The sequence below is a fragment of the Streptacidiphilus alkalitolerans genome (assembly GCF_042511045.1).
Classification (GTDB): Bacteria; Actinomycetota; Actinomycetes; order Streptomycetales; family Streptomycetaceae; genus Streptacidiphilus; species Streptacidiphilus alkalitolerans.
On record NZ_JBHEZX010000018.1, the window covers coordinates 115,343 to 164,142 of the forward strand.

Here is a 48,800-nt window from a genome sequence, read left to right on the forward strand (position 1 = left end):
ATCGCGGCCCGGGCCTGCAGCCCCGGGTCCAGCTCGCCCCACTCGTCCACCGGACGTCTGGGGCCGACCCAGCGGGCCAGCCGGATCGCCCGCTCGAACAGCGGCACCCGCAGCGCCGCCGCCGCCAGCTCCTCGCGCTCCAGCAGCCGCACCGGCGGGACCAGCGGCAGGTCGTCGGCCTCCTCGCCGTCCCCCTCGCCGAAGTCGCCGAGGGGGCCCGGGGGGAACCCGCTGTCGGCGGCCGATGCCCCGTAGAGCGTCCCCAGATCGACTTCGGAGGGGAGCGGCACCGCCGCCGCCTCCTGTCCCGCCGACGCCTTGTCACTCTTCCTACGGCTCGGACCCGCCATGATCGGTCGCTCACTCTCCACTGGACGGAGGCGCGGCGGACCGCCCGCCACTGCCGCCGCTGACACTATCCGCAGCGGGTCCGCGAGGGCGGAAATACGACCGCCGCGCGGTTCGAACCCCCGGAAGGGGTGAACCGCGCGGCAGTCTCATGACACAGCACGCAGAATGACGGAGCGCTCAGACGTTGAAGCCCAGCGCCCGGAGCTGGTCCCGGCCGTCAGGGGTGATCTTGTCCGGGCCCCACGGCGGCATCCAGACCCAGTTGATCTTCAGATCCTGGACCAGGCCGTCGGTGGCGGTCCGCGCCTGGTCCTCGATGACGTCGGTCAGCGGACAGGCCGCCGAGGTGAGCGTCATGTCGATGGTGCACACATCGGACTCGTCGATGTGGACGCCGTAGATCAGGCCCAGGTTGACCACGTCGATGCCCAGCTCCGGGTCGACCACGTCCAGCAGTGCCTCCAGCAGGTCGTCCACGGCGACGGTGCCCGCGGTCGTCCCGACGAAATGGCTCTCGGCGGGTTCCGCGGCCTCGGCCGCGGCGGTCCCGGTGGTGTCGGTCATGCGCTCTCCTTCACAGGGTCCTCGGCCAGCGCCTGGGCGGTGGCGTCCTTCCAGGCCATCCAGCTGAGCAGGGCGCACTTCACCCGCGCCGGGTACTTGGAGACACCGGCGAACGCGACCGCGTCCTCCAGCACCTCCTCGTCGCCCTCGGACTGCCCCTTGCTCTGCATCAGCTCCAGGAACGCCTCCTGGATCTGCTGCGCGTCCTTGAGCTGCTTGCCGACCAGCAGCTCGTTCAGCACCGACGCGCTCGCCTGGCTGATCGAGCAGCCCTGCGACTCGTACGAGATGTCGGCGACCGTGCCGCCGTCCAGCCGCACCCGCAGGGTGATCTCGTCACCGCAGGTGGGGTTGACGTGGTGCACCTCGGCGTCACCGTCCCGCAGGCCCTTGCCGTGGGGGTGCTTGTAGTGGTCCAGGATGATGTCCTGGTACAGCGAGTCCATCTTCATCGCGTCGCGCCTCCTCTCTCTCAGCCGAAGAAGTTCCTGACGTGGTGGAGCCCCTCGATCAGGGCGTCCACCTCCGCCTCGGTGGAGTACAGATAGAACGACGCCCTGGTGGTCGCCGGAATTCCGTAGCGCAGGCAGACCGGCCGCGCGCAGTGGTGCCCGACCCGGACCGCGATGCCCTGCTCGTCCAGCACCTGGCCCACGTCGTGCGGGTGGATGTCGCCGAGGGTGAAGGAGATCGCCGCGCCGCGGCCCTCGGCCGTGGGCGGGCCGATGATCTTCAGATCGGGCACCTCCCGCAGCCTGCGCACCGCGTACTCGACGATCTGCTGCTCGTGCGCGGCGATGTTCTCCATGCCGATCGCGTTGAGGTAGTCGATCGCCGCGCCCAGGCCGATGGCCTGGGAGATCGGCGGGGTGCCGGCCTCGAACTTGTGCGGCGCCGGAGCGTAGGTGGACGAGCTCATCGACACGGTCTCGATCATCTCGCCGCCGCCCAGGAACGGCGGCAGGTCCTCCAGCAGCTCCTGCCGGCCCCAGAGCACGCCGATGCCGGTCGGGGCCAGCATCTTGTGCCCGGTGAAGGCGACGAAGTCGGCTTCCAGGGCCTGCACGTCCAGCGGCATGTGCGGGGCCGCCTGCGAGGCGTCGACGACCACCAGCGCGCCGACGTCCTGGGCCCGGCGGACGATCGCCTCGGCCGGGTTGATCGTGCCCAGGATGTTGGACACCAGCACGAAGGAGACCACCTTGGTCTTCTCGGTGATGATCTCGTCGATGTTGGAGAAGTCGAGCCGGCCGTCGTCGGTCAGCCCGAACCACTTCAGCTTCGCGCCGGTCCGCTGCGAGAGCAGCTGCCACGGCACGATGTTGGAGTGGTGCTCCATCTCCGTGATCACGATCTCGGACTCTGCATCCACCCGGTACGGCTCGTCGGCCCAACCCAGCATGTTGGCAACCAGGTTGAGCGACTCCGAGGCGTTCTTGGTGAAGATCACCTCGTCCCGGCTGGGCGCGTTGATGAACGCCGCGACCTTGTCACGGGCGCCCTCGTACAGCGCCGTGGCCTCCTCGGCGAGCACATGCACGCCGCGGTGGACGTTGGCGTTGTGCTGCTCGTAGTACTCGTTCATCGCGTCGAGCACCTGGCGCGGCTTCTGCGAGGTCGCCGCGCTGTCCAGGTAGACCAGCGGCTTGCCGTCGTGGAGTTGCCGCTGCAGGATCGGGAAGTCCTTGCGGATCGCGTCGACGTCGAAGCCGTCGCCGTTGCCGGGGGTGTGGGTCACGCGGACGCGCCGCCCTTCGCGTACTTCTCGTAGCCCTCGTTCTCCAGCTCGTCGGCGAGCTCGGGGCCGCCCGACTTGACGATCTTGCCGGCCGCGAAGACATGCACGTAGTCGGGGGTGATGTAGCGCAGGATGCGGGTGTAGTGGGTGATCAGCAGGGTGCCGACCTCACCGGTCGCGCGCACCCGGTTGACGCCCTCGGAGACCACCCGGAGCGCGTCGACGTCCAGACCGGAGTCGGTCTCGTCGAGCACCGCGATCTTCGGCTTGAGCAGTTCCATCTGCAGGATCTCGTGGCGCTTCTTCTCGCCGCCGGAGAAGCCCTCGTTGACATTGCGCTCGGCGAAGGCCGGGTCCATCTGCAGCTCGGTCATGGCCGTCTTGACCTCCTTCACCCAGGTGCGCAGCTTGGGGGCCTCGCCGCGGATCGCGGTGGCGGAGGTGCGGAGGAAGTTGGAGACCGAGACCCCGGGGATCTCGACCGGGTACTGCATGGCCAGGAAGAGGCCGGCCCTGGCGCGCTCGTCCACGGTCATCGCGAGGACGTCCTCGCCGTCCAGGGTGACGGTGCCCTGGGTGACGGTGTACTTGGGGTGCCCGGCCAGCGAGTAGGCGAGGGTGGACTTGCCGGAGCCGTTGGGGCCCATGATGGCGTGGGTCTCGCCCTGCTTGATGGTCAGGTCAACGCCGCTGAGGATCTCGCGGGGACCGTTCTCCGTCTCGACGGTGACGTGCAGGTCGTTGATTTCAAGGGTTGCCATGGGGCTCAGGACTCCTGGGTGACGGAGACGAGCACATCGTCCCCTTCGATCTTTACGGGGTACACGGGGACCGGCCGGGTGGCGGGCAGTCCGGAGGGCTTGCCGGTGCGGAGGTCGAAGCTCGACCCGTGCAGCCAGCACTCGATGGAGCAGTCGTCGACCTCGCCCTCGGAGAGGGAGACATTGGCGTGCGAGCAGATGTCGTTGATCGCGAACACCTCGCCCCCGGTGCGCACCAGCGACACCGGCACGTCGTCCACCACCACGCGCTTGGGGGTGTCCGACTCGAGCTCGCCCAATGCGGCGACACGCACGAAGCTCATCCGACCGAAGCCTCCAGCTCGGCGTCGATCTTCTCGATCAGACGCTCCTGCAGGTCCGGCAGCCCGATCTGCTGGACCAGTTCGGCGAAGAAGCCGCGCACCACCAGGCGCCGCGCCTCGTCACCGGCGATACCGCGGGACTGCAGGTAGAACAGCTGCTCGTCGTCGAAGCGGCCGGTCGCCGAGGCGTGTCCGGCGCCGACGATCTCGCCGGTCTCGATCTCCAGGTTGGGGATCGAGTCGACCCGCGCGCCGTCGGTGAGCACCAGGTTGCGGTTGAGCTCGTAGGTGTCGGTGCCCTCGGCGGCGGCCCGGATCAGCACGTCGCCCACCCACACCACGCGCGCGTCCTTGCCCTGCAGCGCGCCCTTGTAGGCGACGTTGCTGCGGCAGTGCGGGGTGTCGTGGTCGATGAAGAGCCGGTGCTCCAGGTGCTGGCCCGCGTCCGCGAAGTACAGCCCGTACAGGTCGGCCTCGCCGCCGGGGGCGCCGTAGACCACCCGCGGGTGCAGCCGGACCAGGTCGCCGCCGAAGGTGACCACCACGGACTTGAACGAGGCGTCCCGGCCGACCAGCGCGGTGTGCTGGGCGACATGGACGGCGGTGTCGTCCCAGTCCTGGATGGAGACCACGGTGAGCTTGGCGCCGTCGCCGATCAGGTACTCGACGTTGGCGGCCACCACGGCGTCGCCGGTGTGCTCGATGACGACCAGCGCCTCGGCGAACGCGCCGAGCTCGATCACCTGGTGGCCGTAGCGGGTCCCGCCCTGGCCGTGCACCGAGATCCGGATCGGCTCGGTCAGCACGGTGTCGCGCGGCACCGAGACCAGTCCGGCCTTCTCGAAGGAGCTGAACGCCTGGGCGGCGACCCGGTCCACCGGCTTGCCGGCCCTGCCGACCCGGGGGTCGGTGCGGTCGACGACCTCGACAACGACCCCGGCCGGGGCCGAGACGTCGACCTTGACCGCGTCGGCATCGGCCTTGGCGCTGCCGTCGTGCAGGCCGCGCAGCCGGTTCAGCGGGGTGAACCGCCAGTTCTCCTCGCGCCCGGTCGGCACCGGGAAGTCCGCGACGTCGTAGGAGGCGACGGCGTCCTGGCGGGCGTCCACGGGCTGGGCGACGGTTTCGCGCCCGGTGCCGGGACCGGCCAGCTGGGAGCCCGCACCAGCCGTGCCGACCTCGATGGAACCCGCCGTGGTGGACCCACCGGCCGTGTTGGTGGCCTCAGCCATTACTCGTACTGCTCTCTCTCGTATGGGGAAGCGTCTCAGCGGTGGACGGGGCCGGTCAGCCGACCGAGCCCTCCATCTGCAGCTCGATCAGCCGGTTGAGCTCAAGCGCGTACTCCATCGGGAGCTCCTTGGCGATCGGCTCCACAAAGCCGCGGACGATCATCGCCATCGCCTCGAACTCGGTCATGCCCCGGCTCATCAGGTAGAAGAGCTGGTCCTCGCTGACCTTGGAGACGGTCGCCTCGTGGCCCATCGACACGTCGTCCTCGCGGACGTCCACATAGGGGTAGGTGTCCGAGCGGGAGATCGTGTCCACCAGCAGCGCGTCGCAGAGGACGTTGGACTTGGCGCCCTTGGAGCCCTCGCCGATCTCGATCAGACCGCGGTAGGAGGTTCGGCCGCCACCTCGCGCCACCGACTTGGAGACGATGTTGGACGAGGTGTTGGGCGCCATGTGGACCATCTTGGCCCCGGCGTCCTGGTGCTGGCCGGCGCCGGCGAAGGCGATCGACAGGGTCTCGCCCTTGGCGTGCTCGCCCATCAGGTAGACCGCCGGGTACTTCATGGTGACCTTGGAGCCGATGTTGCCGTCGACCCACTCCATGGTCGCGCCCTCGTAGGCCACGGCCCGCTTGGTCACCAGGTTGTAGACGTTGTTCGACCAGTTCTGGATCGTGGTGTAGCGGCAGCGGCCGCCCTTCTTCACGATGATCTCGACCACGGCGCTGTGCAGCGAGTCCGAGGAGTAGATCGGGGCGGTGCAGCCCTCGACGTAGTGGACGTAGGCGTCCTCGTCGACGATGATCAGCGTCCGCTCGAACTGGCCCATGTTCTCGGTGTTGATCCGGAAGTAGGCCTGCAGCGGGATCTCCACGTGCACGCCCTTCGGCACGTAGATGAACGAACCGCCGGACCACACCGCGGAGTTCAGCGAGGCGAACTTGTTGTCGCCGACCGGGATGACGGTGCCGAAGTACTCCTGGAACATCTCCGGGTGCTCCTTCAGCGCGGTGTCGGTGTCCATGAAGATGACACCCTGCGCCTCCAGCTCCTCGTTGATCTGGTGGTAGACCACCTCGGACTCGTACTGGGCGGCGACACCGGCGACCAGGCGCTGCTTCTCGGCCTCCGGGATGCCCAGCCGGTCATAGGTGTTCTTGATCTCGGCGGGCAGGTCCTCCCAGGACTCGGCCTGCTTCTCGGTCGACCGGACGAAGTACTTGATGTTGTCGAAGTCGATGCCGGTGAGGTCCGAGCCCCAGGTCGGCATGGGCTTCTTGCCGAACAGCTTCAGACCCTTCAACCGCAGGTTGAGCATCCACTCCGGCTCGGACTTCTTCGAGGAGATGTCGCGGACGACGGCCTCGGAGAGGCCGCGCTTGGCGGCAGCGCCGGCGGTGTCCGAGTCGGACCAGCCGAACTCGTAGGTGCCGAGGCCCTCGAGCTCCGGGTGAGCGGTGGTGGTCATACGGGGTTCCTCCCGGAGAGGTGCGGTTCGGAGTCGTGCAGGTCTGGGTCGTGCGGTTCGGCGGGCGCGGAGGGCACGAAGGTGGTGCAGACGCCGTCGCCGTGGGCGATGGTGGCCAGCCGCTGCACATGGGTGCCGAGCACCTGCGAGAAGACCTCGGTCTCGGCCTCGCAGAACTGCGGGAACTGCTCGGCGATGTGCGCGACCGGGCAGTGGTGCTGGCAGAGCTGCTCCCCCAGCGGGGCCCGCCGCACCGTGGCAGCGTACCCGTCCGTGGTCAGCGCGGCGGCGAGCAGCTCGGTCGGGGTGGCCTTGCCGTCGTCGCCCAGGGCGGTGCGGTACCGCTCGGCGTCCCGGGCCAGCCGGGCCCGGGCGAAGGCGGCCAGCGCCTCCTTGCCCGCGTCGCCGCCGCCGACCGAGTCGGCGAGGAAGCGCAGGGCGTCGGCGGCCAGCTGGTCGTAGGCCTGGTAGAAGGCGTCCCGGCCGGAGTCGGTGAGCAGGAAGACCTTGGCCGGACGGCCCCGGCCGCGATGGCCGTAGACCTTCTGGTCGCGGGCCGACACCAGGCCGGAGGCCAGCAGGGCGTCCAGGTGGCGGCGCACCGCGGCCTGGGTGAGGCCCAGGCGTTCGGCCAGGTCAGCGGCACTGCTGGGGCCGTGGTCAAGAATGGAGCGGGCCACCCGGTCGCGGGAGGAGACGGCGGCCACGACAGCATGGGCAGTCGTCGCCACGACTGCCTCCGGCCCCTCCTCGCACTCCCGCATGTTTTTCACAACTCCATTGTTGCGTAATTCATTCCGCCGGGACAACCCGCTTCGGGATCAATGGTTGTCTGATCAATCACTAAGGTTTGCCTAACCTGTTCCTGGAATTCCGCCGCTGAATAGACTCGGGCCCATGCAATCCGAAGCGGCCGCCGTCGCGGTCACCGGCCTGGTCAAGCGCTACGGCGGGAAGACCGCGGTGGACGGGCTCGACCTCACCGTCGCCCGCGGCAGCGTCACCGCCGTGCTCGGCCCCAACGGGGCGGGCAAGACCACGACCGTCGAAACCTGCGAGGGCTACCGGCGCGCCGACGCCGGAACCGTCAGGGTGCTCGGCCTGGATCCGGCTGTTCCGGCCGACGCCGCGAAGCTCCGGCCGCGGATCGGAGTGATGCTGCAGTCCGGGGGCGTGTACCCGGGCGCCCGCGCCCTGGAAATGCTGCGGCACACCGCACGCCTGCACGCCCGTCCGCTGGACGTGGACGCGCTCGCGGACCGGCTCGGCCTGGACTCCTGCGGCCGCACCCCCTACCGCCGGCTCTCCGGCGGCCAGCAGCAGCGGCTCGCGCTGGCCATGGCCGTGGTCGGCCGCCCCGAACTGGTCTTCCTGGACGAGCCCACCGCCGGGCTCGACCCGCACGCCCGCCGCGCCACCTGGGAGCTGGTCCGCGACCTGCGCGCCGACGGCGTGACCGTGGTCCTGACCACCCATCACATGGACGAGGCCGAGCAACTCGCCGACCAGGTCGCCATCGTGGACGGCGGCCGGGTGATCGCCGAGGGCAGCCCGGAGCAGCTCTGCCGCAGCGACGCCGGCAACACCGTGCGCTTCCGGGCCCGGCCCGGGCTCGACCTGGGCTCGCTGCTCAAGGCCCTCCCGGACGGCACCGCCGTGGCCGAGGCCACCCCCGGCAGCTACCTGGTCGAGGGCGCCGTGGACCCGCAGCTGCTGGCCACCCTGACCAGCTGGTGCGCCCAGTCCGGGGTGATGCCCGAGCAGCTCGCGGTGGGCCGGCGCACCCTCGAAGACGTCTTCCTCGAACTGACCGGACGGGACCTCCGCGGATGAGCGCCAGCACCAGTTACGCACCCCGGCCCGGCGCCGCCCCGGTGGGCCGGATGCTCAGGGCGCAGACCGCGCTGGAGACCTCGCTGCTGCTGCGCAACGGCGAGCAGCTGCTGCTCACCGTGATCATCCCCAGCGTGCTGCTGGTGCTGTTCAGCGCGGTGGACATCGTCGCCACCACCGGGCCCGGGGCCCGGGTGGACTTCCTCGCGCCGGGCCTGCTGGCGCTGGCGGTGATGTCCACCGCCTTCACCGGCCAGGCCATCGCCACCGGTTTCGAACGCCGCTACGGGGTGCTCAAGCGGCTCGGCGCGAGCCCGCTGCCGCGCTGGGCGCTGATGACCGCGAAGACCGGAAGCGTCCTGGTCACCGAGGTGCTGCAGGTGGTGCTGCTGTCCGCGATCGCCTTCGGCCTCGGCTGGCACCCGCACGGCAACCCGTTCGCCGTCCTGCTCCTGCTGCTGCTCGGCACCGCCGCCTTCTCCGGCCTCGGGCTGCTGATGGCAGGAACCCTGCGGGCCGAGGCCACCCTGGCCGCGGCCAACCTGGTGTTCATCCTGCTGCTGCTGGCCGGCGGGGTGATCGTGCCGCTGTCGAAGTTCCCCGGCGCGGTCCGCCCGGTGCTGGAGGCGCTGCCGATCAGCGCCCTCTCCGACGGCCTGCGCTCGGTGCTGCAGCAGGGCTCCGCGATGCCCTGGTCCGACCTGGGCATCCTGGCGGCCTGGGCGGTCGTCGCCCTGGCGGCGGCGGCGCGCTTCTTCCGCTGGGAGTAGCCGGGCGGGTGCCCGGGGGGCGGGCCGAAGATCGGGAAGAGGGCAATCTACGATGAATCCGTGCGTACCCCCTTCTCCCTTCTCGCCGAGCGCGTCACGGTCTCCGACCGGGTCGTCCGCTGGGCGGCCTTCGCCACTCTGGTGATGAGCGTGCTGGTGGTGGTGACCGGCGGCGCGGTCCGCCTCACCAGCTCCGGGCTCGGCTGCCCCACTTGGCCGACCTGCACCGGCAGCAGCATCGCCACCACGCCCGCGATGGGCATCCACGGCATCATCGAGTTCGGCAACCGGATGCTCACCGATGTGCTGTGCGGGGTGATCGGACTGGCCATCATCGCCGCGCGCTGCGCCGGGCCGTGGCGCCGCAGCCTCACCCGGCTGGGCTGGGCCCAGTTCTGGGTGACGGTGTCCCAGGCCGTGCTGGGCGGGATCACCGTGCTCACCCACCTCAACCCCTTTGTGGTGGCCTGCCACTTCCTGGCCTCGGCGGTGCTGATCCTGACCGCGCTGGCGATGTGGCAGCGCAGCCGCGAGGGCGACGGTGCGCCGGTCCGTACCGTGGGCCGGCCGGTGATCCAGCTGTCCCGGCTGACCATCGGGGTGACCGCCGCACTGATCGTGGTCGGCACCCTGGTGACCGGCACCGGGCCGCACTCGGGCGACGGCACCGAGGTGAAGCGGATGCCGTTCGACTGGGAGAAGATCACCCAGTTCCACGCCGACTTCGCCATGGTGACCATAGGGCTCGCCCTGGCGATGATGTTCATCCTGCTCGCCGTGGACGCCCCTGCGGCCCCGCGCCGCCGGGCCCGCGAGTTCTTCGTCGTCCTGATGTCCCAGGCCGTGATCGGCTTTGTGCAGTACTTCACACATCTGCCGGAACTGCTGGTGGGCGTGCACCTGTTGGGCGCGGCCCTGGTCTGGGTCGCGGTGCTCCGGCTGCACCTCGCGCTGCGCACCCGGCCGGAGGTGGACGCGCTGCCGCGGCCCGCGAACATCGAGGCGCTCGCGGCGGTCTGAGCACGGAACAGGAGGAAGGGGCCGGTCCGCGCTGCGGACCGGCCCCTTCCTGCGTTCGGGGTTCAGACCTGGGTGCCGCCGAGCTGCAGCCCGGCCATCCGCTTCCACTCGTAGGAGCTGGTGCGGACCTTCAGGCCCAGCTCGCCCTCGAAGGACTCGTGCACGGTGATCCCGGACAGCTCCACCGCCCGGTTCGCCACCGCGACGCTGGGGGCGACCTGGTCGCCCCACGCGCCGTCGGCGCCGACCAGGGCGATCCGGGTGGAGATCCCGCCGATGTACTCGACCACGCCGTCGGCGCTGCCGCCGTGGGCGGCGGCGAAGCTGCGGATGTGCTTGGCGATGCGCGCCGCGCGTCGCTCGTCGGTCTTTTCGCTCATGGTCAGATGCTACCCACGAGTAGCACTCCTGCCTACTTCAGGAAGGGGTCGATCGCGATCTCGACGAAGAGCAGCGTCAGATAGGTGATCGACCAGTGGAACAGCCGCATCTCCTTGAGCTTGGCGCCGACCACGCCGTTCCTGGCCCGGGCCAGCAGCCCGTGCGCCTCCTTGAGCCAGAACGCGCCCAGCAGCACCGCGGAGACCGGGTAGAGCAGGCTGGTGTGGGCCAGCGGCCACAGCGCCAGCGACACCGCGACCATCACCCAGCTGTAGGCGACGATCTGCTTGGCCACGGCCTCGTTGGTGGCGATCACCGGCAGCATCGGGATGCCCGCGTTGGCGTAGTCCTCCTTCACCTTCATCGACAGCGGCCAGTAGTGCGGCGGCGTCCAGAAGAAGATGACCAGGAACAGCACCACCGGGGCCCAGCTCAGCGAGTCGGTCACGGCGGCCCAGCCGATGAAGACCGGCATGCAGCCGGCGATCCCGCCCCAGACGATGTTCTGCGCGGTGCGGCGCTTCAGGCCGAGGGTGTAGACGAAGACGTAGAACAGCAGTGCGGCCAGTGCCAGCGCCGAGGACAGCGGGTTGACCAGCAGCGCCAGCCAGACCGTGGAGCCGACCGCCAGCGCGATGCCGAACACCAGGCACTCGACCGGCGACACCATCCCGGTGACCAGCGGACGGCGCTCGGTGCGGTGCATCAGCGCGTCGATGTCGCGGTCGATGTACATGTTGAGGGCGTTGGCGCCACCGGCCGACAGGTAGCCGCCGACCACGACGTACAGCACCAGCAGCAGGTCCGGGACACCGCGCTGCGCCAGGAACATCACCGGAACGGTGGTGATCAGCAGCAGCTCGATGATCCGCGGTTTGGTCAGTGCGACGAATGCCCCGACACGGGCCGGAAACGGCCGATGCCCGGGGTTCGCCTTGACCAGCCCGGCCGGGCGGGTTTCGACGGCGGTCACGAACACCCCTGGTTGAAGGAGAAGCCGCAGGACCGGGACGACAACCGTCCCGGCGGCCCTGCGCGTACCACGCCACCTTAGACGTTGCCTATACCTGCTTCGTCGCGGGGTCCTGCTTCAGGTAACCGTGTTGCGCCGTTCAGCGGGCGGTTCCCCGGACGATCCCTCAGGCTGGCATACAGGAATGGGCTGCTCGTACCAGGGAACGCGCCGGGAATGGGCCGTCGCGTCCGCCTGTTGGGCTGTCCCGGGAACGGGCGTACGCATCAGCGGTAGGCTCGCTCCGTACAGCGGGTCAACGCTCTGTGACCAGGTCCGCCACCGTCGACGGTCCCCCGGCACCGGGTCGAAGGACGATACGGAAGGAGCCCTGATACAGGGTGAGTACGACGCCGAGCAACACTTTTGAGTGGACCGAGCTCGACCAGCGCGCGGTGGACACCGTGCGCGTTCTGGCGGCGGACGCCGTGCAGAAGGTCGGCAACGGCCACCCGGGCACGGCTATGTCGCTGGCTCCGGCCGCCTACCTGATTTTCCAGCGCTTCCTGCAGCACGACCCGGCCGACCCGGACTGGACCGGACGCGACCGCTTCGTGCTGTCCCCCGGCCACACCAGCCTCACCCTCTACATCCAGCTCTTCCTGTCGGGCTACGGGCTCACCCTGGAGGACCTCAAGTCCTTCCGCGTGTGGGGCTCGCTGACTCCGGGTCACCCCGAGCACGGCCACACCACCGGCGTCGAGACCACCACGGGCCCGCTCGGCCAGGGTGTCGGCAACGCGGTCGGCATGGCGATGGCGGCCCGCTACGAGCGCGGCCTGTTCGACCCGGAGGCCGCCGAGGGCGCCTCCCCGTTCGACCACACCATCTGGGGCATCTGCTCGGACGGCGACCTGGAGGAGGGCGTCTCCGGCGAGGCCTCCTCGCTGGCCGGCCACCAGAAGCTGGGCAACCTGGTCTTCCTGTACGACGACAACCACATCTCGATCGAGGGCGACACCGAGACCGCCTTCTCCGAGGACGTCCTCAAGCGCTACGAGGCCTACGGCTGGCACATCCAGCGGGTCGCCCCGGCCGAGAGCGGCGACATCGACCCCAAGGCGCTGCACGACGCCATGGTCAAGGCCAAGGCCGAGACCGGGCGCCCCTCGATCATCGCCATGCGCACCGTGATCGCCTGGCCCGCCCCGAACGCCAAGGGCACCGAGGAGTCGCACGGCTCCGCCCTGGGCGCGGACGAGGTCGCCGCCACCAAGCGGGTCCTCGGCTTCGACCCGGAGAAGTCCTTCGACGTCAGCGACGAGGTGCTGGCCCACGCCCGCGCGGTCGGCGAGCGCGGCAACCAGGCGCACGCCCAGTGGACCAAGCGCTTCGAGGACTGGCGCGCGGCCAACCCCAAGCGCGCGGCCGAGTTCGACCGGATCGCCGCGGGCGAGCTGCCGGACGGCTGGGAGAAGGCCATCCCGTCCTTCCCGGCCGGCAAGGACGTGGCCACCCGCAAGGCCTCCGGCGAGGTGCTGAAGAGCCTGGGCAAGATCGTCCCGGAGCTGTGGGGCGGCTCGGCCGACCTGGCGGGGTCCAACCTCACCACGATCGACCCGGACTCCTCCTTCCTCCCGGAGGGCAACCCGCTGCCGTCCGCGAGCCCCTACGGCCGCACGATCCACTTCGGGATCCGCGAGCACGCCATGGGCTCGACCATGAACGGCATCGCGCTGCACGGCAACACCCGCGTGTACGGCGGCACCTTCCTGGTGTTCTCCGACTACATGCGCGGCGCCGTCCGCCTCGCCGCGCTGATGAAGCTGCCGGTCACCTACGTGTGGACGCACGACTCCATCGGCCTGGGCGAGGACGGCCCGACCCACCAGCCGATCGAGCACATGGCCGCGCTGCGGGCCATCCCCGGCCTCAACATGGTGCGCCCGGCCGACGCCAACGAGACCGCCATCGCCTGGCACGAGATCCTGCGCCGCCACGCGGACAAGCCGGCCCCGCACGGCCTGGCGCTCACCCGGCAGAACGTCCCCACCTACGAGGCCAACCCGGACGCGGCCAAGGGCGGCTACGTGCTGTTCGACGCCGAGGGCGGCCAGCCGCAGGTGATCCTGATCGGTACCGGCTCCGAGGTGCAGATCGCGGTGGCCGCGCGCGAGCGGCTGCAGGCCGAGGGCATCCCGACCCGGGTCGTCTCGATGCCCTGCGTCGAGTGGTTCGAGGAGCAGGACCGCGCCTACCGCGACAGCGTGCTGCTGCCGACCGTCAGGGCCCGGGTCTCGGTCGAGGCCGGCATCGCGCTGACCTGGTACCGCTACGTCGGCAACGCAGGACGCAGCGTCAGCCTGGAGCACTTCGGTGCCTCGGCCGACTACAAGGTCCTCTACAAGGAGTTCGGCCTCACCGACGACGCCGTGGTCACCGCCGCCCACGAGTCGCTGGACGATGTCGCCGCAGGTCGCTGAACCCGTCCACCCGCAGAGCACAAAAGGAAGAGTTGAGAATCATGACTGACGCTCTGAAGCGCCTCAGCGACGAAGGCGTGGCGATCTGGCTGGACGACCTCAGCCGCAAGCGCCTGACCTCCGGCAACCTGGCCGAACTGGTCCGTGACAAGCACGTGGTGGGGGTCACCACCAACCCGACGATCTTCCAGAAGGCCATCGGCGGCAGCGACGACTCCTACGACGAGCAGCTGCGCGACCTCGCGGTCCGCGGCGTCACCGTCGAGGAGGCCGTCCGGATGATGACCTCGGCGGACGTCCGCGAGGCCGCCGACGTGCTGCGCGGGGTCTACGACTCCAGCAACGGCCGGGACGGCCGGGTCTCCATCGAGGTCGACCCGCGGCTTGCCCACAACACCGAGGCGACCATCGCCGAGGCCAAGCAGCTGGCCTGGCTGGTGGACCGCCCGAACACCCTGATCAAGATCCCGGCGACGCTGGCCGGGCTGCCCGCGATCACCGCGGTGATCGCCCAGGGGATCAGCGTCAACGTCACCCTGATCTTCTCGCTGGAGCGCTACCGCGGCGTGATGGACGCCTTCCTGACCGGTCTCGAGCAGGCCAAGGCCAACGGCCACGACCTCTCCTCGATCGAGTCGGTCGCCTCCTTCTTCGTGTCCCGGGTGGACACCGAGATCGACAAGCGCCTCGACAAGCTGGCCACCCCGGAGGCCAAGGCCGCCAAGAGCAAGGCCGCCGTCGCCAACGCCCAGCTGGCGTACCAGGTCTACGAGGAGGTCTTCTCCTCGGACCGCTGGAAGGCGCTGGCCGCCGACGGCGCCAAGCCGCAGCGTCCGCTGTGGGCCTCGACCGGCGTCAAGGACCCGTCCCTGGACGACACCCTCTACGTGGTCGAGCTGGTCGCCCCCGGCACCGTCAACACCATGCCCGAGGCCACCCTGAACGCCGTCGCCGACCACGGCGTGGTCCGCGGCGACACCATCACCGGCTCCTACGCCGCGGCCCAGGCCGCGATCGACGGGCTGGCCGCGCTGGGCGTCTCCTACGACGACGTGGTCCAGGTGCTGGAGGACGAGGGCGTCGAGAAGTTCGAGGCGTCCTGGAAGGAACTCCTGGACACCGTCTCCGCTTCGCTGCAGGAATTCGCCCCGAAGGGGGGCTCAGCCAAGTGAGCGAGGACGCCTCAGAGGTACTCGAGGAGGAGACCGACCTCGTCGACGCCTGGATCAACCCGCTGCGCGACCCCGGCGACCGCCGGCTGCCGCGGATCGCGGGTCCCTCGGGCCTGGTCATCTTCGGTGTCACCGGTGACCTCTCCCGCAAGAAGCTGATGCCGGCCGTCTACGACCTGGCCAACCGCGGCCTGCTGCCGCCGGGCTTCTCCCTGGTCGGCTTCGCCCGACGCGACTGGGAGGACGAGGACTTCGCCCAGGTCGTCCACGACTCGGTCAAGGAGCACGCCCGCACCCCCTTCCGCGAGGAGGTCTGGCAGCAGCTCGCCAAGGGCATGCGCTTCGTGCAGGGCGAGTTCGTCGACGACGACGCCTTCGAGAAGCTCCGCGAGACCATCGAGGAGCTCGACAAGGCGCAGGGCACCGGCGGCAACTTCGCCTTCTACCTGTCGGTGCCGCCGAAGTTCTTCCCGCAGGTGGTGCAGCAGCTCAAGGAGCACGGCCTGGCGGACCCGCCCAAGGGCGCCTGGCGCCGCGCGGTGATCGAGAAGCCCTTCGGCCACGACCTGCAGAGCGCCAAGGAGCTCAACGCGGTCGTGCACTCGGTGTTCCCGCGTGACGAGGTCTTCCGGATCGACCACTACCTGGGCAAGGAGACGGTCCAGAACATCCTGGCGCTGCGTTTCGCCAATTCGATGTTCGAGCCGATCTGGAACCGCTCGTACGTGGACCACGTGCAGATCACCATGGCCGAGGACATCGGCATCGGCGGTCGCGCGGGGTACTACGACGGCATCGGCTCGGCCCGTGACGTGATCCAGAACCACCTGCTGCAACTGCTGGCGCTGACCGCCATCGAGGAGCCGGCCTCGTTCCACCCGAAGGCCCTGGTCGCCGAGAAGCTCAAGGTGCTCTCGGCCGTCCGGATCCCCAAGGACCTGGGGCGGCACACCGTGCGCGGCCAGTACACCCACGGCTGGCAGGGCGGCGAGGAGGTGCTCGGCTACCTGGAGGAGGAGGGGATCGACCCCAAGTCCACCACCGACACCTTCGCCGCGGTGAAGCTGGAGATCAACAACCGGCGCTGGGCGGGCGTTCCGTTCTACCTGCGCACCGGCAAGCGGCTCGGCCGACGGGTGACCGAGATCGCGGTGGTCTTCCAGCGCGCTCCGTACCTGCCGTTCGACTCCAGCGCCACCGAGGAGCTGGGGCAGAACGCCCTGGTCATCCGGGTGCAGCCGGACGAGGGCGTCACCATGCGGTTCGGCTCCAAGGTGCCGGGGACCTCGATGGAGGTCCGCGACGTCAGCATGGACTTCGCCTACGGCGAGTCCTTCACGGAGTCCAGCCCCGAGGCGTACGAGCGGCTGATCCTGGACGTGCTGCTCGGCGACGCCAACCTCTTCCCCCGCCACCAGGAGGTCGAGGAGTCCTGGAAGATCCTGGACCCGATCGAGGCGTACTGGGACAAGCACGGCAAGCCCGCCCCCTACGAGTCGGGCACCTGGGGCCCGGCCGAGGCGGACGAGATGCTCGCACGAGACGGTAGGAGCTGGCGCCGGCCATGAAGATCGATCTTACGGACACCACCTCCAGCAAGATCAACTCCGGTCTGGTCGAGGCCCGCAGGGCCATCGGCACCGGTGCGATCGGCATGGTGCTCACCCTCGTCATCGTCACCGACGAGGGCAGCGCCTACGACGCCCTCAAGGCCGCGGGCGACGCCTCGCGCGAGCACCCCTCGCGGATCCTGGCCGTCATCCGCCGCCCCGGGCGCTCGCCCCGGGCGCGGGCCGAGGCCCGCCTGGACGCCGAGATCCGGGTCGGCTCCGACGCCGGCACCGGCGAGACCGTGCTGCTCCGGCTGCACGGCGAACTCGCGGCCCAGGCCCAGTCGGTGGTCCTCCCGCTGCTGCTGCCGGACGCCCCCGTGGTGGTCTGGTGGCCGGAGAACGCCCCCGAGAACGCGGCCAAGGACCCGCTGGGCGCGCTCGCCCAGCGCCGGATCACCGACGCGGTCTCGGCGGAGTCCCCGGTCGAGCAGCTCGCCGCCCGGGCCGCCTCGTACACCCCCGGCGACACCGACCTGGCCTGGACCCGGATCACCCCGTGGCGCTCGATGCTCGCGGCGGCCCTGGACCAGCGGCGGGTCAAGGTCTCCGCGGCCGTGGTCGAGGGCGAGTCCTACAACCCCAGCGCGGAACTGCTGGCGCTGTGGCTCGCCGACCGGCTCAACATCAAGGTGGACCGGGTCGTCACCGACGGTCCCGGCCTGACCGCCGTCCGCCTGCACACCGCCGGCGGCGACGTCACCCTGGAGCGCACCGACGGCCTGCTGGCCACGCTCTCCATGCCCGACCAGCCGGACCGGATGGTGGCGCTCAAGCGCCGCGAGACGTCCGAGCTGATCGCCGAGGAGCTGCGCCGGCTCGACCCGGACGACATCTACGCCGCGGCCGTCCGCTACGGCGTGGAGAAGCTGCACGCCGACGGGCCGAAGCACGAGGTCGTCGACGCCAGGACGGCGGCCGGCCAGGCCGCGTCGGAGGCCTCGGAGGAGGGCGCCGCCGGCGCCACCGTCTCGGGTCCCTCCACCGCCAAGGGCAAGGCTCCGGCGGCCAAGAAGTCCGCGGCCTCGGCGAACCGGACCCAGAAGTGACGACGCCTCAACTCGTGGTCCACCGCGACAAGGACCTGATGGCCCTTGCCGCGGCGGCCCGGCTGATCACCCGGATCGTGGACGCGCAGTCCGCCCGCGGCACCGCCTCGGTGGTGCTGACCGGCGGCCGCAACGGCAACGCGCTGCTCGCGGCGCTCGCCGGGTCCCCGGCCCGGGACGCCGTGGACTGGTCCCGGCTCGACCTCTGGTGGGGCGACGAACGCTTCCTGCCCGAGGGCGACCCGGAGCGCAACGCCACCCAGGCCCGCGACGAACTGCTCGACGCGGTCCCGCTGGACCCGGCCCGGGTGCACTGGATGCCCGCGTCGGACGGCGTGGACGGCGGCAATGTGGAGGCGGCGGCCGAGCGGTACGCCGTCGAGCTGGCCAAGGCGGCCGGTCCCGAGGACCGCGTCGGCGTCCCGGCCTTCGACGTGCTGCTGCTCGGCGTCGGCCCGGACACCCATGTCGCCTCGCTGTTCCCCGAGCACCCCGGCGTGCGGGAGACCGCCCGTACTGTGGTGGGGGTGCGCGGCGCGCCCAAACCGCCGCCGGTGCGGGTCTCGCTGACCCTCCCGGCGATCCGGGCGGCCCGCGAGGTGTGGCTGCTCGCGGCGGGCGAGGACAAGGCCGAGGCGGTCGCCCTGGCCCTCAGCGGCCCGGGCGAGATCCAGGCGCCCGCGTCCGGTGCCTACGGCCGGCAGCGCACCCTGTGGCTGCTGGACCGCGCCGCGGCGGCGAAGATCCCGCCGGAGATGTACCCCCCGTCCTCCGCCTGAGGCTGAGTCCGGCCACGATGGCCCTGGTCCGCCCCGCGTCGCGGGGCGGACCAGGGCCATCGTGCGCTGTCAGCGCGCGCCGTACGGCGGCAGTGGGGGGTCGCTCTGGGCGAGCAGCTTGCGGGTGGCCCGGCCGGCCTCGGCCGGGGACCAGCGGGTGGCGCTGCGCGCGGTGGGTCCCGGGCGCCAGCCCTGCATCACGGTGATCCGCCCGCCCTCCGCCTCGAACACCTGCCCGGTGACCCCCTCACTGGCGTCGCTGCCGAGCCAGACCACCAGCGGGGAGACGTCCTCCGGCTCGGGCAGCGCCGCGGCGATCGCGCCCTCGGTCATCCGGGTCCTGGCCGCCGGGGCGATGGCGTTGACCTGGACCCCGTACCCGGCCAGCTCGGCGGCGGCGACAAAGGTCAGGCCGAGGATGCCGGCCTTCGCGGCCGAGTAGTTGCCCTGCCCGACGCTGCCCAGCAGCCCAGCCCCTGAGCTGGTGTTGACGATCCTGGCGGCGACCGGACGGCCCGCCTTGGCCTCGGCCCGCCAGTACCCCGCCGCGTGCCGCAGCGGCAGGAAGTGCCCCTTGAGGTGGACCCGCAGCACCGCGTCCCAGTCGTCGCCGTCCAGGTTGACCAGCATCCGGTCGCGCAGGAACCCGGCGTTGTTGACCAGGGTGTCCAACCGTCCGAAGGCGTCCAGCGCGGCGCTGACCAGCCCGGACGCCCCCGCCTCTGTGGCGATGTCACCGCCGTGGGCGACGGCGGCGCCGCCCCGGGCCAGGATCTCGGCGACCACGGCGGCGGCCGGGCCGCCCTCCGCGCCGGGCGCGCCGTCCAGGCCGACGCCGAGGTCGTTGACGACCACGTTCGCGCCCTCGGCGGCGAAGGCCAGGGCGTGTGCGCGGCCGAGGCCGCGCCCCGCTCCGGTGACGATCACGGTGCGGCCGTGGGCCAGTCCTGGCCCGGTTCCTGGTTCGGTCCCTGGCATGTTGGAGCCCCCTCAGTGATTGGCGGTGGCGGCGTCGAGGAAGGCCGGGCGCTCGCCGCCGCCGTGCAGCAGCAGTGAGGCGCCGCTGATGTACGCGGCGCGGGGCGAGGCGAGGAAGACGCAGGCGTCGCCGACCTCCTCCGGCCGGGCCAGCCGTCCCAGCGGGACGGTACGGGCGACGGCGGCGACGCCGTCCTCGTCGCCGTAGTGCAGTTGCGAGGCCTCGGTCCTGACCATGCCGAGGACCAGGGTGTTCACCCGTACCGCCGGCGCCCACTCCACCGCGAGGCTGCGGGCGAGGTGGTCCAGGCCGGCCTTGGCCGCGCCGTAGGCGGCGCTGCCGGGCGAGGGGCGCTGCCCGCTGACGCTGCCGATCATCACGATGCCCCCGCCCTCCGCCTGACGGTGCATCACTTGATAGGCCGCGCGCGAAAGCAGCAGCGGCGCAAGCAGGTTGAGTTCGAGCACCCGCAGATGCCGGGCCGCGCCACCTTCCGCCAGCGGCAGATAGGGCGTTCCGCCGGCGTTGTTGACCAGCAGGTCGAGCCGTCCGTGGTCCTCGGCGACCGCTGCCAGCAGGGCTGTCCCCGCCTCCGGGTCGCGTACGTCCAGGGCTCTGAACTCGGCCTTGCGGCCTGCCGATGCCAGGGGTGCGGCGGGTGGCCGGCGGGCTGCCGCGACCACCTCGGCCCCGGCCGCGAGCAGGGCCAGGACGATGCCGGCGCCGACGCCCCTGGTGCCGCCGGTGACCACCGCGACCCGTCCGGCCAGTTCATGATGGTCCGTCACTTCGGGCTCCCCTCTTCCTCGTTCCGCTGCTACCGTCGCACCTAACTAACGTTTGGTGGAAAGGTAGCCGAGAATCCCATGGGTGTCTCCACCTCGCTCGCCGAAGACGGGATCGCCGTCGTCACCGTCAGCTATCCCCCGGTCAACGCGCTGCCGGTGTCCGGCTGGTACGAGCTGGCCCGGGCCCTGCGCGAGGCCGGGCAGTCCCTGGACCACCGGGTCGTGGTGCTGGAGGCCCCCGGGCGCGGCTTCAACGCCGGGGTGGACATCAGGGAGATCCAGCGCGATCCGGGCCCGCAGGCCCTGATCGGCGCCAACCGGGGCTGCGCGGAGGCGTTCGCGGCCGTCTACGAGTGCCAACTGCCGGTGATCGCCGCGGTGCAGGGCTTCTGCCTGGGCGGCGGGATCGGCCTGGTCGGCAACGCGGACGCCATTGTCGCCAGCGAGGACGCCACCTTCGGCCTGCCCGAGCTGGACCGGGGGGCGCTGGGCGCGGCCACCCACCTGGCCCGGCTGGTCCCCCCGCACCTGATGCGCCCGCTGTACTACACCGGACGCACCGTCACCGCGCAGGAGCTGCACCGGCACGGGTCGGTCTGGCGGGTCGTCCCGAGAGACCGACTGCGGGACGCGGCACTGGAGTTGGCCCGCGAGATCGCCGCCAAGGACGGCTACCTGCTGCGGCTGGCCAAGGAGGCCATCAACGGCATCGATCCGGTCGACGTCCGCCGCAGCTACCGCTTCGAGCAGGGCTTCACCTTCGAGGCCAATCTCGCCGGGGCCTCCGACCGGCACCGCGCGGCCTTTCTCTCACCTGAGCTCGCCCCCGAGCTCTCCACCGAGGAGGTGTGATGGACAAGCAGATGAGCCCGGACCAGGTCGTCTCCCGGCTGCGCAGCGGAATGACCCTGGGCATCGGCGGCTGGGGCTCACGGCGCAAGCCGATGGCCCTGGTCCGGGCGGTCCTCCGGTCCGGACTGACCGATCTGACGGTGGTCAGCTGCGGCGGCCCCGATGTCGGCCTGCTGCTGGCGGCCGGACGGATCCGGCACCTGGTCACCGCGTTCGTCACGCTGGACTCGATCCCGCTGGAGCCGCACTTCCGCGCTGCGCGGGAGAGCGGCTCACCCGCCCGGCTGACCGAGTACGACGAGGGCATGCTGCTGCAGGGCCTCAGCGCCGCCGCCCAGCGGCTGCCGTTCCTGCCGATCCGGGCTGGCCTCGGCTCGGACGTGCTGCAGCTCAACCCCGAGCTGCGCACCGTCAGTTCACCGTACGGGGACAGCGAGGAGCTGGTGGCGGTGCCCGCGCTGCGGCTGGACGCCGCACTGGTCCACCTGAACCGGGCCGACCGGAGCGGCAACGGCCAGTACCTCGGCCCCGACCCCTACCTGGACGACCTCTTCGTCGCCGCGGCCGACACCGCCTACCTCAGCTGCGAGCGCCTGGTCGACACCGCCGACCTGGCCAAGGAGGGCGGCCCGGCCTCGCTGCTGGTCTCCCGGCACTCGGTCGGCGGGGTGGTGGAGACGCCGAACGGGGCGCACTTCACCTCCTGCGCCCCCGACTACGACCGGGACGAGCCGTTCCAGCGCGCCTACGCCCAGGCCGCCGCCGACCCGGCCGCCTGGGCGGCCTTCGCCGACCGCTTCCTCTCCGGGGACGAGGCGTCCTACCAGGCCGCCGTCACGGCCTTCCGATCGGAGCAGGACCGATGACCACGAGAGCCGAGTACTGCGTCATCGCCTGCGCCGAGGCCTGGCGCGGCGACGGCGAGGTGCTGGCCGCCGCGATGGGGACGGTGCCGACCATCGGCGCCCGGCTGGCCAAGCTGACCTTCGAGCCGGAACTGCTGGTCACCGATGGCGAGGCGATGATCGCCGCCGACGTCCCGGCGCTGGGCGCGGCCCCGGCGGCGGTGGAGGGCTGGCTGCCGTTCCGGCGGCACCTGGAGCTGGTGGCGCGGGGCCACCGGCATGTGATGATGGGCGCCAGCCAGCTCGACCGGCACGGCAACCAGAACATCTCCGCCATCGGCGACTGGGCCCGGCCCACCCGGCAGCTGCTGGGCATGCGCGGCGCCCCGGGGAACACCGCCAACAACCCCACCAGCTACTGGGTCCCCCGGCACAGCACCCGGGTCTTCGTGGAGCGGGTGGACGTGGTCTGCGGGGTCGGCCAGCACCGGCTGTCCGGCCCGGCCGGGCGCTTCCACGAGCTCCGACGCATCGTCAGCGACCGCGCGGTGCTGGACTTCGGCGGTCCCGACCACGCCGTGCGGCTGGTCTCGGTGCACCCCGGGGTGACGGTGGACCAGGTCACCGCGGCAACCGGCTTCCCGCTGGTGGTCGCCGCCGGCCTGGCCGAGACCCGCGAGCCCTCGGCCGAGGAACTGCGGCTGATCCGCGAGGTGCTGGACCCGCGCGGGGCCCGCGACCGCGAGGTGCGCGGATGACCGCGCGGCTGGAGACCCCGCTGACCCGGCTGGTCGGCGTCCGCCACCCGGTCGTGCAGACCGGTATGGGCTGGGTCGCCGGACCCCGCCTGGTCAGCGCCACCGCCCGGGCCGGCGGCCTGGGCATCCTCGGCTCCGCGACCATGACGCCACATCAACTGCTGGACGCCATAAGGGAAGTGAAGGAGCGTACGGACGCGCCCTTCGGGGTCAATCTGCGCGCCGACGCCGGCGACGCCGCCGAGCGCGCCGAGATCATCGTCAAGGAGGGCGTGCGGGTGGCCTCCTTCGCCCTGGCCCCCTCGCGGGAGCTGATCGCCCGGCTCAAGGACGCGGGCGTGGTGGTGATCCCCAGCGTCGGGGCCCGCCGCCACGCCGAGAAGGTCGCCGCCTGGGGCGCGGACGCGGTGCTGGTGCAGGGTGGCGAGGGCGGCGGCCACACCGGGCAGGTCGCCACCACCGTGCTGCTGCCGCAGGTGGTGGACGCCGTGGACATCCCGGTGATCGCCGCGGGCGGCTTCCGCGACGGCCGGGGCCTGGTCGCCGCCCTCGCCTACGGCGCGGCGGGCATCGCCATGGGCACCCGGTTCCTGCTCACCTCGGACAGCACCGTCCCGGACCGGGTCAAGGCCCGCTATCTGGCGGCCGGGGTGAACGACATCACCGTCACCAGTAAGGTCGACGGCCTGCCGCACCGGATGCTGCGCAGCGAGCTGGTCGACACCCTGGAACGCGCGGGCCGGGTCCGCGCGTTCTCCCGCGCCCTGCGCCATGCCGCCGCCTTCCGGGCCGACTCCGGCCTCAGCCGGCGCGGGCTGCTCCGGGACGGCCTGGCCATGCGCCGGGCCCACGAGCTGAGTTGGAGTCAACTGCTGCTGGCCGCCAACACCCCGATGCTGCTCAAGGCCGCCATGGTCGACGGCCGCACCGACCTCGGGGTGATGGCCTCCGGCCAGGTGGCCGGACTGATCGAGGACCTGCCCTCGGTCCAGGCCCTGCTCGACCGGATCATGGCCGAAGCGGGGGAGGTCCTGGACGCCCTCCCCCGCAGCGGGTCCCGCTAAAGCCGCTCGATGATGGTGACGTTGGCCTGGCCGCCGCCCTCGCACATGGTCTGCAGGCCGTAACGGCCGCCGGTGCGCTCCAGTTCGTGCAGCAGGGTGGTCATCAGCCGGACGCCGGTCGCGCCGAGCGGGTGGCCGAGGGCGATGGCGCCGCCGTTGACGTTGACCCGGGCCGGGTCGGCGCCGGTCTCCTTGAGCCAGGCCAGCACCACCGGGGCGAAGGCCTCGTTGATCTCCACCAGGTCCATGTCCTCGATGGTCATCCCGGCCTTCTTCAGCGCGTACGCGGTGGCCGGGATCGGCGCGGAGAGCATCCGGATCGGGTCCTCCCCGCGGACCGAGAGGTGGTGCACCCGGGCCCGCGGGGTGAGGCCGTACTCCGCCACCGCCCGCTCGGAGGCGATCAGCATCGCCGACGCGCCGTCGGAGACCTGCGAGGAGACGGCGGCGGTGAGCCGTCCGCCCTCGGTCAGCGGCTTCAGCCCGGCCATCTTCTCCAGGGTGGTGTCCCGGCGCGGCCCCTCGTCGTGGACGACCTCACCGTACGGGGCGATCTCGCGGGCGAAGCGCCCCTCGTCGATCGCCTGCGCCGCCCGCTGGTGCGACCGCAGCGCGAAGCGCTCCATGTCCTCGCGGGAGATCTCCCACTTCTGGGCGATCAGCTCGGCCCCGTAGAACTGGTTCACCGGCTGGTCGCCGTAGCGCTCGCGCCAGCCGATCGAACCGGCGTACGGACCCTCGGTCAGGCCCAGCGGCAGGGCGGCCTCGCGGGAGGAGTAGGCGATCGGGATCTGCGACATGCTCTGGGTGCCGCCCGCGACCACCAGGTCGCTGGTGCCCGACATCACCGCCTGCGCGGCGAAGTGCACCGCCTGCTGCGAGGAGCCGCACTGGCGGTCGATGGTGACCCCGGGCACCTCCTCCGGCAGCCCGGCGGCCAGCCAGCTGGTCCTGGCGATGTCCCCGGCCTGCGGGCCGACCGTGTCCAGGCAGCCGAAGACCACGTCCTCGACCAGCGCCGGGTCGATGCCGGACCGCTGGACCAGCGCCTTCAGCACATGCGCGCCCAGGTCGGCCGGGTGGGCGGAGGCGAGGCCGCCGCGACGGCGGCCCACCGGGGTGCGTACGGCTTCGATGATGTAGGCCTCGGGCATGACGTGTCTCTCCTCGGTGTCGGCGCCCTGGGTCGGCGCCTTGGGGTCAGCGGTGGTTGATGCCGTCGAGCAGCATGCTGAGGTACTGCCGGGCGATGGTCGCCGCGTCGTGCCGGCCGCCGGGCCGGTACCAGGACGCGGCCACCCACACGGTGTCGCGGACGAAGCGGTATGCCAGCCGCAGGTCCAGGTCGGAGCGGAACTCCCCCTCGGCCACCCCGCGCTCCAGCGTCCCCTGCCAGGCGGCCTCGAAGCGCTGCATGGAGTCGGTCAGATAGGCGAACCGGGGCTGGCCGGCCAGATGCCGCTCGCGCTGGTAGATGGCCACCGCGTCGCGGTGCCGGTCGATCTCCCGGAAGGACTCGACCACCAGCGCCTCCAACGTCTCCCGGGGCCCGAGGCCGCTCGCCAGCACGGCGTCGTATCCGGTCCAGAGCTCGGTCAGGAAGCCGGAGAGGATCTCGTCCAGCATCGACTCCTTGGAGTCGAAGTGGTAGTAGAGGCTGCCGGCCAGGATCCCGGCGGCGTCGGCGATCTCCCGGACCGTGGTGGCGTCGTAGCCCTGCCGGGCGAACACCTCCGCGGCGGTGGCCAGCAGCTCGCCGCGCCGGGAGGCCGCCGCGGTCCTCGCCTGGGGTGTCATCGGAGTGCTCCTGTTCAGGGGTGCTGGCTGCTGACGGAGACGATCTCACCCGTCATGTAGGACGAGTATCCGCTCGCCAGGAAGACGATCACATTCGCCACCTCCCACGGCTCGGCCCAGCGTCCGAACGCCTCCCCCGCGGTCAGCTGCTCCAGCAGCTGCGGCGTGGTGACCTTGGCCAGGTGCGGATGCATGGCCAGGCTCGGCGAGACCGCGTTGACCCGTACCCCGAACTCCGCCGCCTCGACCGCCGCGCAGCGGGTCAGCGCCATCACCCCGGCCTTGGCCGCGGCGTAGTGGGCCTGCCCGGCCTGGGCCCGCCAGCCCACCACCGAGGCATTGTTGACGATCACTCCGCCGGAGTCCGCGTCCCGGAACCGGCGCAGCGCCGCCCTGGTGCAGCGCATGGTCCCGGTCAGGGTGACGTCCAGCACCCGGTCCCACTGCTCGTCGGTCATCCCGACCAGCGGGGCGGTGCCGCCGAGCCCGGCGTTGTTGACCAGGATGTCGAGCCGTCCGTGCCGGGTGGCGGCGAGGTCGAGCAGCTCCGCGACCTGCTGCTCCCGGGTGACGTCGCAGGGCAGTCCGGCCACCCGTCCCTCACCGAACTCCTCGCCGAGCGCCGCCACGGTCTCCTTGAGCCGCCGGGCGTGCGCGTCGCCGAGCACCACGTCCGCGCCCTCCTCCAGGAAGCGGCGGGCGGTGGCGCCGCCGATCCCGGCGCCGGCGGCGGCGGTGATCACCGCGCCGCGCCCGGCGAGCAGCGCATGACCGGTGACATAGGCGGGTGCTGGGTGCATGGGCGGGTCACCTCTCTCGACGGCCGACTGCTCGCACGTTAACCTACCAAACACTTGTTAGGGAAGGAGAGCTCCTGTGCCCGAGGTCGTGCTCTACGAACGCCAGGGGCCGGTGGCCCTGGTCACCATGAACCGCCCGGACTACCGCAACGCCCAGAACTCCGCCATGACCTACGCCCTCGACCGCGCCTTCTACCGCGCCGCCGACGACCCGGAGGTCAAGGTGGTGGTGCTGCGCGGCGCGGGCCCGCACTTCTCCGCTGGGCACGACATCGGCACCCCGGAGCGCGACGCCCATCTGCCCTTCGACCGCACGGCCTCGCTCTGGTGGGACCACTCCGACCGGCAGGGCGCGGAGAGCCGCTACGCCCGGGAGTCCGAGGTCTACCTCGGCATGTGCCGGCGCTGGCGCGAACTGCCCAAGCCGGTGATCGCCTCGGTCCACGGGGCCTGCGTCGCGGGCGGGTTGATGTTGGCCTGGATCTGCGACCTGATCGTCGCCAGCGAGGACGCCTTCTTCGCCGACCCGGTGGTGCGGATGGGCATCCCCGGCGTCGAGTACTTCGCCCACCCCTGGGTGCTGCCGCCGCGGATCGCCAAGGAGTTCCTCTACACCGGCGACCGGATGACCGCCCGCCGCGCCTATGAGCTCGCGATGGTGAACCGGATCGTCCCCCGCGCCGAACTCCAGGACGCCACCCTGGAGTTGGCTGCCAGGATCGCCGAGATGCCGACCATGGGGCTGGCCCTGACCAAGCGCGCCGTCAACCAGGCGGAGGACCTGCAGGGCCTGCACAGCGGCCTGGACTCGGTCTTCGGCCTGCACCACCTGGCCCACGCCCACAACGCGGAGACCGCCAAGGACCCGCTCGGCGGCATGGACGCCGCCGCGATGAAGGCCGCCGCCCGCGAGGTCTCGAACTGATGGACCTTCAGTTCACGGACCAGGACCTCGAGTTCCGGGCCGAGGCCCGGGCCTGGCTGGCCGAGCACGTCCCGGAGAAGCGGCTGCCCTCGCTGGAGACCGAGGAGGGCTTCGCCGCCCACCGGCGCTGGGAGCAGGAGTTGCAGGCCGACCGCTGGGCCGTCGTCTCCTGGCCCGAGCAGTACGGCGGACGCGGCGCCAGCCTGGTCCAGTGGCTGCTGTTCGAGGAGGAGTACTACGCCGCCGGGGCGCCGGGGCGGGTCACCCAGAACGGCATCAACCTGCTCGCCCCCACCCTGTTCGAACACGGCAGTGAGGAGCAGCGGGCCCGGGTGCTGCCGCCGATGGCCGACGGCAGCACGGTCTGGGCCCAGGCCTGGTCCGAGCCCGGCGCGGGCAGCGACCTGGCCGCGCTGCGCTCCACCGCGCGCCGTACCGACGGCGGCTGGCTGCTGGACGGGGCGAAGACCTGGTCCTCCCGCGCGGCCTTCGCCGACCGCGCCTTCGGCCTGTTCCGCTCCACCCCGGTCGAGCAGTCCGGGGCCCCGCACCGGGGCCTCAGCTATCTGATGTTCCCGCTGGACGCACCGGGGGTGACGGTCCGTCCGATCGGCCGCCTGGACGGGAAGCCGGCCTTCGCCGAGATCTTCCTCGACGCGGTGTTCGTCCCGGACCGGGATGTGATCGGCGCGGCCGGGCAGGGCTGGCGGGCGGCGATGAGCACGGCCGGGAACGAGCGCGGGCTCACCCTGCGCAGCCCCGGCCGCTTCCTGGCCGCCGCCGACCGGCTGGTGGCGCTGTGGCGCAGGACCGCCGACCCGGCCGACACCGCGCTCGCCGAGCGGGTTGCCGATGTGGTGGTCCGGGCCCGGGCCTACCAGCTGTTCGCCTTCGCCGCGGCCTCCCGGATCACCGAGGGCGCGAGCCTGGGCGCGGAGTCCAGCCTGAACAAGATCTTCTGGTCCGAGCTGGACCTCGCCCTGCACGAGACCGCGCTCGACCTGCTCGGCCCGGACGGGGAACTGCTCGACGACGCCGACGACTGGTCAGAGGGCTATGTGTTCGCCCTGGCCGGACCGATCTACGGCGGCACCAACGAGATCCAGCGCGACATCGTCGCCGAGCGGCTGCTCGGCCTGCCCAGGGGACGGCGCGGATGAGGTTCCTGCCCAGCACCGAGCAGCGCGACTTCGCCGCGGGTCTTGACGCCCTGCTGGCGGCCTCCGACGTGCCCGCCGCGATCAGGGCCAGGGCCGGGGGCGATCCGGCCCCGGTACGGGCGCTGTGGCGGCGGCTGGCGGCCAGTGACGTGTTCGCCCTCGGCTGCCCCGAACGCTTCGGCGGGACCGGCCTGATGCCGGTCGAACTGGCGCTCGCCTGCGTCGAGTTGGGCCGCCACGCGGTCCCCGGGCCGCTGGCCGAGACCTTCGCCGGCAGCGTCCTGCTGGACGACACCGGCGCGGCCGACGAGTCCGGCCGCTGGCTGGCCCAGGTCGTCCACGGCGAGGCCGTACTCACCCTGGCCCTGCCGGTGAACGGGCCCTACGCCCCCGACGCCGACCTCGCCGACGGCCTGCTGCACGTCGACGGCGAGACCCTGTACGCGGCCGAACCGCCGGGGCAGGGGCTGCCCTCGCTGGACCCGGCCCGCCGGCTGTTCCGCCCGTCCGGCGGGACGCTGCTCGCGGCCGGGCCGCGGGTCACCGAGTCCGCCGCGCACGCCGCCGAGGTGGCCGTGCTCTGCACCGCCGCGCTCGCCCTCGGCACCGGCCGCCGCCTGCTGGCCGGCACCGTCGAGTACGTCGGCAGCAGGGTCCAGTTCGGCATCCCGATCGGCGGGTTCCAGGCGGTCAAGCACCGGCTGGCCGACGTGCTGCTGCAGTTGGAGTTCGCCGAGCCGCTGCTGTACGCCGCCGCCCTCGGGCTGCGCGACCGCTCCCCCGGGGCCGGCCGCGACCTGCCCGCCGCCAAGGCCGCCTGTGGCGAGGCCGGCTACGCCGCCGCCCGGGCCGCGCTGCAACTGCACGGCGCCATCGGCTACACCGACGAGTTCGACCTGTCGCTCTGGATCCGCCGGGCCCGGGTGCTGCGCTCGGCCTGGGGCACCCCGTCCGCCTGCCGCCGCGCGGTGCTCACCGGACACGTCACCGCGCAGAAAAGCACCACCGGGCCCCTGGTGAGGTAGGTGCCCGGTGGTGCCCAGGTGTCGTGCGGGTCTCGCTGCTCAGATCTCGCCGCGCAGCTTCGCCAGCGCCTCGGCGAGGATCGCCTCGCCGTCGGCGTCGCTGCGGCGCTCGCGGACGTACGCGAGGTGGGTCTTGTACGGCTCAGTGCGCGGCGGAGCCGGCGGGTTCTCCTCGTCCTGCCCGGCCGGGAAGCCGCAGCGCGGGCAGTCCCAGGTCTCCGGGATCTGCGCGTCGGACGCGAAGGACGGACGGGTCTCGTGTCCATTGGCACACCAGAAGGAGATGCGGAGACGAGGAGCGGACTCGCCGCGCTCGGCTTCCCCCATGGGGCCTGCCCCGACCCTGCTGCCACGGATGGCGTTGCCACTTGCCACGGTCTGACTCCCTGCGTGCTGGTGCGATGCGATAGTCACCTGGGATGATTCCGCGCCCCCGAGGCCCGGCCCCACAGTGTCCCGTCGCCCCCCTTCTCCGACGGAGTCGTCCCAGTGTACGGACCACATAAGTATCGTCCGACACCGCCACCGGTGACGACTGTCACTCATGATAGGCGGCCGGACGACACTCCGTCAGCAAAGCGCACGTGCCGGAGCACGTGCGGAGCGCGAGGCAGTGCTGCTGCCTGCTCAGCCGCCGTTCTTGGCCTTGAGCAGCAGCGACAGGATGATGATGCAGACGAACCAGGCGATACCCATGAAGATGGTGATGCGGTCCAGGTTGCGCTCTGCGACGGCGGAGCCACCGCCGGTGGAGGACATACCGCCGCCGAACATGTCGGAGAGGCCGCCACCCTTGCCCTTGTGGAGCAGGACGAGGGCAACCATCATCACGCTGAAGAAGATCAGCGCGATCGAGAAGCCGAGGATCACGGCGGGACCAATCTCTCGTAACCGAAGTCTGTGCCGATAAGTCACTGACAGTATGGACAGTATGGAGCAGGGCCGGGACGGCGGAAAGTGTCCTCCGCGTTCCCGGCCCCGCCCACTCTAGACCGGAGTCAGCCTACTGCCTGGTCCCGGTAGCGCACGATCTTCACGAACTCCTCGGCGTCGAGCGCCGCTCCGCCGATCAGAGCGCCGTCCACATCCGGCTTGGCCATGATCCCGGCCGCGTTCGAGGACTTCACCGAACCGCCGTAGAGCACCCGCACCGAGTCGGCCAGTTCCTGGTCGTAGAGCTCGGCCAGCCGGGCGCGGATCGCGCCGCACACCTCCTGGGCGTCCTCGGGGGTGGCGACCTCGCCGGTGCCGATGGCCCACACCGGCTCGTAGGCCACCACGATCCGCTCGGCGTCCTTGGCCTCGACGCCCGCCAGCGCGCCGTCCAGCTGGGCCAGGGTGTAGCCGACCTGCTCGCCGGCCTTGCGGATGTCCAGGCCCTCGCCGACGCAGAGGATCGGCAGCACGCCGTTCCGGAACGCGGCCTTGACCTTGGCGTTGACGATCTCCTCGGTCTCGCCGTGGTACTGGCGCCGCTCCGAGTGGCCGATCGCCACATAGGTGCACTTCAGCTTGGAGAGCATCGGGCCGGAGATCTCACCGGTGTAGGCGCCGGAGTCATGGGCGGAGATGTCCTGGGCGCCGTACTTGATCTTCATCTTGTCGCCGTCGACCAGGGTCTGCACCGAGCGCAGGTCCGTGAACGGCGGCAGGATCGCGACCTCGACGGACGCGTAGTCCTTGTCGGTCAGCGCGAAGGCGAGCTTCTGGGTGTGGGCGATGGCCTCGAGGTGGTTGAGGTTCATCTTCCAGTTGCCCGCCATCAGCGGCGTGCGAAGGACCGGGGTGCGTGCAGCAGTCATGTCGCTCAGTTCTCCAGTGCGGCCAGGCCGGGGAGGGTCTTGCCCTCCAGGTACTCGAGGCTGGCGCCGCCACCCGTCGAGATGTGTCCGAACTTCTTCTCGTCGAAGCCCAGGATGCGGACGGCCGCGGCGGAGTCGCCACCGCCGACCACCGAGAAGGCGTCGCCCTCGGCCAGCGCCTCGGCGACGGCACGGGTGCCGGCGGCGAAGTCGGGGTGCTCGAAGACGCCCATCGGGCCGTTCCAGAACACCGTGCTGGCGTCGGCCAGCTTGGCGGCGAACAGCTTGCCGGTCTCCGGGCCGAGGTCCAGGCCCAGCTTGCCGGCCGGGATCGCGTCGGCGGGCACGACCTCGAAGTCCGCGGCCGGGGCCTTGGTCTTCAGGTCGGGGAAGGAGCCGGAGACCGCGACGTCGACCGGGAGGACGAACTCCACCCCGTTCTTCTCGGCGCGCGCCAGGTACTCCAGCACCACCGGGATCTGGTCCTCCTGCAGCAGGCTGGCGCCGACGTCGTGGCCCTGCGCCTTGAGGAAGGTGAAGGCCATGCCGCCGCCGATGAGGATCCGGTCGGCCTTGCCCAGCAGGTTGTCGATCACACCGAGCTTGTCGGAGACCTTGGAGCCGCCGAGCACCACCACGTACGGGCGCTCGACCTGCTCGGTGAGCCGCTTGAGCACGCCGACCTCGGTGGCGATCAGCAGGCCGACCGCGTGCGGCAGCCGGGCCGGGAGGTCGAACACCGAGGCGTGCTTGCGGTGCACGGCGCCGAAGCCGTCGCCGACGTAGAGGTCGGCCAGGGCGGCGAGCTGGTCCGCGAAGGCGCCGCGCTCGGCGTCGTCCTTGCTGGTCTCACCGGCGTTGAAGCGCAGGTTCTCCAGCAGCGCGACCTGGCCGTCCTTGAGCGCGGCGGTCACGGCGGCGGCGCTGTCGCCGACCGTGTCGGTGGCGAAGGCCACCTCCTGGCCGAGGATCTCTCCGAGCCGCTTGGCGACCGGGGCCAGGCTGAACTGCGGGTCGGGCGCGCCCTTGGGACGGCCCAGGTGGGAGGCGACGATCACCTTGGCGCCGGCGGCGACCAGCTTGGCGATGGTCGGGGCGACGGCGCGGATCCGGCCGTCGTCGGTGATGTCGGTGCCGGACAGCGGCACATTGAGGTCGGCGCGGACGAATACCCGCTTGCCGGCGACGTCGAGGTCGTCGATGGTCTGCACGGTCAGGACTCTCCTGTCGGGGGATGTCAACGGACACGGAAGTCAGGGCCCGGACCATGTCGTCCGGACCCTGACTTCACGCTGCTACCGAACCGCTCGTCAGAGCTGGCCACCGACGAGGGTGGTCAGGTTGACGAGGCGGTTGGAGTAGCCCCACTCGTTGTCGTACCAGCCGAAGACCTTGACCTGGTTGCCCTGGACCATGGTCATCAGCGAGTCGAAGATGCAGGAGGACGGGTTGCCGACGATGTCCGAGGACACGATCGGGTCCTCGGTGTACTCGAGGATGCCCTTGAGCGCGCCGTTGGCGGCCTTCTGGTACGCGGCGTTGACCTCTTCGACGGTCACCTCGCGCTCCAGGGTGACGACCAGGTCGGTGATGGAGCCGGTCGGCACCGGGACGCGCAGCGAAGTGCCGTCCAGCTTGCCCTTGAGCTCCGGGATGACCAGGGCGGTGGCCTTGGCGGCACCGGTCGAGGTCGGGATGATGTTCAGCGACGCGGCCCGGGCCCGACGCAGGTCCTTGTGCGGGAAGTCCAGGGTGACCTGGTCGTTGGTGAACGCGTGGATCGTCGTCATGAAGCCCTTGACGATGCCGAAGTTCTCCAGCAGGACCTTCGCCAGCGGCGCCACGCAGTTGGTGGTGCAGGAGGCGTTGGAGATGACGTCCTGCTTGCTGACGTCGATCTTGTCGTCGTTGACGCCGATGACGACGGTGAGGTCCTCGTCGGTGGCCGGAGCCGAGATCAGGACCTTCTTCGCACCCGCCGCGATGTGCTTCTTCGCGTCCGCGGCCTTGGTGAAGAAGCCGGTCGACTCGATCACGATGTCGGCGCCGAGGGCCGCCCAGCCGAGGGCGGCGGGGTCGCGCTCGGCGGTGACCTTGAAGGTCTTGCCGTCCACGGTGATGCTGTCGGCGGTGTGGGACACCTCGGCCTGGAGCGTGCCCAGGATCGAGTCGTACTTGAGCAGGTGCGCCAGGGTCTTGGTGTCGGTGAGGTCGTTGACACCCACGATCTCGATGTCCGCGCCCTGGGACTTAACCGCACGGAAGAAGTTACGACCAATACGGCCGAACCCGTTGATGCCTACCCGGATCGTCACGAACCGATCTCCTCGCTGGTACGCCGACGCTTTACGTCGACGAGCTGGAATGGGATGTCCCCGACCGCTTAAAACCCTACCCCGCGGGGGTGGCGCAGGGCACATCCGGCCGTCCGTACGAGCAGATGCCGTCCCTGGTCAGAGCGACCGGGGACGGCATTCGTACAGATTTCGCCCGGATTTCACGGGCATTTCAACACAAGAACGGTCAGCCGACCGCCATCTCCTCGGCCGCGTAGGAGTCCGACTCGGACAGGTTGTGCTCGGTGCTGGGCAGTCCCAGCTCCGAGGCCCGCTTGTCGGCCATCGCCAGCAGCCGCCGGATCCGCCCGGCCACCGCGTCCTTGGTCAGCGGCGGGTCGGCCAGCGAGCCCAGCTCCTCCAGCGAGGCCTGCTTGTGCTCCATCCGCAGCCGTCCGGCCGCCGCCAGGTGCTCGGGGACCTCCTCGCCGAGGATCTCCAGCGCCCGCTGCACCCGGGCGCCGGCCGCGACCGCGGCCCGGGCCGAGCGGCGCAGGTTGGCGTCGTCGAAGTTGGCCAGCCGGTTGGCGGTGGCCCGGACCTCGCGGCGCATCCGCCGCTCCTCCCAGGCCAGCACCGACTCGTGCGCGCCGAGCCGGGTCAGCAGCGCGCCGATGGCGTCACCGTCGCGGATCACCACCCGGTCCACCCCGCGCACCTCGCGGGCCTTCGCCGGGATGCCGAGCCGCCGGGCCGCGCCGACCAGGGCCAGCGCCGCCTCCGAGCCGGGGCAGGTGATCTCCAGCGAGGAGGACCTGCCGGGCTCGGTGAGCGAGCCGTGCGCCAGGAAGGCGCCGCGCCAGGCCGCCTCCGCGTCGCAGGTCGCCCCGGACACCACCGCCGGGGGCAACCCCCGGATCGGGCGTCCTCGCCCGTCCACCAGGCCCGTCTGCCGGGCCAGCAGGTCTCCGTCCTTCACCACGCGCACCACGTACCGGCTTCCGCGTCGCAGACCGCCGGGGGCCATCACCACCAGCTCCGAGGAGTGTCCGAAGATCTCCAGGAGGTCCTTGCGCAGTCGCCTCGCCGCGACTCCGGTGTCCAGCTCCGCCTCGATCACGATGCGTCCGCTCACAATGTGCAGACCGCCCGCGAACCGCAGGATCGCCGACACCTCCGCCTTGCGGCAGCATGCCCGGGTGACGGGTAGCCGGCTGATTTCGTCCTTCACCGCTGCCGTCATCGCCATGGCGCGATCCTTCCATGCGTTCTGAAGATCCGGTCGTACGCTGCGGCCAGAAGCTCCGGGTCGTGTCGCGGACTTCCGTCCTCAGCTGCGACGTTGTCGAGCACCAGTTCGGCCCCGAGTCGTTTGGCGGCGCTGCGCAGCGCCTCCGGATCAGCCACCGTCGTCTCCTCGGCGAGGACGAAGTCCACGGAGAGCTCCGGGGCGTGGGCCCCGAGCACCTCCAAGTGCCGTTGCGGGGAGAAGCCCTCGGTCTCCCCCGGCTGTCCCACCAGGTTAAGCGCAAGCACCTTGCGGGCCCGGGTCTGCACCAGGGCCGCCCGCAGATCCGGCACCATCAGGTGCGGCAGCACGCTGGTGAACCAGGATCCGGGGCCGAGCACCACCCAGTCCGCCTCGCGCACCGCGGCCACCGCCTCGGGCACCGCGGGCGGGTCCTGCGGCAGCAGCCGCACCGACTCCACCTCGCCCCGGGTGACCGCCACTTCGGCCTGGCCGCGCACGGTGTCGCGGCGGTCCGGGTACGCCGGATCGAGGCCGCGCACCACCGCCTCGATGTCCAGCGGCACCGAGGACATCGGCAGCACCCGGCCGTGCGCGCCCAGCAGCCGGCCGACGTAGGCCAGCGCCTCCACCGGGTCGCCGAGCTTCTCCCACAGCGCCACGATCAGCAGGTTGCCGACCGCGTGGCCGTGCAGGTCGCCGTCGCTCTGGAAGCGGTGCTGGATCACCTCGGACCAGGTGCGGCCCCACTCGTCGTCGCCGCACAGCGCGGCCAGCGCCTTGCGCAGGTCGCCCGGCGGCAGCACGCCCAACTCGGCGCGCAGCCGCCCGCTGGAACCACCGTCGTCGGCGACGGTGACCACGGCGGTGAGCTCGCCGGTGAGTCTGCGCAGCGCGCTCAGCGAGGCGGACAGCCCGTGGCCGCCGCCGAGCGCGGTGATTCGCGGAGCCCCGCGACGGCGGCGGACCTGCCGTCCAGCAACGATGTGCGACGCCACCCGTGCCCCTTTTGCCCCTGGGCGGTAACTCGTCGGCCGGTTACTCGCGCCCCATGTCCCGATGCACCAGCACCGTCTCGAGTCCGTCGGCCATCAACCGCTTGGCCAGCCGCTCCGACATCGCAACGCTGCGGTGTTTGCCTCCGGTGCAGCCTACGGCAAGTGTCATGTAACGCTTGCCCTCCCGGCGGTAGCCGTCGGTGACGATGCGCAGGGTCTCGGCGTACTGGTCCAGGAACTCCTTGGCCCCGGGCTGGTCGAAGACATAGCGGGCCACCTCGTCGTCCGTGCCGGTGCGCGGGCGCAGTTCGGGGACCCAGTGCGGGTTCGGCAGGAAGCGGCAGTCCACCACCAGGTCGGCGTCCACCGGCAGGCCGTACTTGAAGCCGAAGGACATCACCGTCGCCCTGAGCTGCGGTTCCAGGTCGTCGGAGAACTGCGCGTCCAGCTTGGCCCGCAGTTCGTGGACATTGAGGCTGGAGGTGTCGATCACCAGGTCGGCCTCGCCGCGCAGGTCGCGCAGCAGGGTCCGCTCCTGGGCGATGCCGTCCACGATCCGCCCGTCGCCCTGCAGCGGGTGCGGACGGCGGACGCTCTCGAACCGGCGCACCAGGGCGTCGTCGGACGCCTCCAGATACACCACGCGCAACCGCACGCCGCGCTTCTCCAGGTCCTCCAGCGAGGAGAGGAGGTCGTCGAAGAAGCTGCGGCCGCGGACGTCGACCACCGCCCCTATCCGCGCCACCGCGCCCTGCGAGCGGGCGCCGAGGTCGACCATGGTCCGTATCAAGGCCGGCGGGAGGTTGTCCACGACGAACCAACCGAGGTCTTCCAAGCACTTCGCGGCCGTACTGCGGCCGGCTCCGGACATCCCGGAGATGATCACCAGTTCGGGTACGGTCTCACCGCCGGACATACTCACGTGCACTCCCCATGCTTGCTCATTCAGTACTGACAACGCCGGGCTGCGGCTGCGGCTTCCCTGAATCACTCGAACGAGTGGCTGGATCTCCGCCCTCCGCACTCTCCTCCAGGATCTCCCCGGTCGCGGTGTTCACCGCGGGAGCAGCGGATGTACGGGAGGCCAACGCCGCGAGGACGGCCTCCGCGGTGCGCCGGCCCACCCCGGGGACCTCGCAGATCTCCTCCACTGTGGCGGCCCGCAGCCGCTTCAGCGAGCCGAAGTGCTTCAGCAGCGCCACCCGCCGGGTCTCGCCGAGGCCCGGGACGGCGTCCAGCGAGCCCGCGGTGAGCCGCTTGGCGCGCTTCTGCCGCTGGTAGGTGATGGCGAAGCGGTGCGCCTCGTCCCGGATCCGCTGCAGCAGGTAGAGGCCCTCGCTGCTGCGCGGCAGCACCACCGGGTCGTCCTCGTCGGGCAGCCAGACCTCCTCGAGCCGCTTGGCCAGACCGCACAGGGCGACGTCGGTGACCCCCAGCTCGGTCAGCGCCCGCTGCGCGGCGGCCACCTGCGGCTCGCCGCCGTCCACCACGATCAGCTGCGGCGGGTAGGCGAAGCGGCGCGGCTTCCCGGTCTCCTCGTCCCGGTCGGCGGGCTTCTCGGTGTGCTTGAAGCGGCGGGTGATCACCTCGTGCATCGAGCGGACGTCGTCCTGGCCCTCGAAGGTCTTGATCGCGAAGCGGCGGTACTCGCTCTTGCGGGCGAGGCCGTCCTCGAACACCACCATGGAGGCGACCACGTCCTGGCCCTGCAGGTGCGAGATGTCGTAGCACTCGATCCGCAGCGGCGCGGTCTCCAGGTCCAGCGCGTCGGCGATCTCCTGCAGGGCGACACTGCGGGTGGTGAGGTCGGCGGCGCGCTTGGTCTTGTGCAGCGCCAGCGCCTGGGCGGCGTTGCGCTGCACGGTGACCATCAGCTCGCGCTTGTCGCCGCGCTGCGGGATCCGCAGGTCCACCGCGCTGCCCCGGCGCTCGCCGAGCCACTGCGCCACCGGCTCCGCCGGATCCGGCAGGGTCGGCACCAGCACCTCGCGCGGCACCGCCTCGCCGGTCTCCTCCCCGTAGAGCTGGAGCAGGGCGTGCTCGACCAGGCCGGCCGTGTCCACGTTCTCGACCTTGTCGGTGACCCAGCCGCGCTGGCCGCGGACCCGGCCGCCGCGGACGTGGAAGATCTGCACCGCGGCCTCCAACTCGTCCTCGGCGATGGCCAGCAGGTCGGCGTCGGTGCCGTCGGAGAGCACCACGGCGTTCTTCTCCATGGCGCGCTTCAGCGCCTCGATGTCGTCGCGCAGCCGGCCGGCCCGCTCGTACTCCATCTCGGCGGCGGCCTCCCTCATCTCCTGTTCCAGGCGCCGGAGGTAGGTGCCGGTGCGGCCGGCCATGAAGTCGCAGAAGTCCTCGGCGAGCTCCCGGTGCTGCTCCGGGGTGACCCGGCCGACGCAGGGCGCGGAGCACTTGCCGATGTAGCCGAGCAGGCAGGGCCGGCCGACCTGCTCGGCGCGCTTGAACACCCCGGCGGAGCAGGTCCGCACCGGAAACACCCGGAGCATCAGGTCGACCGTCTCCCGGATCGCCCAGGCGTGCCCGTAGGGGCCGAAGTAGCGCACCCCGCGCTTCTTCGGGCCGCGCATCACCTGCACCCGGGGGAACTGCTCGTTCAGGGTCACCGCGAGCGAGGGATAGCTCTTGTCGTCCCGGTACTTGACGTTGAAGCGCGGGTCGAACTCCTTGATCCAGCTGTACTCCAGCTGCAGCGCCTCGACCTCGGTCCCGACCACGGTCCACTCGACCGAGGCGGCGGTGGTGACCATCTGCCGGGTGCGCGGGTGCAGATTGGCCAGGTCCTGGAAGTACGAGGACAGCCGCGGGCGCAGGCTCTTCGCCTTGCCGACGTAGATCACCCGGGTGTCGGCGTCGCGGAACTTGTAGACGCCCGGGGAGGCAGGGATCTGCCCGGGCGACGGTCGGTAGGTGGACGGATCGGCCATCAGGCTCCCCCCACCGGGCGGGCTGCGGCCGCACAGCGCGCTCCAGGTCGTGACATGCGTGTACTCCCCTGCGATCGGAACAGCCGAGTCACTGAAAACACTAGTGCCCCGCACCGACAGAACGCCGGGATCCCGGTGAGCGGTTCAGACGGTGACCACCAGACTGCCGTCCTTGACCGTGACGGTGCGGGACGGCAGCGGCGAGGAGGCGGGGCCGTTGGCGACCGAACCGTCAGCGATCTTGAACCGGCTGCCGTGGCAGGGGCACTGGATGGTGCCGTCGGACACCCCGTCGACCAGGCAGCCGGCATGGGTGCAGACGGCGCTGAACGCCTTGAACTGCCCGGCGGTCGGCTGGGTCACCACGACCTTGTCGTCCTTGTAGACCTTGCCGCCGCCGACCGGGACGTCGCTGGTCGGCCCGACCGTGGTCGGCCCCGAGGCCGCCGCGGTACCGCCGCCGGCGGAGCAGGCGGCCAGCGCGACCCCGGCGGCGCCGACCGCGCCCACGGCCGCCGCCCCGCGCAGCACCCCGCGCCGGGAGAGGCCGCAGCAGGCGCCGGGCCCGGCGGTGTCGGCGGGGGTGCCGGCGGCGGGTGCGGGACTGTCGTCAAGGTGCGTCATGGGTCTCGGTGCTCCGTAGGCAGGCGTAGGGGACACCTGACACAACGCGGTGCACCCGGGACAGGTTGCGGTCCCGGGTGCACCCTATGCGGCCCTGCTGTGCCTACTTTGTACGGGTGGGGGCCTTCTTGGCGACCGTCTTGGCGGCTGTCTTCTTCGCCGCCGCCTTCTTGGCCGCGGCCTTCTTCGCTGCCGGCTTCCTCGCCGCCGCCGCGGCCTGCTCCTCCTCGAACACCCGGTCCCCCAGGATGTCGCGCAGGAACTTGCCGGTGTGGCTCTCGCCCACCGTGGCGATGTGCTCCGGGGTGCCCTCGGCGACCACCAGCCCGCCGCCGTTGCCGCCCTCGGGACCCATGTCGACGACCCAGTCGGCGGTCTTGATCACATCCAGGTTGTGCTCGATCACGATGACCGTGTTGCCCTTGTCCACCAGGCCGGTGAGCACCTTGATCAGCTTGCTGATGTCCTCGAAGTGCAGCCCGGTGGTCGGCTCGTCCAGGACGTAGACCGTGCGACCGGTGGAGCGCTTCTGCAGCTCGGAGGCGAGCTTCACCCGCTGCGCCTCACCGCCGGACAGCGTCGGCGCGGACTGCCCGAGCCGGACGTAGCCGAGCCCGACGTCGGTGAGCGTCCGCAGGTGGCGGGCGATCGGCGGGACGGCCTCGAAGAACTCCAGCCCCTCCTCGATCGGCATGTCCAGCACCTCGGCGATGGACTTGCCCTTGAAGTGGACGTCCAGCGTCTCCCGGTTGTAGCGGGCCCCGTGGCACACCTCGCAGGGGACGTAGACGTCCGGCAGGAAGTTCATCTCGATCTTGATGGTGCCGTCGCCGGCGCAGTTCTCGCAGCGCCCGCCCTTGACGTTGAAGGAGAAGCGGCCCGGCAGGTAGCCGCGCACCTTCGCCTCGGTGGTCTCCGCGAACAGCCGCCGGACATGGTCGAAGACGCCGGTGTAGGTGGCCGGGTTGGAGCGCGGGGTGCGGCCGATCGGCGACTGGTCGACATGGACCACCTTGTCGACCTGGTCGGTGCCGGTGACCCTGGTGTGCCGTCCGGGGACGCTGCGCGCACCGTTGAGCTCGCGGGCGAGATGGGTGTAGAGGATGTCGTTGACCAGCGTCGACTTGCCCGATCCGGAGACACCCGTGATCGCGGTGAAGGTCCCCAGCGGGAAGCTCACATCCACGTCCTGCAGGTTGTGCTCGCGCGCCCCGTGCACGGTGATCTGCCGCTTGGGGTCGATCGGCCGGCGCACCTCGGGGGTGGGGATGCTGCGCCGCCCGGCGAGGTACGCACCGGTCAGCGACTCCTGGTTGGCGAGCAGCCCCTCGCGGGAGCCGGAGTGCACCACATGGCCGCCGTGCTCGCCCGCGCCGGGGCCGATGTCGACGACCCAGTCGGCGGCCCGGATGGTGTCCTCGTCGTGCTCCACCACGATCAGGGTGTTGCCCAGGTCGCGGAGCCGGACCAGGGTCTCGATCAGCCGGTGGTTGTCGCGCTGGTGCAGCCCGATCGAGGGCTCGTCCAGCACGTAGAGCACGCCGACCAGGCCGGAGCCGATCTGGGTGGCCAGCCTGATCCGCTGCGCCTCGCCGCCGGACAGCGTCCCGGCCGCGCGGTTCAGCGAGAGGTAGTCGAGGCCCACGTCCACCAGGAACTTCAGCCGCTCGTTGACCTCCTTGAGCACCCGCTCGGCGATGGTCTTCTCGCGGTCGGAGAGCTCCATCGCGCCCAGGAACTCGGCGCAGTCGATGATCGACATCCCGGCGACCTCGGCGATGGACTTGCCGGCCATGGTCACCGCGAGCACCACCGGCTTCAGCCGGGTGCCGTGGCAGGCGGGGCAGGCGATCTCCCGCATGTAGCCCTCGAAGCGCTCCCTGCTGCTGTCGGTCTCCGACTCGGAGTGCCGGCGCTGGATGAACGGCACCGCGCCCTCGAAGCCGGTGACATAGGAGCGCTCACGGCCGAAGCGGTTCCGGAACTTCACCTCGACCTGGGAGTTGTGCCCGTACAGCAGCGCCTTCTTGGCCCGCTGCGGCAGGCCCGCCCAGGGGATGTCGGTGCGGAAGCCGACCTCCTTGGCCAGCGCGCCGATCATGCGCTGGTGGTACTCCCGGGTGTGGCCCAGCGACCAGGGGTGGATCGCGCCCTCGTCCAGCGTCTTCTGCTCGTCGGGGACGATCAGTTCGGGGTCGACCTCCATCCTGCTGCCGAGGCCGGTGCACTCGGGGCAGGCGCCGAACGGCGAGTTGAAGGAGAAGGAGCGCGGCTCCATCTCCTCGTAGGAGATGTCGTCGAAGGTGCAGTAGAGGTGCTCGGAGTACATCCGCTCACGCTCGGGGTCGTCCTCGGGCAGGTCGACGAAGTCGAGCACGACCGTGCCGCCGGAGAGCTTGAGGGCGGTCTCCACCGAGTCGGTCAGCCGGCGCTGGGCGCTCTTCTTCACGGTCAGGCGGTCGATGACCACCTCGATGGTGTGCTTCTCCTGCTTCTTGAGCGTCGGCGGCTCGGTCAGCTGGATCGTCGCGCCGTCCACCCTGGCCCGGGAGTAGCCCTTGGTCTGCAGATCGGCGAAGAGGTCGACGAACTCGCCCTTGCGGGCCCGGACCAGCGGGCTGAGCAGCTGGAACCGCGTCCCCTCGGGCAGTTCGAGGACCTTGTCGACGATCTGCTGCGGCGACTGGCGGGCGATCGGCCGGCCGCACTCGGGGCAGTGCGGGTGGCCGATCCGCGCGAACAGCAGCCGCAGGTAGTCGTAGACCTCGGTGATCGTGCCGACGGTGGAACGGGGGTTGCGCGAGGTGGACTTCTGGTCGATGGAGACGGCCGGGGAGAGGCCCTCGATGAAGTCGACGTCGGGCTTGTCCATCTGGCCCAGGAACTGCCGGGCGTAGGAGGACAGCGACTCGACGTAGCGGCGCTGGCCCTCGGCGAAGATGGTGTCGAAGGCCAGCGAGGACTTCCCGGAGCCGGACAGGCCGGTGAAGACGATGAGGGAGTCGCGAGGCAGGTCGAGCGAGACGTTCTTGAGGTTGTGCTCGCGAGCACCGCGGACAATGAGGCGGTCTGCCACGCTATTGCGCCTTCCGGGGACGAAGGGGAGCCGGGCGGTTCCTGGATGGGGCGATCCGGAGCCGCCCGGCGTTCTGGGGTCGGCGCGGGGGGATGCCCGTCGGGATCCATCGTAGGCTCTCGGCCCGACAGTCCCTGCGCCTCTGACTACATGGGATCACGTGTTCGATTTCTGAAGCAATCGTGGAGCATCACCCGAAGGGATGAATCGACGGTAGCGTCAACGGCGCCCCCTGCCGGGTGAAACGATGAGAAGGCGCGCGGGACACGCGCCGCCCGTACGAGGAGGCACCCCATGACCGCCCCCACCCAGGCCCTCGAAGCCGCCGCCGAATCCGCCGCTTCGCTGCTGCGCAGCGTCGAGCAGATGCGCCCCGAGCAGGTCTCCGAGGCGTCCGCGCTGCCCGGCTGGACCAGGGGCCATGTCCTCACCCACATCTCCCGCAACGCCGACGCCCTCGCCAATCTGCTGCGCGGCGCCCGCACCTCGCAGCCCATCCCGATGTACCCGAGCCCGGAGGCCCGGGACCGCGGCATCCAGGACGGCGCCAAGCGCCCCCTCGCCGAGCAGCTGGCCGACCTGCGCGCCTCCGGGCTGCGCTTCACCGCCGCCACCGAGGCCATGCCGGACGCCGCCTGGTCGGCCGAGGTCCCGCACCGCTCCGGCCCCTTCCCGGCCTCGGGCGTCCCGCTGAAGCGGATCTCCGAGGTCGAGTACCACCATGTCGACCTCGGGCTCGACTACACCCCGGCGCACTGGCCGGCCGAGTTCGTGGCCCGCGAGCTCGGCAGCCTCACCGCCCGCTACCGGGACGCGGCCGGCCTCGCCGCCCTGCGGCTGGAGGACACCGACACCGGCGCGGTCTACGAACTGGGCAGCGACGCAGGCAGTGCGAGGCCGCCGCTGGAGCTCGCCGCCCCGGCCGCCGCGCTGGTCGCCTGGCTCTCCGGCCGCTCGGACGGCGCGGCCCTGGGCGTCCCGGTCGAGGCGCTCCCGGTGCTGCCCCCCATGAGCTGAGTCCGACGGATAGGCTGGGGCCATGTCGTACCACGGAGCAGTCAAGGTCGGCGGAACGCCGGACGTACGGGAGTTGCCCCACCTGGTGATCACCAAGGTCGCCGTCGGGCCCTTCAACAACAACGCCTATCTGCTGCGCTGCCGCGCCACCGACCAGCAGTTGCTGATCGACGCCGCGGCCGACGCTCCGGTGCTGCTGGAGACCGTCGGCAGCAGCCTGGACACCGTGGTCACCACCCACCGCCACGAGGACCACTGGCAGGCCCTGGCCGACGTGGTCGAGGCCACCGGCGCCCGCACCGCGTCCGGCCGCCTGGACGCCGAGGGCATCCCGGTCCGCTCCGACCTGCTGCTGGACGACGGCGACACGCTGCGCTTCGGCGAGGTCGAGCTGACCGCGCGGCACCTGGTCGGACACACCCCCGGCTCGATCGTGCTGATCTACGACGACCCGCAGGGGCACCCGCACCTGTTCACCGGCGACTGCCTCTTCCCCGGCGGCGTCGGAAACACCCGCGGCGACGCCGAGGCCTTCAGCAGCCTGCTCGGCGGCGTCGAGTCCAAGCTCTTCGCGGTCCTCCCGGACGAGACCTGGGTCTACCCGGGCCACGGCGACGACACCACCCTGGGCACCGAGCGCCCGCAGCTCGCGGAGTGGCGCGCCCGGGGCTGGTGAGCAGGCTCCGACAGGTTCGCTCAGTTGTGCCCAAAAAGAATCATGGAGAAGCTGTGTGCAGATGCTCCTCTCTTCAACTACCTTGATGCCCCGCGCACTTGGGAGACAGGGGACTCCATGGGCGACAGCTCAGCCGTGACCGCAGTCGTCCTCGACTGCGGATCCACTGCACAGATCCTGCTCGCAGGCGATCTCGACCTGACCACGGCCGCCACCCTGGGGCCGGCCGTACGGCACCTGCTGACCTGCGCAGACATCAGCTGCGTCGAGATCGACGTGGGCCTGGTGTCGTTCTGCGACTCCAGCGGCCTCAGCGCCCTGCTCAACGCCCAGAAGCTGGCCGCGAGTCGGGGCGTGCGGCTCTACCTGATCCAGATCGGCCCCCGACTGGAGATGCTGCTGAACGTGACCGGGCTCGGTCCGATGCTCGGCGCGCCTTCCTGACCCTGCGTCAGACCCGGCCCAATCCTGTTCCTTTCAGCGACATATGACACCGCATGGGAAAACCGTCGGCTCCGCACGCATGACAGGTCCGCGACCGGGCAGGCGCGCAGCACGGCGCACCCCCGCCGTACGCCTCGGCCCTCCGTGACCCCCCACTAACGCGGAGGGCCGACTGGCGCCCCGGTGAACCCCGGGCGGGGCAGCCGCGTACCTGTGCACGGATCGGCCGCCCCCTTCGGGCGGACGGCCACGCGTCGAGCGGAGTGGAACAAGCCATGTGGATCCGTGGAGTGGTCGGTGTCGTCCTGGTCGCCATCGGCGGCGTGTGGGTGGCCCAGGGAACCGGCGCGATGAGCGGCTCGATGATGTCAGGACACAGCCAGTACGCCCTGCTCGGCGCGGTGGCGATCCTGGCCGGACTCGCCCTGCTCGGCTGGGCCTGGCGACTGCGCGGCCGGGGAGGCCCGCGCGAGCGATGAGTTCCGGGGGTCTGCTTCGTCCACTCGACGGTGCGCCCCGAGGGTCTCCCCCATGTCACGCCGCTGATCGCGGTGTGGCTCGACGGCGCGCTGTACTTCTGCAGCGGTCCGAGCGAACGCAAGGTCCGCAACCTCGCGGGGAATCCGCAGTGCGTGCTGACCACCGGCAGCAACACCCTCAACAGCGGCCTCGACCTGGTCCTGGAGGGCCGCGCGGTGCGGGTGGCCGAGGACACCGCGAAGCTGCTCCGGGTCGCCGACGCCTACCTCGCCAAGTACCGCAAGGACTGGGCCTTCGAGGTGCGCGACGGAGCGTTCACCGGTGCCGGCGGGGGCGGGGACCAGCGGGCCTGGGTCTACGAGGTCAGGCCCGCAAGGGCGTTCGGCTTCGCCAAGGGCCGGTTCGGCCAGACCCGCTGGACCTTCACCGAGGGGGCCTGAGGCTGTCCGAGGGCGTACGAGGTTGGCGCCCGCGCCGAGCAGCGGCGAACATCTCCGAGCAGGTGGATGCCTCGCCGGCGGGGACCACGCGGGGCATCCACTGCGCACAGGGTGGATGCCCTTCAAGCATGGCATGTGCACAACCGGCCGTCGAGACCGCAGACACATTCGCCCCATGCGACGCGAGCGTTCCCGACATACCGCCCCTGGTTGTACTCTGAAATCGAAGGCCCCGCCGTCTCCCCCGTCGGCGGGGCCTTCGTCGTGCCTGCGGGGCGACGGAGCCGCCCAGGACCGGCCGGGGGGGCGGGGCCGCCCGGAGCAGAGCGGTCTGGGGTGGCGCCTCAGACGCCGAGCGCCGTCACGACGGTGCGGGCGTGCGCGTGCGCGGTGGTGTGAGCGTCCTCACGCTGCTGCAGCGAGGCCGGGATCAGCTCGGCCATCGCCGGGTTCCGCTCGGCGAGCGTGAGCTGCGCCTTGATCACGGTGACATCCAGGCCCATCGCCTGGACCAGCACCGTCTCCAGGTACGGCTGGACGAAGTCCCAGCCCTCCCGCGGAGTGCCCGCGTCATAACCGCCGCCGTAGCTGAGCACCACAGTCGCCGGGCGACCGGCCAGCACCGGGGTGTTGGAGAGGTCGGCCGTGCGGCCCACCACCAGGATCTGGTCCAGCCACGCCTTGAAGGTGGCCGGCACGCCCCAGTTGTACATGGGCACGCTCAGCAGAAAGGCATCGGCCGCGAGGACCTCCTCCACCAGCCCCTCGCGCAGGGCGAAGGCCGCGACCTGCTCCGGCGTGCGGGCGTCCTCGGGGGTGAAGCCGGCCGTGATGCTCGCCTCCACCAGCGGCGGAACCGGGTCGATGCCCAGGTCACGGTAGGTGACGGTGCCATCGGGGTGCGCCTGCTGCCAGGACTTGCGGAAGGTGGTGGCGATCTCCTTGGAGACCGAGCCGGATGTCAGCGCGGAAGAGTCGATGTGAAGCAGGTGTGCCATGGTGAGCCTCGACATAGATAGGTGGTGGAACAGCTCGTATGTCTAGAAGACTGTCTGTTCGCCAGACTATTTGTCAAGCAGGGGTGCTCGGCTACGCTGGGTCCGTGACCACCATCGAGCCCGCTCCCCTACTGCCGCCCGGCCTCGAGGACAGCCTGGGCTGGTTGCTGGCGCAGTGCTTCCGCGCCTACGGGGAGGCCATGGAACGCGCCGTGGCCGGCATCCCACACGGTCACCGCGGCTTCCAGGCCCTCTCCGGCGCCGCCCACTGCAGCGCACGGAACCAGGCCGAACTGGCACGCCAACTCGGCGTCGACCGCACCGTGATGGTCTACCTGGTCGACGACCTGGCGAAGGCCGGCCTGGTGGAGCGGATCGCCGACCCCGCGGACCGCCGCAGTCGACTGATCCGGGCCACACCCGCCGGCGGCGAACGGCTGAAGGTGGCCCAACAGGCCATCGAGGAGGCCGAGGCCACCGTCCTCGCCCCACTCAGCCCCGCCGAACAGGGGCAGCTGCGCTGCATGCTGCAGTCGCTGGCCTCGCACTACATCGCACACACCGGCGAGGCGGCCGACCCCTGCTCCGTGGCGTCCCAGCTCAAGTAGCGGCTCACGCCCGCGCCCGCGCTCACATCCGCGCCCGCGCCCGGAATATGAAAGCGCCCCCGTACCGGCGAACCGGTGCGGGGGCGCTCACCACGCGACGCTGATCAGGCTTTGGGCCTTAGAGCGGGCGGATGTTCTCGGCCTGCGGGCCCTTCTGGCCCTGCGTGACGTCGAACTCGACCTTCTGGCCCTCGAGGAGCTCGCGGAAGCCCTGGGCGTTGATGTTGGAGTAGTGGGCGAAGACGTCGGCGCCGCCGCCGTCCTGCTCGATGAAGCCGAAGCCCTTTTCAGCGTTGAACCACTTGACGGTTCCGGTGGCCATGTCTCTCGTTCTCCTCTGCAGTCGTGTAGGAGCCGCACCGTGCGGACTCCGAGTCATCGATCCGTACGCCCGACCCATGAGGAGATCGCAGAACAGGAAAAAAGCCCGCGATCGGGATCACGGGCGTACAAACGTCGAGAACCACGACTACTACAGGGCAAAACCGTACACGATACCCACGGGATCGGCTACGTGACACGAGTGTGTGCAGGTCACAGCTGCGACACATGAGCCCTGTGATCTGTTGACGAGACCCGGGACCCACCCTGTATTCTCTAGATCAGTTGCAGTGCGTGGTTCCCTAAGTTTTGGCCGCCCGTGATCGCGATCACGGGCGTTCGTGCTTTCGCAGGTCCCTTCGTGACCAGGGTGATCATTCCGGCGACACAGGGCTCGTACCGTGCGAGTCCTGGCACCAGCCCCTGACAGAAGGAGATCAATATGGCTACCGGCACCGTGAAGTGGTTCAACGCCGAAAAGGGTTTCGGCTTCATTGAGCAGGACGGCGGCGGCGCCGACGTCTTCGCCCACTACTCGAACATCAACGCGCAGGGCTTCCGCGAGCTCCTCGAGGGCCAGAAGGTCGAGTTCGACGTCACGCAGGGCCAGAAGGGCCCGCAGGCCGAGAACATCCGCACGATCTGACGATCGGCGCGCGTCGGAGACGCCCCGTACCGGTTCACCACCGGGACGGGGCGTCTCTGCGTTTGCCGGCGGGGTGGCTAGCGACCTGGCGCCGCGGCTACCGCCCGGCTACGGCTGCTGCTGCGGGTGCGGGTGCGGGTGCTGCTTGCGGTAGTTCGGGCCGCCGATCAGAAACAGCAGCAGCCCCGTGCAGATCGCGATCACTGCCAGCGAGAACCCCAGGATCTCCAGGACCACCATCACCTGCCCCTTTCATCACGTTTCATCACTGCGACGCTATGCGAAAAGGGGCAAACCGGCCAACCGTGCCACGCTGGGTGCGCCGGCCCTGAGTGGGGTCGGCCTTCGCCGTAGCAGCAGTGGCGACACCGTCTCGCGGCTCCGCCGCACTGCGGCCAACTACGCGGGGGCGGGGCGGGTGGTCGGGCGTTGTTTCTCGCTGACGGGAAGGGGGCTTCGGGCCCCGGCCCGGTGCGGGGCTCCGTGTAGTTGGCTTCTTTGCGCCGACAGGCGCGAGACGGCGCCGCCACTGTGGCAACGGTGAGGGCCGACCCCACGGGTGTTCGGTGATGAACGCAGTGAAGCCCCCTGACCGGTGGTCAGGGGGCTTCACTGGAATGGTTGTTCGGCGGCGTCCTACTCTCCCACAGGGTCCCCCCTGCAGTACCATCGGCGCTGTGAGGCTTAGCTTCCGGGTTCGGGATGTTACCGGGCGTTTCCC

General features: G+C 71.0%; 52 protein-coding genes and 1 rRNA gene (1 of these 53 cut by a window edge). 22 read left to right on the forward strand and 31 right to left on the reverse strand.

Translation table 11 applies throughout. The features are described from left to right. The 9 genes from ACEZDG_RS31115 to ACEZDG_RS31155 all read right to left on the reverse strand — a co-directional run. A protein-coding gene (locus ACEZDG_RS31115; protein ID WP_380516061.1) for a hypothetical protein crosses the window boundary here: on the reverse strand, positions 1–290 show its beginning. Its footprint begins 1,348 nt before the window's first position; 290 of the gene's 1,638 nt are visible here — the first part of the coding sequence; the start codon lies at positions 288–290; the stop codon falls past the left edge of the window. Between the two features lie 238 nt (positions 291–528). Beyond that, a complete protein-coding gene (locus ACEZDG_RS31120) occupies positions 529–915 on the reverse strand; it encodes a metal-sulfur cluster assembly factor (protein WP_380516064.1) in 387 nt (128 codons plus the stop codon). Further along, positions 912–1,367, reverse strand: a complete 456-nt coding sequence (gene sufU, locus ACEZDG_RS31125) for a Fe-S cluster assembly sulfur transfer protein SufU (protein ID WP_380516067.1) — start codon at positions 1,365–1,367, stop codon at positions 912–914. Before sufU ends, ACEZDG_RS31120 begins: the two co-directional genes overlap by 4 nt. 20 nt (positions 1,368–1,387) lie before the next feature. After that, positions 1,388–2,653 (reverse strand): cysteine desulfurase, encoded by a 1,266-nt coding sequence (locus ACEZDG_RS31130; RefSeq protein WP_380516069.1) that lies wholly within the window; start codon positions 2,651–2,653, stop codon positions 1,388–1,390. Beyond that, the gene (gene sufC / locus ACEZDG_RS31135; protein WP_380516072.1) at positions 2,650–3,414 is read right to left on the reverse strand and encodes a Fe-S cluster assembly ATPase SufC; all 765 of its coding nucleotides are present in this window, start codon (positions 3,412–3,414) and stop codon (positions 2,650–2,652) included. The genes ACEZDG_RS31130 and sufC overlap by 4 nt, the downstream gene beginning before the upstream one ends. A 5-nt stretch (positions 3,415–3,419) precedes the next feature. Then, entirely contained in the window at positions 3,420–3,737 is a 318-nt protein-coding gene (locus tag ACEZDG_RS31140) for a non-heme iron oxygenase ferredoxin subunit (RefSeq protein ID WP_380516075.1), read from the reverse strand. Beyond that, entirely contained in the window at positions 3,734–4,969 is a 1,236-nt protein-coding gene (gene sufD, locus ACEZDG_RS31145) for a Fe-S cluster assembly protein SufD (RefSeq protein WP_380516078.1), read from the reverse strand. The genes ACEZDG_RS31140 and sufD overlap by 4 nt, the downstream gene beginning before the upstream one ends. Positions 4,970–5,024: 55 nt before the next feature. Beyond that, a complete protein-coding gene (gene sufB, locus ACEZDG_RS31150) occupies positions 5,025–6,437 on the reverse strand; it encodes a Fe-S cluster assembly protein SufB (RefSeq protein ID WP_380516081.1) in 1,413 nt (470 codons plus the stop codon). Further along, entirely contained in the window at positions 6,434–7,201 is a 768-nt protein-coding gene (locus tag ACEZDG_RS31155; protein ID WP_380516206.1) for a helix-turn-helix transcriptional regulator, read from the reverse strand. Before ACEZDG_RS31155 ends, sufB begins: the two co-directional genes overlap by 4 nt. Positions 7,202–7,334: 133 nt before the next feature. Between ACEZDG_RS31155 and ACEZDG_RS31160 the strand changes: the two genes are divergently transcribed. Genes ACEZDG_RS31160 through ACEZDG_RS31170 form a run of 3 tightly spaced genes read left to right on the forward strand, consistent with a single transcriptional unit; the run spans position 7,335 to position 10,060 of the window. Then, positions 7,335–8,270, forward strand: a complete 936-nt coding sequence (locus ACEZDG_RS31160) for an ABC transporter ATP-binding protein (protein WP_380516084.1) — start codon at positions 7,335–7,337, stop codon at positions 8,268–8,270. Next, positions 8,267–9,040, forward strand: coding sequence for an ABC transporter permease (locus ACEZDG_RS31165; RefSeq protein WP_380516087.1), 774 nt, complete (start codon positions 8,267–8,269; stop codon positions 9,038–9,040). The genes ACEZDG_RS31160 and ACEZDG_RS31165 overlap by 4 nt, the downstream gene beginning before the upstream one ends. A 60-nt stretch (positions 9,041–9,100) precedes the next feature. Next, a complete protein-coding gene (locus ACEZDG_RS31170) occupies positions 9,101–10,060 on the forward strand; it encodes a COX15/CtaA family protein (RefSeq protein WP_380516090.1) in 960 nt (319 codons plus the stop codon). Positions 10,061–10,122: 62 nt separating this feature from the next. Here the strand turns inward: ACEZDG_RS31170 and ACEZDG_RS31175 are convergent, their stop codons facing one another. Then, complete coding sequence (locus ACEZDG_RS31175) at positions 10,123–10,440, reverse strand: hypothetical protein (RefSeq protein ID WP_380516093.1); 318 nt, start codon at positions 10,438–10,440, stop codon at positions 10,123–10,125. A 32-nt stretch (positions 10,441–10,472) separates the two neighbouring features. Further along, entirely contained in the window at positions 10,473–11,414 is a 942-nt protein-coding gene (locus tag ACEZDG_RS31180) for a heme o synthase (RefSeq protein ID WP_380516096.1), read from the reverse strand. Positions 11,415–11,794: 380 nt separating this feature from the next. On the opposite strand from ACEZDG_RS31180, the gene tkt reads away from it, so the two are divergent. Genes tkt through pgl form a run of 5 tightly spaced genes read left to right on the forward strand, consistent with a single transcriptional unit; the run spans position 11,795 to position 18,486 of the window. Next, positions 11,795–13,876, forward strand: coding sequence for a transketolase (gene tkt, locus ACEZDG_RS31185; protein WP_380516098.1), 2,082 nt, complete (start codon positions 11,795–11,797; stop codon positions 13,874–13,876). 41 nt (positions 13,877–13,917) lie between these two features. Further along, a complete protein-coding gene (tal, locus tag ACEZDG_RS31190; protein WP_380516101.1) occupies positions 13,918–15,048 on the forward strand; it encodes a transaldolase in 1,131 nt (376 codons plus the stop codon). Beyond that, complete coding sequence (zwf, locus tag ACEZDG_RS31195) at positions 15,045–16,616, forward strand: glucose-6-phosphate dehydrogenase (protein ID WP_380516104.1); 1,572 nt, start codon at positions 15,045–15,047, stop codon at positions 16,614–16,616. Before tal ends, zwf begins: the two co-directional genes overlap by 4 nt. Beyond that, the gene (gene opcA / locus ACEZDG_RS31200; protein WP_380516107.1) at positions 16,613–17,707 is read left to right on the forward strand and encodes a glucose-6-phosphate dehydrogenase assembly protein OpcA; all 1,095 of its coding nucleotides are present in this window, start codon (positions 16,613–16,615) and stop codon (positions 17,705–17,707) included. Before zwf ends, opcA begins: the two co-directional genes overlap by 4 nt. Beyond that, on the forward strand, positions 17,704–18,486 hold the full coding sequence (gene pgl, locus ACEZDG_RS31205) for a 6-phosphogluconolactonase (protein ID WP_380516109.1): 783 nt from the start codon (positions 17,704–17,706) through the stop codon (positions 18,484–18,486). Before opcA ends, pgl begins: the two co-directional genes overlap by 4 nt. A 69-nt stretch (positions 18,487–18,555) precedes the next feature. Here the strand turns inward: pgl and ACEZDG_RS31210 are convergent, their stop codons facing one another. Both ACEZDG_RS31210 and ACEZDG_RS31215 read right to left on the reverse strand, forming a co-directional pair. Further along, positions 18,556–19,464, reverse strand: a complete 909-nt coding sequence (locus tag ACEZDG_RS31210; protein ID WP_380516112.1) for an SDR family oxidoreductase — start codon at positions 19,462–19,464, stop codon at positions 18,556–18,558. Between the two features lie 12 nt (positions 19,465–19,476). Beyond that, positions 19,477–20,253, reverse strand: coding sequence for an SDR family oxidoreductase (locus ACEZDG_RS31215; RefSeq protein WP_380516114.1), 777 nt, complete (start codon positions 20,251–20,253; stop codon positions 19,477–19,479). 78 nt (positions 20,254–20,331) lie between these two features. On the opposite strand from ACEZDG_RS31215, the gene ACEZDG_RS31220 reads away from it, so the two are divergent. From ACEZDG_RS31220 to ACEZDG_RS31235, 4 genes are read left to right on the forward strand one after another with little or no spacing between them, the layout of a single operon-like run. Continuing rightward, the gene (locus tag ACEZDG_RS31220) at positions 20,332–21,105 is read left to right on the forward strand and encodes an enoyl-CoA hydratase family protein (RefSeq protein WP_380516117.1); all 774 of its coding nucleotides are present in this window, start codon (positions 20,332–20,334) and stop codon (positions 21,103–21,105) included. Beyond that, a complete protein-coding gene (locus ACEZDG_RS31225) occupies positions 21,105–21,971 on the forward strand; it encodes a CoA transferase subunit A (protein WP_380516120.1) in 867 nt (288 codons plus the stop codon). Before ACEZDG_RS31220 ends, ACEZDG_RS31225 begins: the two co-directional genes overlap by 1 nt. Then, entirely contained in the window at positions 21,968–22,708 is a 741-nt protein-coding gene (locus ACEZDG_RS31230; protein WP_380516123.1) for a CoA-transferase subunit beta, read from the forward strand. Before ACEZDG_RS31225 ends, ACEZDG_RS31230 begins: the two co-directional genes overlap by 4 nt. A gap of 8 nt (positions 22,709–22,716) precedes the next feature. After that, the gene (locus tag ACEZDG_RS31235; RefSeq protein WP_380516209.1) at positions 22,717–23,772 is read left to right on the forward strand and encodes an NAD(P)H-dependent flavin oxidoreductase; all 1,056 of its coding nucleotides are present in this window, start codon (positions 22,717–22,719) and stop codon (positions 23,770–23,772) included. On the opposite strand, the gene ACEZDG_RS31240 is transcribed toward ACEZDG_RS31235, so the two are convergent. Genes ACEZDG_RS31240 through ACEZDG_RS31250 form a run of 3 tightly spaced genes read right to left on the reverse strand, consistent with a single transcriptional unit; the run spans position 23,769 to position 26,369 of the window. After that, the gene (locus tag ACEZDG_RS31240) at positions 23,769–24,926 is read right to left on the reverse strand and encodes an acetyl-CoA C-acetyltransferase (RefSeq protein WP_380516126.1); all 1,158 of its coding nucleotides are present in this window, start codon (positions 24,924–24,926) and stop codon (positions 23,769–23,771) included. The two genes, ACEZDG_RS31235 and ACEZDG_RS31240, sit on opposite strands and share 4 nt — an antisense overlap. A 46-nt stretch (positions 24,927–24,972) precedes the next feature. Continuing rightward, complete coding sequence (locus ACEZDG_RS31245; RefSeq protein WP_380516129.1) at positions 24,973–25,569, reverse strand: TetR/AcrR family transcriptional regulator; 597 nt, start codon at positions 25,567–25,569, stop codon at positions 24,973–24,975. A 14-nt stretch (positions 25,570–25,583) separates the two neighbouring features. Further along, positions 25,584–26,369 (reverse strand): SDR family oxidoreductase, encoded by a 786-nt coding sequence (locus ACEZDG_RS31250; RefSeq protein ID WP_380516132.1) that lies wholly within the window; start codon positions 26,367–26,369, stop codon positions 25,584–25,586. 76 nt (positions 26,370–26,445) lie between these two features. On the opposite strand from ACEZDG_RS31250, the gene ACEZDG_RS31255 reads away from it, so the two are divergent. The 3 genes from ACEZDG_RS31255 to ACEZDG_RS31265 are packed head-to-tail and all read left to right on the forward strand — an operon-like array spanning position 26,446 to position 29,479. Next, positions 26,446–27,294, forward strand: coding sequence for an enoyl-CoA hydratase (locus ACEZDG_RS31255; protein ID WP_380516135.1), 849 nt, complete (start codon positions 26,446–26,448; stop codon positions 27,292–27,294). After that, complete coding sequence (locus tag ACEZDG_RS31260) at positions 27,294–28,454, forward strand: acyl-CoA dehydrogenase family protein (protein WP_380516138.1); 1,161 nt, start codon at positions 27,294–27,296, stop codon at positions 28,452–28,454. Before ACEZDG_RS31255 ends, ACEZDG_RS31260 begins: the two co-directional genes overlap by 1 nt. Beyond that, the gene (locus ACEZDG_RS31265; RefSeq protein ID WP_380516141.1) at positions 28,451–29,479 is read left to right on the forward strand and encodes an acyl-CoA dehydrogenase family protein; all 1,029 of its coding nucleotides are present in this window, start codon (positions 28,451–28,453) and stop codon (positions 29,477–29,479) included. Before ACEZDG_RS31260 ends, ACEZDG_RS31265 begins: the two co-directional genes overlap by 4 nt. Before the next feature lie 39 nt (positions 29,480–29,518). Here the strand turns inward: ACEZDG_RS31265 and ACEZDG_RS31270 are convergent, their stop codons facing one another. From ACEZDG_RS31270 to uvrA, 11 genes are all read right to left on the reverse strand, one after another. Next, positions 29,519–29,854, reverse strand: a complete 336-nt coding sequence (locus ACEZDG_RS31270) for an RNA polymerase-binding protein RbpA (protein ID WP_123501027.1) — start codon at positions 29,852–29,854, stop codon at positions 29,519–29,521. 252 nt (positions 29,855–30,106) lie between these two features. Then, complete coding sequence (gene secG / locus ACEZDG_RS31275; RefSeq protein ID WP_380516145.1) at positions 30,107–30,349, reverse strand: preprotein translocase subunit SecG; 243 nt, start codon at positions 30,347–30,349, stop codon at positions 30,107–30,109. Between the two features lie 128 nt (positions 30,350–30,477). Beyond that, the gene (gene tpiA / locus ACEZDG_RS31280) at positions 30,478–31,281 is read right to left on the reverse strand and encodes a triose-phosphate isomerase (protein WP_380516148.1); all 804 of its coding nucleotides are present in this window, start codon (positions 31,279–31,281) and stop codon (positions 30,478–30,480) included. 5 nt (positions 31,282–31,286) lie between these two features. After that, positions 31,287–32,492, reverse strand: coding sequence for a phosphoglycerate kinase (locus tag ACEZDG_RS31285; RefSeq protein ID WP_380516151.1), 1,206 nt, complete (start codon positions 32,490–32,492; stop codon positions 31,287–31,289). Positions 32,493–32,591: 99 nt separating this feature from the next. Continuing rightward, positions 32,592–33,596: a type I glyceraldehyde-3-phosphate dehydrogenase gene (gene gap / locus ACEZDG_RS31290; RefSeq protein WP_380516154.1), complete on the reverse strand. Its 1,005-nt coding sequence runs from the start codon at positions 33,594–33,596 to the stop codon at positions 32,592–32,594. 208 nt (positions 33,597–33,804) lie between these two features. Continuing rightward, positions 33,805–34,806, reverse strand: coding sequence for a DNA-binding protein WhiA (whiA, locus tag ACEZDG_RS31295; RefSeq protein WP_380516157.1), 1,002 nt, complete (start codon positions 34,804–34,806; stop codon positions 33,805–33,807). After that, positions 34,797–35,804 carry a gluconeogenesis factor YvcK family protein gene (locus ACEZDG_RS31300; protein WP_380516160.1) on the reverse strand — a complete coding sequence of 336 codons (1,008 nt, stop codon included), beginning with the start codon at positions 35,802–35,804 and terminating at the stop codon, positions 34,797–34,799. Before ACEZDG_RS31300 ends, whiA begins: the two co-directional genes overlap by 10 nt. 40 nt (positions 35,805–35,844) lie before the next feature. Continuing rightward, the gene (rapZ, locus tag ACEZDG_RS31305; protein ID WP_380516212.1) at positions 35,845–36,720 is read right to left on the reverse strand and encodes an RNase adapter RapZ; all 876 of its coding nucleotides are present in this window, start codon (positions 36,718–36,720) and stop codon (positions 35,845–35,847) included. A 25-nt stretch (positions 36,721–36,745) separates the two neighbouring features. Then, positions 36,746–38,749, reverse strand: coding sequence for an excinuclease ABC subunit UvrC (gene uvrC, locus ACEZDG_RS31310; RefSeq protein WP_380516163.1), 2,004 nt, complete (start codon positions 38,747–38,749; stop codon positions 36,746–36,748). A gap of 144 nt (positions 38,750–38,893) precedes the next feature. Further along, complete coding sequence (locus ACEZDG_RS31315; protein ID WP_380516166.1) at positions 38,894–39,373, reverse strand: Rieske (2Fe-2S) protein; 480 nt, start codon at positions 39,371–39,373, stop codon at positions 38,894–38,896. Positions 39,374–39,476: 103 nt separating this feature from the next. Next, positions 39,477–42,449 (reverse strand): excinuclease ABC subunit UvrA, encoded by a 2,973-nt coding sequence (uvrA, locus tag ACEZDG_RS31320; protein WP_380516169.1) that lies wholly within the window; start codon positions 42,447–42,449, stop codon positions 39,477–39,479. 294 nt (positions 42,450–42,743) lie between these two features. On the opposite strand from uvrA, the gene ACEZDG_RS31325 reads away from it, so the two are divergent. The 5 genes from ACEZDG_RS31325 to ACEZDG_RS31345 all read left to right on the forward strand — a co-directional run bounded on the left by ACEZDG_RS31325 (position 42,744) and on the right by ACEZDG_RS31345 (position 45,506). Next, positions 42,744–43,466, forward strand: coding sequence for a maleylpyruvate isomerase family mycothiol-dependent enzyme (locus ACEZDG_RS31325; protein WP_380516172.1), 723 nt, complete (start codon positions 42,744–42,746; stop codon positions 43,464–43,466). Positions 43,467–43,488: 22 nt separating this feature from the next. After that, on the forward strand, positions 43,489–44,142 hold the full coding sequence (locus ACEZDG_RS31330) for an MBL fold metallo-hydrolase (protein ID WP_380516175.1): 654 nt from the start codon (positions 43,489–43,491) through the stop codon (positions 44,140–44,142). Positions 44,143–44,259: 117 nt separating this feature from the next. After that, positions 44,260–44,586, forward strand: a complete 327-nt coding sequence (locus ACEZDG_RS31335) for an STAS domain-containing protein (protein ID WP_380516178.1) — start codon at positions 44,260–44,262, stop codon at positions 44,584–44,586. A 275-nt stretch (positions 44,587–44,861) separates the two neighbouring features. Next, positions 44,862–45,065, forward strand: coding sequence for a hypothetical protein (locus tag ACEZDG_RS31340; protein ID WP_380516181.1), 204 nt, complete (start codon positions 44,862–44,864; stop codon positions 45,063–45,065). 30 nt (positions 45,066–45,095) lie between these two features. Further along, positions 45,096–45,506 carry a pyridoxamine 5'-phosphate oxidase family protein gene (locus tag ACEZDG_RS31345; protein WP_449341740.1) on the forward strand — a complete coding sequence of 137 codons (411 nt, stop codon included), beginning with the start codon at positions 45,096–45,098 and terminating at the stop codon, positions 45,504–45,506. Positions 45,507–45,850: 344 nt separating this feature from the next. Here ACEZDG_RS31345 and ACEZDG_RS31350 read toward each other — a convergent pair whose 3' ends face one another. Beyond that, on the reverse strand, positions 45,851–46,504 hold the full coding sequence (locus ACEZDG_RS31350; protein WP_380516183.1) for an FMN-dependent NADH-azoreductase: 654 nt from the start codon (positions 46,502–46,504) through the stop codon (positions 45,851–45,853). 104 nt (positions 46,505–46,608) lie between these two features. Between ACEZDG_RS31350 and ACEZDG_RS31355 the strand changes: the two genes are divergently transcribed. Then, on the forward strand, positions 46,609–47,112 hold the full coding sequence (locus ACEZDG_RS31355) for a MarR family winged helix-turn-helix transcriptional regulator (protein ID WP_380516186.1): 504 nt from the start codon (positions 46,609–46,611) through the stop codon (positions 47,110–47,112). Between the two features lie 118 nt (positions 47,113–47,230). Here ACEZDG_RS31355 and ACEZDG_RS31360 read toward each other — a convergent pair whose 3' ends face one another. Next, positions 47,231–47,434 carry a cold-shock protein gene (locus ACEZDG_RS31360; protein ID WP_034090357.1) on the reverse strand — a complete coding sequence of 68 codons (204 nt, stop codon included), beginning with the start codon at positions 47,432–47,434 and terminating at the stop codon, positions 47,231–47,233. Between the two features lie 441 nt (positions 47,435–47,875). Between ACEZDG_RS31360 and ACEZDG_RS31365 the strand changes: the two genes are divergently transcribed. Then, entirely contained in the window at positions 47,876–48,079 is a 204-nt protein-coding gene (locus ACEZDG_RS31365) for a cold-shock protein (RefSeq protein ID WP_030258797.1), read from the forward strand. Positions 48,080–48,187: 108 nt separating this feature from the next. On the opposite strand, the gene ACEZDG_RS31370 is transcribed toward ACEZDG_RS31365, so the two are convergent. Both ACEZDG_RS31370 and rrf read right to left on the reverse strand, forming a co-directional pair. Further along, positions 48,188–48,319 carry a hypothetical protein gene (locus ACEZDG_RS31370; protein ID WP_380516189.1) on the reverse strand — a complete coding sequence of 44 codons (132 nt, stop codon included), beginning with the start codon at positions 48,317–48,319 and terminating at the stop codon, positions 48,188–48,190. A 383-nt stretch (positions 48,320–48,702) separates the two neighbouring features. Further along, positions 48,703–48,800, reverse strand: a 5S ribosomal RNA gene (gene rrf / locus ACEZDG_RS31375); the annotation flags it as partial.

Coding starts and splice junctions, on each gene's coding strand:
- ACEZDG_RS31210 (WP_380516112.1), bottom strand. CDS start 19,464: ATGCCAGGGACCGAACCAGGAACCGGGCCAGGACTGGCCCACGGCCGC.
- ACEZDG_RS31350 (WP_380516183.1), bottom strand. CDS start 46,504: ATGGCACACCTGCTTCACATCGACTCTTCCGCGCTGACATCCGGCTCG.
- ACEZDG_RS31260 (WP_380516138.1), top strand. CDS start 27,294: ATGGACCTTCAGTTCACGGACCAGGACCTCGAGTTCCGGGCCGAGGCC.
- ACEZDG_RS31315 (WP_380516166.1), bottom strand. CDS start 39,373: ATGACGCACCTTGACGACAGTCCCGCACCCGCCGCCGGCACCCCCGCC.
- ACEZDG_RS31365 (WP_030258797.1), top strand. CDS start 47,876: ATGGCTACCGGCACCGTGAAGTGGTTCAACGCCGAAAAGGGTTTCGGC.
- ACEZDG_RS31160 (WP_380516084.1), top strand. CDS start 7,335: ATGCAATCCGAAGCGGCCGCCGTCGCGGTCACCGGCCTGGTCAAGCGC.
- ACEZDG_RS31360 (WP_034090357.1), bottom strand. CDS start 47,434: ATGGCCACCGGAACCGTCAAGTGGTTCAACGCTGAAAAGGGCTTCGGC.
- ACEZDG_RS31245 (WP_380516129.1), bottom strand. CDS start 25,569: ATGACACCCCAGGCGAGGACCGCGGCGGCCTCCCGGCGCGGCGAGCTG.
- ACEZDG_RS31265 (WP_380516141.1), top strand. CDS start 28,451: ATGAGGTTCCTGCCCAGCACCGAGCAGCGCGACTTCGCCGCGGGTCTT.
- ACEZDG_RS31175 (WP_380516093.1), bottom strand. CDS start 10,440: ATGAGCGAAAAGACCGACGAGCGACGCGCGGCGCGCATCGCCAAGCAC.
- tal (WP_380516101.1), top strand. CDS start 13,918: ATGACTGACGCTCTGAAGCGCCTCAGCGACGAAGGCGTGGCGATCTGG.
- ACEZDG_RS31370 (WP_380516189.1), bottom strand. CDS start 48,319: ATGGTGGTCCTGGAGATCCTGGGGTTCTCGCTGGCAGTGATCGCGATC.
- ACEZDG_RS31140 (WP_380516075.1), bottom strand. CDS start 3,737: ATGAGCTTCGTGCGTGTCGCCGCATTGGGCGAGCTCGAGTCGGACACC.
- sufU (WP_380516067.1), bottom strand. CDS start 1,367: ATGAAGATGGACTCGCTGTACCAGGACATCATCCTGGACCACTACAAG.
- ACEZDG_RS31325 (WP_380516172.1), top strand. CDS start 42,744: ATGACCGCCCCCACCCAGGCCCTCGAAGCCGCCGCCGAATCCGCCGCT.
- ACEZDG_RS31120 (WP_380516064.1), bottom strand. CDS start 915: ATGACCGACACCACCGGGACCGCCGCGGCCGAGGCCGCGGAACCCGCC.
- ACEZDG_RS31250 (WP_380516132.1), bottom strand. CDS start 26,369: ATGCACCCAGCACCCGCCTATGTCACCGGTCATGCGCTGCTCGCCGGG.
- ACEZDG_RS31240 (WP_380516126.1), bottom strand. CDS start 24,926: ATGCCCGAGGCCTACATCATCGAAGCCGTACGCACCCCGGTGGGCCGC.
- uvrC (WP_380516163.1), bottom strand. CDS start 38,749: ATGGCCGATCCGTCCACCTACCGACCGTCGCCCGGGCAGATCCCTGCC.
- ACEZDG_RS31165 (WP_380516087.1), top strand. CDS start 8,267: ATGAGCGCCAGCACCAGTTACGCACCCCGGCCCGGCGCCGCCCCGGTG.
- tpiA (WP_380516148.1), bottom strand. CDS start 31,281: ATGACTGCTGCACGCACCCCGGTCCTTCGCACGCCGCTGATGGCGGGC.
- rapZ (WP_380516212.1), bottom strand. CDS start 36,720: ATGTCCGGCGGTGAGACCGTACCCGAACTGGTGATCATCTCCGGGATG.
- ACEZDG_RS31335 (WP_380516178.1), top strand. CDS start 44,260: ATGGGCGACAGCTCAGCCGTGACCGCAGTCGTCCTCGACTGCGGATCC.
- ACEZDG_RS31220 (WP_380516117.1), top strand. CDS start 20,332: ATGGGTGTCTCCACCTCGCTCGCCGAAGACGGGATCGCCGTCGTCACC.
- ACEZDG_RS31230 (WP_380516123.1), top strand. CDS start 21,968: ATGACCACGAGAGCCGAGTACTGCGTCATCGCCTGCGCCGAGGCCTGG.
- ACEZDG_RS31225 (WP_380516120.1), top strand. CDS start 21,105: ATGGACAAGCAGATGAGCCCGGACCAGGTCGTCTCCCGGCTGCGCAGC.
- opcA (WP_380516107.1), top strand. CDS start 16,613: ATGAAGATCGATCTTACGGACACCACCTCCAGCAAGATCAACTCCGGT.
- sufD (WP_380516078.1), bottom strand. CDS start 4,969: ATGGCTGAGGCCACCAACACGGCCGGTGGGTCCACCACGGCGGGTTCC.
- sufC (WP_380516072.1), bottom strand. CDS start 3,414: ATGGCAACCCTTGAAATCAACGACCTGCACGTCACCGTCGAGACGGAG.
- ACEZDG_RS31340 (WP_380516181.1), top strand. CDS start 44,862: ATGTGGATCCGTGGAGTGGTCGGTGTCGTCCTGGTCGCCATCGGCGGC.
- ACEZDG_RS31155 (WP_380516206.1), bottom strand. CDS start 7,201: ATGCGGGAGTGCGAGGAGGGGCCGGAGGCAGTCGTGGCGACGACTGCC.
- sufB (WP_380516081.1), bottom strand. CDS start 6,437: ATGACCACCACCGCTCACCCGGAGCTCGAGGGCCTCGGCACCTACGAG.
- ACEZDG_RS31330 (WP_380516175.1), top strand. CDS start 43,489: ATGTCGTACCACGGAGCAGTCAAGGTCGGCGGAACGCCGGACGTACGG.
- whiA (WP_380516157.1), bottom strand. CDS start 34,806: ATGGCGATGACGGCAGCGGTGAAGGACGAAATCAGCCGGCTACCCGTC.